The following is a 42,724-nucleotide window of genomic DNA, read 5'->3' on the forward strand; positions in this document are numbered from 1 at the left end:
CTCGTGGATACCGTTGCGGAACTTGCGCAGGAAGCGGGTATTGGCATGCCCGAAGTGGGAATCTTCCCAAGTGAAGCTCCCAATGCCTTCGCCACCGGCTGGAATAAAAATGCAGCCCTCGTTGCCATCAGTGCGGGGATGCTAAAACGCTTCCCGGCGAACGAAATACGTGCGGTTGTCGGTCACGAAATTGGTCACGTCGCAAACGGCGATATGGTCACACTGACGTTGATACAGGGCGTGGTGAATACCTTTGTGATGTTCCTTGCACGTATCATCGGCCACACGGTGGATCGCGTGGTCTTTAAAACGGAACGCGGTTACGGCATTGGATACTTCGTGGTCTCTATCGTTGCAGAAATTGTCTTGGGTATATTGGCCAGTATCATCGTATTCAAGTTCTCACGATGGCGCGAGTTTAGGGCCGATGCTGCGGGAGCCAGCCTTGCGGGCCGCGGAGATATGATTGCAGCGCTGGAGAGACTTCGGGGGAATCAGGACTCCCCTCAGGACCTACCGGGAGAACTCACCGCCTTTGGTATCAGTGAGACCGCCAAGCAGGGTATGAAAGCTTTATTCAGCTCACACCCTCCTTTGGATCAACGCATAGCAGCGCTTCAAAGCGGCGCCTAAACAACAATCTACATCACACCAAATGAATGAGAGGCAAGAACCATGAGTGAGAATACCAGCGCGTGGATACGTTGGCCCAGCTACATTGCCTGGTTTTTCCTGGCGGTATTGGCCATTTCTGTGCTGGTCGTACGCACTGGCAACTGGCAGCAGGGGCTTTTACTGTACGCAATCTCCGCACTGCTAAGCGCCGTCGTATTGGCCTTCATGGCGGTGCAAAGTCTTTTGCCGCGTTGGCGAGGCGAACGGATGGTTATCCTAAAGCGGGCCCTGCCTGCGCTGCCCGGGGCAGCGTTATTGCTCATGGCTATGCAGGCCGGGGACGTGCCACCTATTCACGATATCGGCACAGACTTGGAAGATCCGCCGGTCTTTGAAGAAGTACTTAATCTTAGGGGCGACAACAGTAATCCTATCGATCTCACGGAAGAGGTGGTAGAGCAACAACGCGCGGCCTATCCAGATCTACAAACCCTCGAGAGTCCTCGCTCTTACACGAACAGCTACAATCGCGCATTAACGACCGCCCGCGCGATGGGGTGGGAAATTGTCCGTGAAGACTCCAATGCCGGCTTTATCGAAGCAGTGGATACCACAGCAATCATGCAGTTTAAGGATGACATCGTCATCCGCGTACAAACCAACGCCGAAGGCAGTCTCATTGATATGCGCTCGGTCTCACGGGTGGGCGTGAGCGATCTTGGTGCAAACGCCAAGCGCATTCGTAGCTTCATGGCCGCATTTCAGGCCGCCGAGGGCTGAGCAATATGCTGCGCCGGCTTCGAGCTTACAGCCTGCTTCTGCGGCGGGCGTTATTAAGGCTGCTACTGCCCGTCCTGCTGCTGACCTCCGGGGTAGTTTCTGCTGCTGATACCAAGGACTACCTAAGCTTTGCCACGGAAGACGAGGCGAACAGTACCGAAATCTTTAGTAAGGCAAGTCCTGCCGTCGTCTATGTGACTACTACAACACTCCGTCGTCGCAGCCGCTTCTCTTTGGACGTCATGGAGATACCCAAGGGCTCGGGGTCCGGCTTTGTCTGGCACGCCAGCGGACTCATCGTCACTAATTATCATGTGGTGGCGGAGGCGAACCGCATGCAGGTGACCCTGCAAGATGGCAACAGCTATGCCGCAGAACTCATTGGCAGCGCACCAGAGAAAGATCTTGCGGTACTTCGCTTGCTGGAGCCCCCAGAGGATCTCACCACTCTACCCCTGGGTGATTCCACCGAGCTTTCCGTAGGTCGCAAGGTGCTAGCTATTGGCAATCCCTTTGGCCTGGACACGACGCTCACTACCGGCGTAGTAAGCGCCCTGGGGCGAGAGATTCGCGCGCCCAGCGGGCGACAGATACGCGGTGTAGTACAGACGGATGCCGCGATTAACCCGGGCAACTCCGGTGGCCCTCTACTGAATTCCCTGGGGCAACTTATCGGTGTCAACACCGCAATTTACAGCCCCAGCGGTGCGAGCGCAGGCATCGGATTTGCTATTCCGGTCAATACCGTTCGCGAAGTGGTACCCCAGCTCATCAGTTACGGCAGAATACTTCGCCCCATTATGGGAATCGAGCTGGCGAGCGATCGCTGGCGGCGACGTTACGGCATTGAGGGCATGCCTGTCGTTCGCGTGTTTCCCGGGCTTCCTGCAGCGGAAGCGGGTTTGCAGGGGGTCTCTCGAACCTCTCGAGGTGACTTAAAGCTTGGAGACACGATCATTGCCATCGATGGACAAACCATTGACAGCCATGACGACTACCTGACGCTCATGGAAAGCCGCAAAGCCGGGGACACAATTTCGGTGCGGGTCCGTCGCGGCGACCGAGAGGAAGACTTCGACGTTATGCTCACGGAGTCACAGTGATTGAGATGTCGAAGCTAATCCGTCTAGCTAGAGAGCTGCGCAGAACTCTCTAATACGATGGCAGGCACGATCAAGCACTGCTTGATTCTGCGCCAACCCCATGCGTACAAAGTTTGTCGCCGACGGCCCAAATGCGTTGCCGGGGATAACCGATACCGCTTGATCTGAGAGCAAGCGTTCCGCGAACTGCTGACCGTCCATGCCCGTACCCGCAACGTCACACATGATAAACATGCCAGCGTGAGGCCTGCTGCACTTAATAGTCTCGACGCTCGACAACTTACCCAACACAAAGTCGCGCCTCTGAAGGTACTCGTCCCGCATCTCCTGCACGTATTGCTGATCATTCTCAAGGGCGAAGGCGCTAGCGTCCTGAATGAACTGGGGGCTGCCAAACAATGATGCACCCGCAAATTCACCGAGCCGTTCAATAAGCGTCGGGGGCGCCACAACCCAACCAATACGCCAGCCACTCATCGCATGAGACTTTGACAGTCCATCAACCATGACAATGTTATCGAGGCACTCCGCACTGGCCCGAGCGGACATGTGCTTCCCCTCATAACAGAACATGGAGTAGACCTCGTCACAGACGAACCAGACGTTTCTCTCCAGACAATAAGCGGCCAGCTCTCTGATATCCGCCGCGGGAATAATCGCTCCCGTCGGATTGCCGGGTGTGTTGAGGAACAACACTCGAGTGTCTGCAGTGATTCTTGCCTTGAGAGCCTCGACGTTCAGTGCAAAGTTCTGATCGACATCCAATGCCATCGTGCGCACTTTCAGGTCAAGAGCGGTAAAAATCGGGGTGTAGCCGACATACATGGGCTCGGGCACAACGATTTCATCGCCGGGATCCAACAGGCAGGACAAAACAGCGTAAATGGCCGACGTAGCACCGGGAAAAACTGCTACCTCCTCAGCGCTGCAAGGATGGGGTGAGGTCTGGGTTTCAAGATCTGCTACCGCACGCCGCAATTTGATTTCGCCCAGCGCCGGCGAGTAGTGTGTTCGTCCTACGCGCAGATGGCTGACCGCATTATCAATAATGGGCTCAGGAGTCCGAAAGTCAGGGTCACCTACAGACAACAGGATGACATCGTCGCCGTTACGCTGCATTTCCAGCGCCCGCTCGTGCACCGCCCACACATCACTGTCTTCGGCAGAAAGCCGCTCGGTGATACGGGCGTAAGTAGGTGAAAACATAGCGAGTAAACCAGCAAAAAATTTGCGCGATTATAGCGCAGGGGACGCGTCGAATCGTAATTAGGGCGTGCTACCCTACTTGCGTATGATGCAGAGAATCCGAGTCAAGAGAACAGCCGAACGTTGGGGAAGCTCGTAGGTCGTAGGTCGTAGGTCGTAGGTCGTAGGTCGTAGGTCGTAGGTCGTAGGTCAAAGCTTGAAGGTCGAAAATCGAAAATCGGATATGAGAGGTGACATGTGAAAGGCGGGATCAAGTGGTTACTTCTCAGCCTGTTTCTTTTAGTGCTGGGAATCATTCAGTTTATCCCTGGAGAATCACCTCAAACACCGGGACAAGACCTCTCGTCAGGTCTTGAAGAACCCTCTACTGAGCATTGAGCGCGGGAAGAGGGCTTAGAAAATCAACTGTTCGTTGATCCGGCTCGAGGCAAAGAGCCCCGAGCCGAATACTGTAATGCTTACTCCCTAAGTTCAGGTTTCAGCCGCGCAAACTCTACTTAAAAGTCAATTCTCGTAGCAGTATGTCGCTCATGAGTGTTCGCAGCTCACCCCGCTTCATACTCAGGTCACGACTCTTTTCCATAGAGCCCATCAACTCTTCGGTCATAGCCTCCCACTCTTCGTTCGTCGTATCCATCATTGCGCCTGCCGACGTCCACTCGACAAACAGCCACAGATCAGGCTCACCAACACGCGCATGAACGTTAGAGAAAATTTTGTAACTCTTTACCTTACCCGCTTTCTGCATCATCTCCATCTGCTTCTGCCAAAGGCTGCTCAGATTATCCATGTACGCATCAAACTGCCCATCTTTTGTATCTACACTGGCCACCCCCCAAAAGGATCCGGCATCGTAGCTGTCCTGCGCACTTGCGAGCATAGGCATACAGAACAATAGGGCAATTAGCATCTTCTTCATTGTTGTCATCCTTTCGGTAAAAGTTTAATCACGCGAATGCGTGATCTAAACAGCCTAGACCAGATACGAACTTCTGCAAGCTCTAAGCGACACGGAATCTCCAGGCACTGCTAGAATCAGAAGATGGAATTCAGCTACACACCCGAGATCATCGGCATTATCTTTGCGCTGATCTACATACTGGCCATTGGCAGCGCGATCGACGCCATCCTCCGAGCGCGAACGGCGCAGGGCTCTATTGCATGGGTAGTGTCTCTGCTAGCGTTACCCTACCTCAGCGTTCCCCTGTACCTCGTCTTTGGGCGCAACAAATTTGACGGTTACCTTAAAGAGCGCACCGAAGTCGAGGCCCAGGCCGAAGCACGATTGCAGATTCCGCGAAGCGAGCTCTTTGACTTTCAAGCGAGCGATGCATCTGCAGCGTTCTATCGCAGTCTCCAGCGCCTCGCCAGACTACCCACGGTACGGGGGAACACCGTAGAACTTCTCATCGATGGCTATTCAACTTTTGACAGCATAGAAGCCGGACTGCAAAGCGCACAGCAATACATAATGTTTCAGTTCTACATCCTCCGCGATGACGCTTTGGGCCAGCGTTTGGGTCGAGTCCTCACGGAAAAGGCGCGGGCAGGACTTCAGGTTTATCTGCTTTATGACGAGGTTGGTTCTCGAAGCTTCCGCAAAAGCGCCCTGCATCAGGAACTGACACAAGCCGGCGTGCACTTGGCCGAGTTTAATACTACCCAGGGCCGACGAAATCGTTTCCAACTCAATTTTCGCAATCACCGGAAAGTCGTTGTTGTGGATGGCGACAGTGCATGGATAGGTGGACACAATGTCGGGATCGAGTACTTGGGAGAAGACGAGGCGCGAGGGCCCTGGCGCGATACCCACGTAAAAATACAGGGACCCGCTGTCATCGGCGCGGAGCTTACCTTTGCGACCGATTGGTTGTGGGCGCGAAGAGAGACCTTAAACATTGACTGGCAAATAGAGCGAAGCTCGCCGGGCGACTGCTCGGTTCTAGTCTTCCCTTCCGACCCTTCCAGCGAGTTCGACGAGGCAGGCCTCATGTTCCATCAGGTCATTACGCAGGCCCGGGAACGCATATGGATAGCCAGCCCCTACTTTGTTCCCGACCGAGGCATTATCGCCGCACTGCAACTCGCGGCGCTCCGCGGTGTTGATGTTCGCGTGATGATTCCAGATAAAGCCGACGGCCCGGTGGTGGGTCTTGCCAATTGGTCCTTTACCCGAGAACTGCTTCCCGCCGGCGTTGCTGTGTACCGCTACGAGCCCGCTTTCATGCATCAAAAGGTACTGTTGCTGGACAGGGAGCTGGCTGGCGTAGGAACGGCAAACTTCGATAATCGCTCTTTTCGCTTAAACTTCGAGATTACCGCGCTGGTGCACGAAGAAGCTTTCTGTGATGAAGTGGAGAAGATGCTTCTGGAAGACTTCAGCCACTCGAGACTCGTCACGGTCGAAGAACTCGCAGCAAAACCCCCGTGGTTCCCGCTGGCTACCGCAGCAGCCCGACTGATGTCTCCCGTTCTTTAAGCTCAATCAATCGGGCCAGGCTCGACGATCAATATCAATATCCGCGAAGTCATCCGCATGGAGTCTGGGTTCTTTTCCTTCCGCGAGCTGCGTGTCGTAGTCCTTCAATAATCGCAGCGCCAGCTTGGACATCCACAGCAGACCGATGAGATTGACTACGCCCAGCAGCCCCATGGTCAGATCAGCAAAGCCGAAAACTGTACCCAGGTCTTGCGCAGCGCCCCAGAACACGAGACCCAACACCGTCACCCGAAAGACCGAAAACAGAGTCCGGTTTTCTTCGCTAAAGTAGTTGAGCGCGTTCTCGCCCAGATAGTAGTTGTACATGATGGAGCTGAAGGCAAACATCACCAGCGCAATGCTGACAAAGCTCCCGCCCCAGTCACCCAAATGCTCAGCCAGTGCGTTTTGCGTCAGGGCTACGCCTGAAATCCCTGTATCCCCGGGCTGATACACGTCTGACAAAAGAATGATCAGTGCCGTACAGCTGCACATAACGATGGTATCGATGAACACGCTAAACGCCTGAACGATTCCCTGGTTAGCCGGATGAGGCACAAAGGCAACGGCCGCTACGTTGGGCGCACTCCCCAAGCCCGCCTCGTTACTAAAGAGACCCCGCTTGACGCCCTGCATTATTGCGACGCCAATACCCCCACCCAGCGCCGAATCTAATCCAAAGGCACTGCGCACAATACTTGCGAACGCCCCCGGGACCTCCTGAATATTCAAGCCAATCACGAGGAGCGCACAGGCGAAGTAGCTGACCGCCATTAGCGGCACGACAATCTCAGATACCGCCGCTATACGCTGGATACCGCCAAAGATCACGAAGCCCAGAAACACCACCAATCCCAGGCCGCTCATCCAGGTCGGGACACCAAAAGAAACGTCGAGAGAGGTGGCAACCACATAGGACTGCACAGCGTTGAAACCAAAGCCAAACGTAATCAAAAGAAGTATTGAGTAGATGACCGCCAACCCGCGCTGATTAATACCTCTGGTAAGGTAGTAAGCAGGCCCCCCGCGAAAGCTGCCATCGGGTTCGTAGCGTTTGTAGAGCTGCGCCAGGGAACATTCAAAGAAGCTCGTGGCCATACCCATGAGCCCAATGACCCACATCCAGAAAACCGCACCCGGTCCGCCGAGGGTAATTGCGACCGCTACACCGGCGATGTTGCCACCCCCCACACGGCCGGCAACACTAACAACCAAGGCCTGAAAAGAACTTACGTGTCCTTTCTCGTGGTGCAGGGCTGATCCCAAAACGGCGAACATGCGTCCAAAGTATCGGAATTGTACAAAGCGCGAAGCCACGGTGAAGTACAAACCGATACCTACCAGCATCACAACCAGTACTTTGCTCCAGAGCAGATCACTCAGCATTGCTAACATCGTAGGTCCTTGTGTTTACTCAGAAACACCCAAAACGAAAATGACCAGCAATGCCGGTGGTACAACATAGCGAATCAGGAAGTACCAAATTGCGTAGCCTGCGGCGCTCAACGTTGTGAACTCTTCCTGGGAGTGTTCGCGCCGCATAAACCAGCCGGCAAAAATGGCAATGAACAAGCCTCCCAGGGGAAGCAGTATCTGGTTGGAGAAATAGTCCATAACATCATTGAAGTTTCGCTCCCCCAGACGCAACTCATCCAAAACGTTGTAGGACAGAATACTCAGTATGCTCAGAACTGCGACCGAGCCGACCACGATCATGGCACTCTTGTGTCGCGACACGCCGTAGTGTTCTTCTATCCAGGCATTCACGGACTCCACCAGACCCACCATAGAGGTAATGCCCGCGACCGAAAGCATGACAAAGAACAGCACCGCAAAGACATAACCCCCTGGCATCTGGGCAAAGGCAACGGGTAGGGTCTGGAATATCAATCCTGCGCCCGCGGCGGGGTCCAGGCCATAGTTGAATACGGCGGGGAAAATCACCAGACCGGCCAGCAACGCCACTGCGGTATCAGCAATGACAATGATGAATACAGACTGGCTGATAGAAATGCTGCGCGGCAGATAGGAACCATAGGTCATCATGCCTCCCATGGCCACACCGATAGAGAAAAACGCCTGCCCGATAGCAGCCAGCACAGTGGCAAAAGTGACTTTGCTAAAGTCTGGCGTGAAAAGCCAGGCCAGCGCCTCCCAGAAGCCTCCCGCAAAAAAGTTGAAACCTGCCAAAACAATCAGCAGACCAAACATCAGAGGCATCATGATGGTCACGGCACGCTCGATACCGTTTTTGACACCCGCAAAAATGATAAACCCGGTGATCGCCAATCCCGCAAGCGTCCAAAAGAGCATGCCCCAGTTGTCAGCGAGAACCGCCGTAAACTGAGCCTCTGCATTGACGGCATCAACACCGGCAAATCCGGTAGTAATGGCTTTGAAGAGATACCAGAGCACCCAACCCACAACCACTGAGTAGACAATCTCAATGGTAAAGGCGGCGAGGAGGCCCATACCACCAACCCAGCGCCATTGCGTACTGCGCTCACTCTCCTTGGCAACATTCTCCATCGCAATGGGCGGCGCGGCATCGCCACGCCGGCCGATCATCAGCTCTGCCATGAGAATAGGCACGCCGATGAGAAATGCACAGCCAAGATAGATCAGCACGAAGGCAGCGCCGCCATTCTCTCCGGTTACGTAAGGGAAGCGCCAGATATTGCCAAGGCCCACGGCGAAACCCACCGAGGCCATGAGAAACGCAAAGCGAGAGGTCCAGTGCGAGTGCGCACCGCCGGCTGTCGCCATAATCAAACTCCGAACTTGAATTAGCCTCGGAGTCTACACAAAAGCGTCCAGCGCTTCAGCCGACATGTTCTGCAAACATGCCAAGGGCGCTGATAAGGTCTCCGCTAGCTACTCGAGAGGGGCCGTTGCAGCGCCCAACCACTCGCGATCGCTCTGCTCGTCCAAACGATCCATAATTTCCAGGGCAACGCGCTCATGGTAAGCATCAATCCAGGCTCGCTCCTGTCCACTCAGAAGCGATGTATCGATAAGACGCCTGTCGAAGGGCACCAGCGTGAGTGCGTCAAACTCCAGCATGGGTACCTCACTGGACGTTGTATCTGCCTCGCGCACCACGCAGAGGTTCTCGCAGCGGATCCCAAAAGCACCATCCCGGTAGTACCCCGGCTCATTGCTGACAATCATACCGGGCGAAAGCGCCGTTGCATTCCAGGCCTTGGCAATGCGCTGAGGGCCCTCATGGACACTCAAAAAGGCCCCTACCCCGTGTCCCGTTCCATGGTCATAGTCACGGCCGGTTTGCCACAAAAACTGCCGCGCCAGAGAGTCCAGATGGGTGCCCGTGGTGCCCGCAGGAAATCGTGCACTGTCCAAAGCGATATGCCCCTTCAGCACGAGAGTAAACAACTCGCACATTTCCTCGCTGGGCTCTCCAATCGCGACGGTTCGAGTGATATCGGTCGTGCCGTCCGAGTACTGGCCGCCGCTGTCAACCAGATACAAGCTGTTTGGAATCAACTCAGCAGGGCTGTTATCCAAATGGTTGTAGTGACACATAGCAGCGTTAGAGGCTGAAGCGGAGATAGAGTCAAAAGATAGCTCGTGGAAATGCTCTCCCTGGGCCCGAAACTCGCCCAGACGGTCTGAGACCAGTGCCTCGTCGTGGTAACGCCCGTTAGACACCTCGGCATCCAACCACGCCAAGAACCGAATTTCTGCGACGGCATCCCGTCGATGTGCCTCCTGAGCGCCGGCGATTTCCACGGCATTTTTACAGGCCTTGGGTAGCAGCACTGGATCGTCTGAGGCCATCAGGGTCGCCCCGCATTCCTCGAGACTGAGTTGGGACCAGGCATTAGCTGTACCAGGATCCGCCAACACTGTGCGCCCGGCAAACTTCCTGAACAACGCAGCCGCCTGGTCCTCAGGCACAACGGAGACACCCGCTCCCGTGTGTTCATGAAACCCCTCGGGAATTCGCCGCTCATCGACTAACAAATGCAGATCGCCAGTCCTTTCAAGCAGGGCGCAGCTAAGGAGCACGGGCAAGCGAGGTACATCGCGACCCCGAACATTCAATAGCCAACTAACCGAGTCCGGCGCAAAAATCAGCGCCGCGTCTGCACCAAGATCGGCAATCACTCTACCTAGACGTTCGCGCTTGATGAGGCTGTGCTCACCGGTGAAGGTTTCACTCAGCAGTAAAGCCTTGGCGATAAATGCTTCAGGCCTGGCACTCCAACAATGGTCTATAGGGTTGTCGGTGCTCAGTACAAGCTCGATATGTGCATCAGCCAATATCTGACTAGCCCGCTGGTACCAGTCCAGAGTACACATCCGTGGATCGATGAGAACCTTGCTGCCAGCCCCTAACTGCTCGGTAATCCACTCCAGAGGTGGCTCTTCGATGAGGCGACGATACTGATAATGCTCAGCATCGACTTGCCGTCTGACCTGCACCGTGTAGCGCCCATCGGTAAAAATTGCCGCGTCTCTTGCCGTTACCACCGCCATGCCTGCAGAGCCGGTAAAACCTGTCAGCCAATGCAAACGCTCGTTGTGCGCAGGTATGTACTCGCCCAGATACTCATCGGCTCTCGGGACGCAAAAAGCATCAACACCGCGAGCCTTAAGTTCTTTGCGTAAAGAATCCAGGTTTGCTTTCTTCTCCGCCACCGCGAGGCTCATGGTTCAAATTTGCTCAAAGTCTTCTTTGCCCACACCACAGTCGGGGCACAACCAGTCTTCCGGAACATCTTCCCAAAGCGTTCCCGCAGGAATGCCATCGTCAGGCCATCCCTCGGCCTCGTCATAAATCAATCCACAGACAATACATTCAAACTTACGAAAGGACTGCTCACTCATAGTGCTATGTTCTCCGGGAACAACGATTGAAAATCAAACTCTGATAACTCTGTCTTAGCGGCCTTGTGCCACTTCACCATCAAGGCGAAGACGGTAGCCATTTTCTTCGGGGCTGGCAATGAGCGACAGCGCGCGTGCCAAGTCTGGATCCAGCGCCCGTCCCGAGCTTTCGATGAACAAATCCACCGTAAAATTCTGCTCATCGAGCTCTACACCGCCCGTTGCGACAACCGGACCGCTCAGGGTGACGATATCTGCGAAGACTCGCTCCTGAGAGGGGCTCGTGAGAGTCGCGGCATAACTACCCAGCGCGCGAGCACCCCCCGGAGACTGCCAAGCTGCGCCTTGCCATACCAGCCGTCCTTCGGCACGGCGCAAGCTGCTGCGGGTCACCAGCAATTCGTCAAAAAGCATCTCCAGACGCCCGCTCAACTCTACCGGCAGGGCCTGCTTTAAAAGTCCCGCGTCGAGGTTCATATCAAGATCGCGGATACCCAGCGCTTCGCCCACCAGTCTTAGCTCCAAGCTGCCTCGTTGACCGCCCCAGACGCTACTCAGCTGAGCTGTCGGTGTAAGGCTGAATAGACTGAGGGGCTCCAAAGTCCAGCTAAGCTTCCCCAGATGTAAGTAACCACCTGGAGTTTGGACTCGCGCTCGTGTTGCAGTCCCCTTGCGCAAGGTTCCGGACACGCCCGATAACTGTACTTGCTGGGAATCCAGAAAGTACGGAAGTAAGCGCGCGGGCGCCTGCAAGACCATAAAAAACACTAGTACCAGCACGCCGACTATCGCCGGCAACCAAAACCGACGCTTCATCGGACTGCTGCGACGCGAAGCGTTGCGCTGACCACTCCAGCGCTACTTGTCTGACTGAGCGAAAGATCATCAACCTGTAAACCCTGCACCGTTTCCAACTCATGAATCCAACGTAAGAGTGCATCCAAGGGTGCTGATTCAAACCGCAACTGCACTGATCCCTGGCTGTTGGGTTGAAGTCGACTCACACTTAAAGCGTAACGCAGCGCGCTCTGATTAAGGGACGCGCTGAGGTTTGCCGGCTGCGTCCCACGACCATTGCTCTGGGTACCTTCCAATGACTTTATTTCTGTCGCCATGATATCCACCCGCTGGAGTATCTCGGCGGTGGCAAGATTCCGGGCACTGAGTTCGTCGCGCGCTCGTCCGAGAGGAGCGATCACAAACATCGCCAAAATGTAAACCATTACGGCAAATGCCATCGCTAAGAGGGCTAGCTGTTCACGGAGGGTATAGCGCTCAAACCAGACTTTCATGGACGCTCTCCTATGCGTAATCTCGCACGCACTCGATCGCCACTGCGAGAAGAACTTTCCAGACTCGCGCTGTAACCTGCTTGCTCCAGTGATCCTCGCAAGGATTCCACGTCGGCAAAACTGGCCGCCATGAGGTTCACTCTCAGCTCAGCATTTCGCTGGCTGTAATTCAGGCTAGCGAGAACCATATCGCTCTCGGGTGAGAACACTGCGCCCAAAGGTGCTAGTAGTCCCGTGAAGGTGGCTCCACTCCCACCTCCGCGTAAACCGTCGAGTTGCCGCTGCAGCTGTTTCTCTGCATCAACGATGGCACCACGAGGATTGATCCCACGATACACAGACTCAATCTCGCTACGTAGCACAAGATTTTCCCGTTCCATGCGCTGTAAATCGAGCCAGCCAGAAAATAAATGAATACCCAGTGCTACGAGCAGTAGTGCGGCTACTTTGCGCCACTGACCCCACCACCGCGCGTAGGGTAACTGCGGAGCAAATTCGCCCTGGAGCAGATTGAGTACCGAGGCATCTGACTCACTGAGCATGAGAGCCTCCTGAAACCCGCCCTTTCGCCACTGAAGATCAGTGATCGCAAGAGGTGTAAGGAGGGCGAGATCCGTAGACTCATTCATACCATAAACGATGACTCTACTTGGCGGGGACTCCTCAAAAAGGGCGCTAAGAAGTATTGGCACTAGCTCATTCTCAACCCGCGTACCGGCATTGCGGCCATAGCGAACAAGCGTGCTGTCCTCCTCGACCACCAGCATCCATTCACCCGGGGACCAGGGCAGCAGCAGGGGCTCAGGAATCCAGGGTAACTGCGTGGCGAACTCCCCAAGACTCTCTTCCCAACGCCGCATCGTCTGATTGTCAACAATCCCCACGCCGTAGTGATTCTTATCAATCAAACGCCGGGCAAAATGCAGATCTTCGATGCTGTCGGTAAGTGACTCCTCAAGCATGAATGGCAGGGAGGCTGCCAGGTGTTTTCGCTCTTCGGGAGTCACGGTCAACTCCAGCAGTCTTACCTCACTCCCCGGGGCCGCAAACACGATCCCGTGATCTCGCTCACCAAGACTCAGGCGAAGCCGATCGATCACCGCAGGATCGTCTCCGTCCAAAAGATAAACGGATCCCCCGTCCAACCAACAGAGGTTGTCTTCGCGCAAACAGATAACGCTCAAGTTCTCGCTCACCGGGGACTCTCAACAGCAGGATTAGGCATGTCGTATAGACTGGCATTGATTCGTTGCAGCACGTCGACCTCTCTCGATTGACGGCGCAGCACACTGTACAGCCGCTGCTCGCGGTCGGCAATCTCCACACGGGACGCCAGCAAAAAGTATGAGGAAGATTCCGTCAGCAGAGCCGCGATCCCGGTCGTTTGCGCACCGGAAAAAACCCCTAACTGCAGAAAGGCATCGAGGCTCGCAAAACCTGTGTCCTCCCGAACCTGCAGAAGTGACTCACCGTCACTAAGAGACAAGGGTTGGAGCGCGCCATCGACATTGACCGCACGCAGCACAGGAAGCGGCGCCGTATGAATATTGATACCAGAGGGCACTTGTGGCCAAACGGTTACAAAAGGCCGCAGGGCCTGATAAATCTCCGAGGTCATCCCTGAAATAGCCAGCAACTCGCTGGCGCTGATCATGGGCCGGTTTCCCGGCCGATAAGAAGGCTGCAAGGACACGTAATAGGCGCTCTCAGCACCGTTCAGTCGCGGTTGATCATCCGCATCTATCCAGTCCGCCACGGCGTCAGAGATAGCGACCGCCGTAAACTCATCGAGCTCGGGTGTGCCGAGCGCCTGAAGTAAACGAATGAAGGTCTGCTGTGCCGGCGTGTAGGTCGCGGCATCTGACGACGGAGGCGCTCCCAAAGTATTGAGATTAAATCGACCCTGAAGATCCGCGAGACTCCCGAACATCCAGCCGCCCTCATCCAAAGCATAGGGGGTGGCTTGCTGAGCCCAAATCTCATTGAGGTCGTCTCTGGGTAGATCACTCGCCAGATCAGCATCGTAGTCAAGGGCCAGCGCAAGCGACGCCAGTTCCTCCGCGCCCCGCAGATACGCCCAGCTTTGTTCTGCGACAAAACTGTTGAGTCCGCGGCGATAGCTAAGATCAAAATCACGCTGCAGCGCCACCAACACGCTTGCGCAAATGGCAAAAACCAGTAGCGCCACGACCAGGGCAACCCCGTTCTGTGGTCGGGGTAAAGTCATCTTAGCGCGCCGGTAATTCATAGAGCCGCCTAAGCGCACCAAAATCTTCAAGGTCCAAACGTAACTCCAGAGCGACCGGCGGTGGAGGAACCGCAGTACCCGCGCCGGGATCTGCCACCCAGTTTTCCGACCACGCTCGGGTATCAACCACCAGGTCCCTGTCGAGCTGAAGGTTTTCAATAGTATCCAGAAAACGCATTTCAAAACCGACAACGCCGCTTAAGAGTTCCATGCGCTGAGGCTCGGCGTCCACTGCGCGGTCAAGGACCGTGTAATACGCTCTCCAGAGAGAGTCATCTTCTAAATAGTAAAACACGCGCTGGAGTTCGCTGCGGCGCTGTTGGAGGCTGTTGGACCATCCTTCCCGGGTCAGCGACAAGGGGTAAAAAGCAAGAGGACCACCGGACAGCGCTGGCTGAGTCCCACCAAACTCGTCGCGGAGGGACCGGTTACTAAACTGGCGAACATCCCGGTTTAGCAGGGCAAAGGTTCTGTTTAGGTCTCGCGTACGTTCACTGGTCGCCCGCAATCGCTCGGCGCCAGTCAGGGTCGTCGATATACCGCTGTAGGACGCAGCGGCGACAAAGGCTGTTATCGCCAGCGCAATAAGAACTTCAACGAGCGTAAAGCCTCTTTGCCCAGACTTAACCATTATTGCCCCCGCTATCGCTTCTTGCCGCGATGAACGCGACCAAGGTATACAGACTGGGCGCGTTGTCCTCTTCTGCGCTTCGCACCTGGATCTCCACACGCGAAAAGTCAGGGACTTCGGTGCTCTGACTCTGCACCCGCCAGAACCAGTCTCTACCGGCCATTTCCTCGCTTCCAGTGCTACTCCCCCGCAAAGACTGGCTGCCGCCCCTCAGTGCCAGGCGCAACTCTGCAAGCCGGTTACTGGCAACGACTTGCGCAAGGGATCTATCGCGGAGATAAGCCGTGCCATCAATCTGCTGATCCATGGTAAAGAGCAAAGCGGGCACAGCCAGAGCAACCACCGCCAGAGCCACCATGACCTCGACAAGGGTAAATCCAGCGGATCTGGACGACGGCCTAGGGAGCGACGGCATAGCCACCCAGCACCTCATCGCTGTCGCCGCGAAATTGCTCAAACCTGCCCAGGGGATCCCAGACCAGACGCCATAGCTGCTCGTCACTGTCGCGATGCCTTATCAGTAACTCCCCGGCCTGCGTTTCACCACTCGCTGATAAGAACCACTGGGGCGTAGTGCCTGCGCGGGGATCGGCGGTGTCTGCAGGAGCTGGCAGAAGCTCCACGTCATCAAGGGTGATCTGCAAGCGCACGTCCGCGGGAAACTCCAAGGCGGCAAAGATGTCCCGGGATTGCTCTGGCTCCCGCCAGCCCTGGATCAATCGCTGCCGCCAAAGTGCCGTCACGATGGGCTCTCCGCGCTCGTTTACGCCACTGACAAACAAGACGCCAAAGTCCGTGCCACTGAACTGGGCCTCATCCAGTGCGTAGGCCGCTACAGCAGTCAGACTCTCAAGACGTTCCTGTACAACGCGATCGCTGGCTCCGGAGTTCACATTCAGGGTCACGAGACTGGTCATCAACACGATAACAAACAGCACTACCAACATTTCGATCAAGCTAAACCCCAGGGCGGGTTTCATGGCATCAGCTCTGGTCGTCTTTCCAGTTACCGATGTCCGCATTTTGATCATCGCCACCAGAGAGACCATCCGCGCCCAGGGTGTAGATATCCACCTCGCCATTCTCCCCGGGACTCAAATACAAATAGGGACGACCCCAGGGATCCAGGGGCAACTCTGCGAGGTATCCACCCGTCTTAAAATTTCTCGGTGCGGGATCAATAGAGCTGGGAGTTACCAGCGCTTCAAGACCCTGCTCCGTGCTCGGATACACATAGTTGTCCAGGCGATAAATCTTCAGGGCAGTTTCGATCGCCTTAAAATCAGCCTGCGCCTTCTGGATACGAGCGTCATCTGCACGATTAAGCACCGTGGGCGCTACGATGCTGATGAGCAGTCCCATAATCACCAGAACCACAAGAATTTCTACCAGTGAAAAACCCGCCTGGCCCCGCATGCCAACTCTGCGTCGCATCTCTACCTCACCATCGTATTTAGATCAAAAATCGGAAGAAGAATGGCTAAAACAATCAATAACACCATCCCTCCCATGAACACCACCATCAGCGGTTCGAACAGCCCCATCACAGTACCCAGGGTCATCTCCAACTCTCGCTCCTGGTTATTCGCAGACCGTTCGAGCATATCCTCGAGAGAGCCGCTGCTCTCTCCACTGGCGACCATATGCACCATCATGGGTGGGAAGTGGCCCGCGGAGGAAAGCGCCCGGCTCAAGCTGCTCCCCTCCTGAACACGGAGGGCCACATCCTCGCTCTCAGCGCGCAGCACCAGGTTCACAAGCACCTGTCCCGCTATTCGTAAGGCCTCAAGTAAGGGAACACCGCTTGCCATGAGAATGCTCAATGTCGATGCAAACCGTGCGGTATCCAGGGCTATCAGCAATCCGGAAATGCCGGGTATACGCAGCAGCATCGCGTGCCAAAGCAGGCGCCGCTTGGGTTCTCGAAGCAATCGCCGCAGCCCAACGACCGCTAATACCAGTCCAACAAAAAGCCATAAGCTGTAGGCTCGAAAAAAGTCACTCGCGGCAATGAGCACGACGGTAAGCGTCGGCAGCTCGCGATTGCTCTGAGAGAAAATTCCGATGAGCTCAGGCACCACGAAGACCATGAGCGCCACAATCACCGCAACGGCCACGCCCAGTAAAATGAATGGGTAGATCATTGCCATGCGCAGCTGCTGACCGCTGTGCTGACGCCTCTCTGCGTAATCAGAAAGCTGCTCCAGTACCGGCCCTAAAAACCCCGCATGCTCTCCCGCGGTCACCATGGCCCGGTACATCTCATTGAACGCCAGGGGGAACTCGGCCATAGCATAAGCCAGAGTATGCCCTTCGCTGACCCTGGAACGAATTTGCAAAAGCATCGCCTTAACACGCGGACGTCGGGTTTGTTCTGCTGCTGCTTGCAGGCAATCTGCGAGAGGTAAATTGGACTGCACCAGTGTGGCAAGCTGACGCGTGAGCAGCGCAAGATCCGAGCCCTTGATCCGCGTTGGAAATAGCCGCTGCCGCAGACTACTGTTTGCAGCCTCGGCTCGTGCGGCGCTTTGCACCTCTACAGGTCGGAGATTCTTGGTGCGCAGCTGGACGCGCACCTGTCGTTCAGAATCAGCTTCGAGAACCCCTCGAACCAGCTTACCCCCGGGATTCAGGGCGCGATAGCGATAAGCGGTCACAAGCTAGCGCTCTCAAGCCACTGAGGTGACACGGAGCACTTCCTGGAGGCTGGTGTCACCCGCCAGTATCCGCCTACGGCCATCATCTTGAATGCTTGCCGCGTGCTTCCGGGCCTGCTCATCAATCACCTGCTCTGACGCACCATCGTGAATGAGCGCGCGCAGCTGATCATTCACTTCAATCAACTCATAGATTGCGCTTCTCCCGCGATAGCCGCTGTGATTACAACTGTCACAGCCCACGGGTTGGTAAAGTGTTATACCGGCGGCGTCTTGCGGGCTCACTCTGAGCAGCTCAGCTTCGGCGCTTGTCGGAGTCACCCCGCGACGACACTCGGGGCAAAGAAGCCGGACCAGTCGCTGCGCCATTACCGCGATCAAACTGGAGGAAAGTAAAAACGACTCTACCCCCATATCCTGTAAGCGCGTCACCGCACCAATAGCCGTGTTCGTGTGCAAGGTTGATAGCACCAGGTGTCCTGTCAAAGATGCCTGTACAGCTATCTCTGCCGTCTCCAAGTCGCGAATCTCTCCAACCATGACGACATCAGGGTCCTGCCGCAAAATAGCTCGCAAACCCCGGGCAAAGGTCATATCAACCTTGGTATTCACCTGTGTCTGACCGATCCCCGGAAGCATGTATTCCACCGGGTCCTCGATAGTCATGATGTTTCGGGCAGCGTCATTAATCTCGGAGAGTCCCGCATAGAGCGTTGTCGTCTTGCCCGATCCCGTGGGTCCGGTAACCAAAATTATGCCGTGGGGACTTTTTAGGGCACTGCAAAAGCCCTCGTAAACGGCCTCGGGCATCGCCAGTTGATTGAGCTGCAATTGGCCCGACTGCTTGTCTAACAGGCGCAAAACAACGCGCTCGCCGTATGCCGAGGGTATGGTAGACATACGAATATCTACCGCGTGGCCCGCAATACGCACGGAGATGCGTCCATCCTGAGGAATACGCCGCTCGGCAATATCCAGTCTTGCCATGACCTTTAATCGCGATACGAGCAAGGGACCCAGCATCCGTTTGGGAGACAGCACTTCAGACAGCACGCCGTCAATGCGGTAGCGAATACTGAGCTTTTCTTCGAATGTTTCGATGTGAACATCCGACGCCTTCTCACGAACCGCCTCAGATAAAATGGCGTTGATAAGACGAATAATCGGCGCATCGTCCTCCGCATCCATCAGGTCGCCCGCGTCCGGTATCTCCTCGGCCAGACGACTCAGATCCACATCGGAGCTCATATCTGCGGCCATCTGTACCGCTTCGCTGTTGTCCCGCTGATAGGCGCGGGACAGTTGGCTCTGAAACTCAGCAGCAGGAAGCGATTGCAGTTCTAGCTCTTTACCAATTCGACGGCGGAGCTCCAAAAGCACGTCTGCGCTAAGCGCCCCACCGTGGAACACGCGGTGCGCCGCTTGCGGGTCAATCACCACACGATGCGCCTTGGCAAAGCTAAATGGCAGCTTACCCGGTAAAACCGCGACGGAGTGCATATTATCCAGCGTTGGATCAACTCCGGTCACGGTGACCCCTGATCCGACTCGGGTATGGTCGCTGACTGCGGCTCACGTATATCGTCACGAATCTTCTCGAGCTGGAGGATTTGCCGCTCCCAGTCGGGGAGTACCGGCACCTCATCGTCGCCAAAGAACATCAAGCCCTGCTCCCGTTGCAAGCGTTGCTGATCCCGAATATGCCGATACTTAATCGCTGTTGCTCCAGCCAACTCAGTATCATCACGGATAATCGTAGGACGAATAAAAATCATAAGATTGGTTTTGCTAACAGACACCGCATCATTGCGAAACAGTCTGCCCAGATAGGGAATATCTCCCAATATGGGCACACGCTGCTCAGTGCTCTGGACATCGTCTTTAATGAGGCCGCCGAGCACCACGACCCGCCCGTCTTCTGCCATCACCTTGGTGCGAATCTTTCTCTCATTGGTAATCAGATCGGCCGCAGCGGCAGAAGCCACTAAGGTCGCGCCGGTGAGGGAGTTCACTTCCTGCTCGATCTCCAGCACCACAGAATCACCCTCGTTCACCTGTGGCGTAACCGTCAAGGTGATTCCGACATTCTGACGCTCAATGGTCTGGAAGGGGTTCTGCGCTCCATTGTTACCGCCCGTGTTAGTGAAAGAGCCGGTAATGAAAGGCACCTGCTGTCCCACAGTAATAAACGCTTCCTCGTTATCCAGGGTTAGCAGACTCGGCGTCGACAAGATGTTTGCATTGCTTTGCTCCTCAAGGGCATTGAGGATGACCGTCATACTGAGATCTTTCCCTACTACACCCCAACCCAGAGAGAGGCCAGGGGAACCGGCAAGGGCTGCCGCCAGATTACCCACATCAAAATCACCGGTTGTCGATCCGCTCCCGGAGTCACCATCCGGGGGGAGGATGGCGCCGGCGATGTTTGTCGCCCGAGAGTCAGAAGCATTGATGCTGCTGCCATAAAAGCCGCCGTCGTTCGCGAACAACCATTGCAAGCCAAGATCCTGGCCATCGGTGACCTCAAGCTCTACGATGATCGCTTCAACCAAAACCTGAGCTCGGCGAATATCCAAACGCGTAATCACCGATTCCAGGGCAACCATCTCATCCGCGTCCGCGGTAATGATCAGCGAGTTCGTGCCCTCATCGGCTTCGATAGTCGCCGTGTTGCTCGAAGCACGCGCGGCTTTAGCATCTCCGGTATCGAGCTTGCTGATGTTCTGCATTACCCGGGTCAGAACTTCGGCAATCGATGTCGCCTGCGCGTATTCCAGATAGATAACCTTAACGTTACCGGTCTGCTCAAGGGGCGTGTCGACGTACTCTATTAAACCGCGGATTCTCGCCCGCTGTAACTCATCGCCGGCCACCAGAACACTGTTTGTGCGCTGGTCTGGCACTAACAGCACGTCGATTTCGCCACCGTTATTTTTGGCCTCAGAGGCGTTAAGTTTCTCGAGCATTCTCACAACGTCTTCTGCTACCGCGTAGCGCATAGCTATCACATCAGTCTCTTGTATCGCTGACTGATCCATGCGCTCGATAATGTCTTGAATACGACTAATATTAGCTGCCGAATCCGAAATAATGATTGCATTACTCGGCGCATAGGCAGCCATATGCGCCTGTTGAGGCACCAGGGGTCGCAGTACCGGGATTAGCTTTGCTGCAGAGATATTATTCAGCCGGATAACCTGAGTTACGTATTCATCGTTCACCATTCCCGTAGCGCCCGCCGCGTCGGCAACGGGTACCGGTGCCGAACGTGCATCCTTGTTTTGAATAACCCGCACCACTCCCCCGGAGCGCACAGCGGTATAGCCATGCACATCAAGGATGGCGAGAAAGAGGTCATACAGTTCGCTGGCATTGACGGGCCGGGAAGACACAACCTTCACCTTGCCTTTCACCGATGGGTCAACAACGATCGTTGTGTTAGTGGCTTCGGATACGAACTTGATAAGCTCTTGAATGTCAGTCTCTTTGAGATTGACCGTAAAATCCTGTGCTTTCACGGGAAGTGTGGTCACGGCGAGAAAAAGCGGAACTAAGAGCGCAGCACGCAAAAAACCTAGCGGTCTTGAAAACGATGACAAGATCACGAGTCGTCGCCCCCGGCGGATGCTCCAAGACTGACGTTAAGCGTCACGGCTTCTCCCTTACGTTGTATGTCAAAAGTTGCTTCGCTGGCGGAGCGCATTGCCTGATAAAGCCTCACGGTATTCGCTGGATCCGTTAGGGGCATGCCATTGACTCCTGTGACCAAATCACCGGACTCAAAGCCCAAAGCTGAAAACTCCCTTGCTGCCTTGCCCGGACTAATGCGATAGCCCTGAAGCTGGTCACCATCGCGCACCGCAACCACGCGTACTACCTCTGCGAGCGACTGGGGGTCACGATACAGTCGTTCCCGATATTCCGATGCAATTTCCGAGGCCCCTGCTTCTGCTCTTACGTCACGGGCGGACAGTTCTGTCTCAGGCGACGCCACCTCAACGGGGGCATCTCTTGACGGCTCAGGAACTGAAGCGACTAAGTCACTGTCTTCGAACAGACGGAGGACCTCATAGCGGCCGCCGTTATCCAGTACTACAAGTTTGGACAACACTTTTGCCAGAACTACTTCACCACTAAGGGGTAATTCGTCACCCACCTGATAAAGGTCCTGGAGCTTCCTGTGTTCGATCACAGCCTGTCCCAGACCCGCCTCTGATGCCGCCAACACTCCCCTGAGCAACAGCGGAAGCCGGGTGTCTGGAGCTCCATCCTCAATACCGGCAAGCGCAACACTGGCCTCTGATTCGCTCATGGCCGGCGCCCGTCCCGTGGCGGCGGCGAGGGTTTCAGCACTCACCACCGAGCCGGGCTCTCCAAAGAGTCGCACGGCTACCAGAGCATCAATATCGACGGTGGCGCGGGCCTTGGATGCTGGACCGCTGGATACCGGGTTAATAACCGTTGCTTGCGGGAGTGGCGGCGCCTCCGGAAAAAAACTCCATAATCCCATCCAAAGTGAGAGTGCTATCCAGAGAATCAGGAGCACAACAAGGCTTTGCTGTAATCGAAGAAATCTTGCCGGCTGGGAGAAATAGCGGAACGCATTCGCAACCCCGCTGCTGATCTGGGATGCGAAGCTCGCCAACCGTGTCTGCCAAAGCGCTGTCACCGCTGCCCCCAGCTTTACCAGTCGTATGAACTCAATGACCCTCTCTCAAGGAGCGGCCATTGAATGGCAAAATTGTGACACTAATATGACAACCTCACCAGCATTGCGCAGCGTCTTCTACTGCTGGCTGTGGTAGTAGTCCATTAGAATTTTTGCAACTTCAGGGCGTGAAAACTCCGGCGGCGGCGCAATGCCCTCGCCCAGCATTTCCCGCACTGCGGTGCCGGACAAGAGCACGAAATCCTCCTTACTATGGTCCGGCGCATCGCGCATCATGACCACCTTGTCCAGCTTGCGGCTGTAAGCGGTGTGATCTGCGCGATAGATGTCAATTTCAAGGGCGCCCTCGGGGACCTCTTCATCGAACACCGTCTGCGCGTCAAAGCCGCCGTAGTAATCGCCCACGCCCGCATGGTCGCGGCCCACAATGAGATGCGTACAGCCGCAGTTCTGACGGAAAACCGCATGCAGCACGGCCTCCCGGGGGCCCGCATAGAGCATGTCGAAGCCATAGCCGGTCACCATCACTGTGTTTGGCGGAAAGTAGACCTCGACCATCTTTCGGATAGAGGCATCTCTCACCTCAGCAGGAATATCGCCGGGCTTAAGTTTGCCAAGCAACATGTGGATCAGAATGCCGTCAGCGCCCAGATCCTCCATCGCCATGCGACATAGTTCCTCGTGCGCCCGGTGCATGGGGTTACGCGTCTGGAACGCCACCACCTTCTCCCAGCCACGCTCCACGATCTCCGCACGAATATCAACGGCCGTTCGAAACGTGTCGGGAAACTCACTGGCAAAGTAGGAGTAGTTGAGCACCTGAATGGGACCTGAAACTACACGCTTACCCAGGCCCAGAAAGGTAGCCACGCCCGGGTGCTGTGGATCCAGCGTTCGGAAAACTTTGCTCGCAATCTGCTCAAGCTGGGCATCGCTAGCTTCTTCTACGGCGCTCACATCCATGACGGCCAGCACGGGATTACCCTCTACGTTAGGGTCTCGCAGAGCGATCCGCATACCCGCTTGGACACTCGGATCATCGGTTACATTAAGGATCGGCACGGGCCAGAACAGCCCATCCTCTGTGATCAGATTCTCTGCCACGGATAGAGCGTCGCCCAGAGTCATATAGCCTGGCAGCGGATTAAAATAGCCTGCACCTAACATTACGGCATTCGCGGCCGCCGCGGAATTCAGTAGCAGAGAAGGTAGCGACTCGGCCTCGCTGACCAGCGCCGCTCGCGCGGCATCGTCGTAAACATAGAGTGGACGCAGTTCGGCTGAACCATGAGGTTTGATCATTTTTTATGTCCTTTTTGAGCGGCGATAGCTACGGCGGCCTGTTCGGCGTTTCAGGCGGTAACAATACCGCGAGCGCTTAACTCACGCAGAATTTCCGCGACTTCTTCGTCAAGAGTTTGTTGATCGGAGCGCAAATGAATCTCTGCGGAAGGTGGCGCCTCGTAGGGGTCATCAATCCCTGTGAAGTTTTTAATTTCTCCCGCTCGCGCCTTCTTGTACAAACCTTTGGGATCGCGCTCTTCCGCCGCCTCCAAAGAGCAATCTACAAACACTTCGATAAAATCGATACCGGCCGCTGCGTGCAATTCACGCACCGTATCCCGGTCAGCCACATAGGGACTGATGAAACTGGACAGCGCAATCACTCCGCTATCTGCAAACAGCTTGGCAACCTCGCCAATGCGCCGAATGTTCTCCGTTCGATCTTCAGCGGAGAAGCCGAGATTCTTGTTGATGCCCATGCGCACATTGTCGCCATCCAGACGATAGGCCAGCACTCCGCGTTCATGTAAAACGCCCTCAAGTTCCACGGCGACAGTGCTTTTGCCACTGCCTGAAAGTCCGGTAAACCAGATAGTGGCCCCACGATGCCCAAGAATTTTGGCGCGGTGCTCACGCGTGATGTCACCCTCGTGCCAGTGCACATTTGTGGCTTTCTGCTCAGCCATGATCGTTCCTCAGTAGACGTGCGGTTTTTGCCGCGGAAAGTTTAACACGACACGCGAGGATTAGCGGGACCTAGACGAGCTTGGACCCTCAGTGTTACTCAATGAATCAGCCCCACAACCAGGGAGTAACTTGTTGCGGCGAAGTCGACGGGACCTGCTCAGACCAGACAATCCAAAATACCAGATATTCCGCTTCCAAGACGTTCAGAACTAAAGCATCAGCAGCCCAAGGCGAGCGACAGAGATCTGATTACCCCCCGCCCGCTCAGCTTTTTGCATGGCGGTTTCAGCCTCGGACTCCATCTGTGTTGCCAGGCGCTCACTGGACTCAACAGGGTGCCGAGAGGGCTCCCAGCAAACGAGTCCCACGCTCAATGAGACGTGCAGTACTGCACCGCGACCATCATCGATCGCAAATCCGTCGATATCCTGACGCATGCGCTCACCGATATCGTGCGCGTGAGGTTCATTACAGGCCGGTAGAAGCACCGCAAAGTGCGTCGCAGAGATGTGCGCAATGTAATCTGTGGCACGAAGTTCAGAACAAAGACGCTGGGACGCGCGACGCTGCACAAAGTGGCAGGCCACTTCTCCGTAGTTCTTGCAGATATCAGCTAACTCATCGAGAGATATATACAACAAGGTCATGGCGTGATTGACCCGCCGTGCCCAGTAAATCTCTCGCAACATATCGCGGCGAAAGGCGCGCAGATTGCCTACTTCTGTGACCGGGTTTACGAGATTCAGTTGATCTACACGTTGATACTCAACTACCCGCAACAGCGCCGCTGCCACCAGCTGGCCCAGCATAGCGAATAATTCACGCTCCTGATCACCATAGGCGGTCATACTTTCGGTCAGCGCAATATGGTAGCTCCCCACTAGGCGATCACCATCGAACAATGGCATCAACACAGCGCCCGCGGCCTTGGAGGCGCCAGATAGAATGCTAAACATGCGCCGATCATCAAGACCAATGATCGCAGTGTCTGGAACATCCGGAAAAAGCTGGTATAGAGCGTAGTTATCGCTCTTGAGCGACAAAGCTGAGCCGAACATTTTGCGTATCGGTAGAAGGCGGGCGATCTGCTCTTCTGGATCATGCAGCCTTAATTCCGCCTGCACGAAGCCAAAGCCCTGAGGAAAGTCTTCGAGCAGGTATTTAACCAAGGATGACAGACTTTTTACCGCCAGTAGATTGCGCTGCGCTTGGCGTAGCTGACGCAAAACATACACGTGCATCAACATAACGGCTTCGTCACCGTCGTCAGCCGCGGCGGGCAGCACGGTCATTTCTATGTTGGTGACCTCGGCTTCGATAGTACTGTCGTCGCTCACTTGAGCTCTCTCTTATTGTGCGCCAAAAGACATTCTCCCCCACGCTCTTGTGGCACCCGAGCGCTTTGATGTGCCAGTGTAAGGCCACTATACTCCCCCGAGCAAACCTAGGGGTGGCTACGGCCTGAGATGTCTGCGCTCCACTCGTGTCTCTACAGAACCGGGTGAAACAACGCAGCAAACCCATTGAACCTGATCCGGGCAATGCCGGCGTAGGAATGGTTGCTGCTTGAGCACATCAACGAATACTCAACGTGCTTCGAGTTGCCCCTTCCCTCGCCCGAGGGAACCAACTTGAACCAATCTACAGCTTCAAATTTCATCACTCAAAAACAGTCGTATGCCGGTCATGGCGGGCGTCGAGGAAGACAAACGTGGAAACTTGATGGATTGCGCGTCTTCGGTGTCGTTTCCCTGCTCAGTATTGGCGTTGTAACCGCAGAGAAAGCACTGGCACAAATCGTCGACGATCCCAAAACTCCATCCCTTGAGGAGATTGTCGTGACTGCGGAATTGCGCGACACCCCCTGGCTATTGCAACCCTCCAGCACCAGCATCATGGACGCCTCCCAGATCCGCGAGCGCACCGCCATACACCTTGAAAATCTGTTGCAACTCGCGCCCAACGTGAATCTTGCGGGGGGAAGCAACCGCGCTCGGTTCTATCAGATCCGTGGGGTGGGCGAACGGAGCCAGTTCGTGGATCCGCTCAACCCCTCGGTAGGACTGTTGATTGATGGGATTGATTTTAGTGGGCTTGGCAGCGGCGCATCGTTGTTTGATATTGAGCAGGTAGAAATACTCCGTGGCCCGCAAGGTACCCTTCATGGTGCCAACGCCCTCGCCGGCCTGATCAATATGCGCAGTGCAGCACCCGAATCCGAATTTGCTGCTCGACTCCAATCAACGGTAGGAGACTATGGGCGTCGTGAACTAGGTCTGAGCATGACCGGCCCTCTCGGGGGGGATAAGCTGCTCGCCCGAGCCTCAGCGTTCACGCACCGCAGTGACGGCTTCATGGACAACGGGTTCCTGAACCAAAGCGATACCAATGCCCGGGACGAGACGGTGTTGCGCGGCCGTTTAAAGTGGCTACCCAGTACCCAACAGAGCATCGATCTCACGCTGACTCACATCGATATCGACAATGGCTACGATGCTTTCTCTCTCGACAACACGCGCACAACCTTATCGGATATGCCGGGCAATGACCGCCAGCAAAGTGATGCTCTGGGAATCCACTACAGCTTTTCCGGGAGTCGTTTTCTCACCGAGATCATGGCCAGCGCAGCAACTACTGACACCGACTACAGCTACGACGAAGACTGGAGCTTTGTGGGCATCGCGCCAGAGCTGGAATACTCGTCCTTCGATCGTTACCTGAGACAGAGGGACAGCTACAGTGCGCAGCTGAGAATTTCGTCGAGTGAGAGTATCAGCACCTCTGCCGGAGACCTTAACTGGACCACTGGCCTCTACGCGCTAAATGATGACGAGTCTTTACAGCGTGAATACACCTACCTGGCCGAGGACTTTCGCAGTCGCTTCACGGCCAGCACCCTTGCCGCCTATGGGCAGTTAGACCTGGCCTTGACGCAGGACTGGACGCTCAGTGCCGGTCTACGGCTAGCCAGTCGATCGATGGAATATGACGATTCGAACGGGGTAGCGAGCGAACCGGATAACACGCTGTGGGGCGGCAAACTGTCTCTGCAATATGCAAGCGACAGCCTCGGAATGCTGTATGCATCACTGTCCCGAGGCTACCGCGCAGGCGGCGTGAACCCAGGGATCCTTGCGTTTCCAGATGACGACCCGGCGATCTCGGACTCACTGACTAACTTGCGCTTTTTTGACGAAGAGCTGCTCTACAACTTTGAAATCGGCCAGAAAGGACAGTTCTTCGACGGTCGACTGCAAAGTGCCCTTACGCTGTTCTACATGGACCGCAGCGATCAGCAGGTTCGTGGCTCCGTGGTCATTCCCCGAGACGATGGAAGCACCGCCTTTGTCGACTACACAGCTAACGCGGCCTCAGGCTACAACCTGGGGCTGGAATGGGAGCTACGGGCAGCGGCCACTGAATCCCTGGAGGTGTACCTCAGCACGGGTTTACTACGGGCGCGTTTCGATGAGTACACCAACGCGGACGGTCGTGACCTCGAAGATCGTGAACAGGCCCATGCGCCTAGCTATCAGTTTGCCGCAGGCCTTCAGTGGCGTCCCAGTAAGCATTGGCAGACCGACCTCCAGTGGGAGGGCCGCGACAGCTTTTACTTTTCGGATCGCCACGATGAAGAGTCCGGTTCCTACACCCTGCTGCATCTTCGGGTGGCCTATGAGCGCGAGAACTGGGAGCTAGCCCTGTGGGGACGCAACCTTCTCGATGAAGACTATTTCACCCGCGGCTTTGGAAGCTTTGGCAACGATCCCCGCAAAGGCTACGTCACAGAAGCTTACTTGCAGTTTGCCGACCCAAGACAAGTGGGCCTCAGCCTGGAGCTTCAACTTTGAGTGAAGCACTCGAAGCTATCGCGGTAGTACTGGGATTACTGTATCTGGTACTGGCTATAAGAGAAAAGCGCAGCTGCTGGATAGCCGGCGCCGTGGCTTCCGCGATTTTTCTTTGGGTTTTTAGCCAGGCGGGGCTACCCATGCAGGCGCTACTGCAGATCTTCTATCTGGCCATGGCTGCGTTGGGCTGGTGGCAGTGGGGCAAAGACAACTCTCAGGAGGCCAGCACAATCACCCGTGCGAGCTGGCGCTACCACGCAATCATACTAGGCAGCCTCATCACACTAACTGTCAGCACCGTCGTGCTGCGAAGTGCCTTGTCTGACACTCAGGCGATTGTGGACACCGCCAGCAGTTGGGGGGGTGTCCTGGCCACCTGGATGGTAGCGCGCAAAAAACTCGAAGCGTGGATTTACTGGATAGTCATTGATGCGCTAACCGCCGGGCTGTATCTGGATGCGGGATTACTGGCATCATCCCTTCTCTATGTTGTTTACACCGCACTGGCAGTGATGGGATGGAAGCAGTGGCGACAAAGCTTGCACCTTCAAGACAGCAACTGATTGAAGATATCTGCAGGGACTACTCTTGGTGGGCGCCACAATTAAGCTGCCCTCCATCGCTGGGCGAGGTGCTGCATGGGGGCCACAGCCACCATGTGCAGCTTATCGAGAGCTCAAGCCAGCGCTGGGTCTGTCGCATCGCGAGGGGAGACAAGGGGGATACTGCACAGCGAGAAATTGAAGTCACCATCCAAGCTGAAGCGGCGCGCCGTGGCCTTGCTCCCGAAGTTTGCCATAGCAACCCCGAGCTGGGCGTGACAATCATGGAATATATTGATGGTGATCATGACGAACCTGGCAGTCTCAGTGCGCTTGCCAAACTCCTGCACGGCATTCATGCCCTGCCACTCCATGGCAGCATCACATGTTCCGTCGACGTTCTCAGGGACTACCGCAGAGAGCTGCATTCAAATTCCGATTTGGCCACGCTACTCGCCAGGGGAGAAACGCTGATCGACGCGGCAGCCCGCTGCGTGGAGAAGCACCGAGCGAGTAAAGCTGTGCTCTGCCACAACGATCTTTTACGCGCGAATCGAATAAAGAGTGACGATAAACTCTACGCGCTAGACTGGGAATACGCGGCGCCGGGCGACCCCTTTTTTGATCTGGCGGTTTGCGCCTCGGAACTTTCCGGGAACGATGCCCGGGTATTACTCACCCACTACCTCCGGCGCACCCCGACAATGGACGAAAAACAGCGTTATCAAGCCCAGAGTCTCCTCTACGCCTGTGTAGAAGCCTGCTGGTTTAGCGCGTACAAACCCCGCAGCCAGGAAGCTGAACACTCAGCCACGCGTCTTGAACAGATTTTCAGTCCCGAGGCACAAACATGAGCCAGTGGCATATTCTCGGTGCCGGCGCGATGGGCTGCCTCATTAGCTGCCAAATGACCGAGAGCAGGTGCGACCACACTTTGCTCCACCATCACAAGAGGGCTGGGGAGCGCGTCGTGGTCGATGGGCAGACAGAGGCGCATCTGGCAGTTCAGGCTCTGGGGGCACTACCACCAGCAAGTATTGAGCGCCTGCTTATCACCACAAAAGCCGGACAGGTGATTGATGCTCTCAAACTGGCACGTCCTTATCTTGCGGCAGACGCTGTCATCGCCTGTACCGCCAACGGATTAGGGTTCGAAGACCGCTTCGCCGAAACGTTTCCCAATCAGCGGCTCTATCGCGCGGTCACCACGGCGGGGGCCTTCAGAGACGATAAGGGGGCAGTGCACATCGTTTCCGACGGCAAGACGCGCATGGGGCTTGCAGGCGTGCACCCCAAAGCGCCTCATTGGTTTGACGACAGCCTTGGACGGCTTAATGGATGGCACTGGGAGGCCAACATAGAAGCGGCTATCGCCAAGAAGTTCTCCATCAACTGTGTGATAAATCCACTCACCGTGCAGCTTAAATGTCGCAATGGCGGCTTACTGGAATCTGATCAGGCGAGGCCCGAGTTACGCGCCCTGTGTGAGGAGAGCCAGCCCGCGCTGACAGCCCTGGGGCTTTGGGACGAGCAGTTAGACTTACTTGCCACGGCGGTTGATGTGTGCCGGAACACGGCCCAGAACAAGTCCTCAATGCTTCAGGATTTCATTGCAGGTCGCCCGACAGAAATTGACTACCTCAACGGTGAGCTCGTCCGACGCGCAACCTCTTTGGGTAGGGAACTACCCCTCAACAACGCATTGGTAGATGCCCTGCGCTAGTTCATCAAGAACCCCGCCTGTTCCTGTACCAGTTGCGTCAGCGCCTGGGCGAGATCCCCTCTGCTCGCTGTCTGGGGTAAAGATAACTGTCGCTCCACAGAGCTGTCTCCTCGCTCGCCTCGAAGCTGCAAGAGGCAGCGCCCAGCCGCGCAATCTATTTCCAAGTTAAGCTGGCGCTGGGCAATGCAGCTATTGTGCATACCGGCAGCGCTCAAGGTGTACCGACTATCACTCGCCGCTCCGGCCCCAAGGACCACGGCCTTATCGGCCTGGTCTTTGAATAAAGTACTGAGAAGAATCCACAGTTCCTGTGCATCCGCGGGGACAGACCGCGTACCCGGCTGAACGTTTATCTGCGGCATGGTGATCGCAACACAGGGCCCGGGAGCCGCCCAGTGCAGGGCGACAACTACCAGGGGCGCCAATACAGTTGCCATCAAGAGCCCCCGAGCACCGAAACTGCCTCGAGACCAATAATCAGCAAGCCATGCTTTGGCCTGCTGCCCAAAAGGCACACGCACAAGCTTGCGCGGGAGCCGAGGCCTGCCGAGGCTGCGCTCTGGTGAATGGACCAGTGCCTGCAAAGGTATCTCGATCGCTGTCGGTGCGGGTAGCCCACTGCGGACATCTCGCAGCTGTTCCCGGAGTTCGAAAGTACCCTTGGGACGAGCCTCCGCATGTGCCGCAAGCAAGGACCGCAGAAGTGCTGGCACTGCCTGCACTGCCGCCGGCGAAAGGCCCGACATTTTCGGTATGTCTTCTAAGCCTGCGCGGAGTTGGCGTAGGTCTAACTCGCCGTTGGCGTAAAACGGGTGCTTACCAAAGAGCATGCGATACAGGAGTAATCCCAGAGCAAAAAAGTCGCTGCTCAGACCTGATGTTTCGCCGCGCGACTGCTCCGGAGAAAGCGACTCTCGGCTATAAACGGACCACGGCTCCCCCACGAGCTGGGATGCGCCAAAGTCTCCCAGGAGAGCTCGGCCCTGATCGTTAACAAGCACGTTTGATGGCTTCATATCGCCATGTACGACACCCGCCTGACGAAGGGCCGCGAGCGCCGCAGTAAGGTCGGTAACTAACGCCATAGCATTTGCCGGTGGGAGACAACCCTGACTACGCAAAAGCTCCTCTAAGGTGCATCCGGGTACAAACTGAACCACTAACGCCAGACGCGTTCCCGCACTCACCACATCATAGATATCTACCGTCTGTAGACTGGTCACCTGCATAAGATGACGGGCCTCAAGAACCGCTCTGCGGCGAGAAGCCAACGATCCCGTCAGGTAGTAGAGCTTGATACACACGCGGCGCTTGAGTCTGGTATCAAAGGCGAGGTAGACCTCGGCCTGCCCTCCCTCGCCCAGTCTGCGCAGCAAGCGATATTGTGCGAGACCTCGGATCACCGTTTACAGCCGTCGCTAACGCTCAGGCATCTCAGACAAGCGTGCAGTGCGCACGCCACTGGCCCTGAGTCGCGTCTGTAGGCCGTGTCGGGACACTGCTAGGCGCTCTGCGGTAGACGCTAAATCTCCCCGACAGGCATCAAGTGCTGAAAGCAGTTCTCCCAGCGGCACATCAGCGGCCAGCCGACACTCGCCCAGGGATCGCAGCCGCCGATAGATTGCCGGGCGGGACACACCCAACTCTCGGGCGATGGTCGACACTTCATATTGTGCGTCTCGCCAGGCAGCCACAAACGCCTCATCGGAAACCTCGAGCAGTCGTCCCGGAGAGCTTTCCTTTACCTCAGACTCGACTTCCGGCGGCCTTACATCAGCGTCTCTCAACGACGCTGAAGCCTTGGCCATACGCTCACGGACCGAAGCTGGAATGCACAACGTCGAACCAGAACTGTTGATAATCTGGGCTACAACATGCCGTAACTCCCGAACATTTCCAGGCCAATCGTAGGTCAGTAACTGTTCAAACAGGCGCGCCCAAACAGCGACCTCCGTCTCAACACGCTCCACGTCCCAGGGCTGGCCGGCTTCTTGCGCGTGCTCTTCAAAGAAGCCCGCAGCCAGCGGGGCGATGTCCTCACGTCGCTGCGCCAGAGAAGGCAAGCGTATTTCCAGCGCGCCAAGTCGGTAACGGAGTGCCGGGCGAAAACTTTCTTGCAGCTGATCCGGGTCTTGCTCCATCGCCGCGATCACACGCAGGTCGACACGCTCGGTTTTCCCACCAACCACCTGAATCTCTCGTTCCTGTAAGGCCCGCAGTAGCATCGGCTGTAAGGTCGTCGGAGTATCGCCTACTTCATCAAGAAACAAGGTCCCTCCATCGGCCTGCTTAAAAAAGCCGACACGATCTGTGTCTGCACCGGTGTAAGCGCCCTTTCGCGCACCAAAGAAACTGGCACTGGCGAGATCGGCAGGCATCGCAGCCATATTCACCGCCACCCAGGGGCCCTTAGATCGACAGCTCAAGGCGTGGATTGCGCGAGCTATGCGCTCTTTGCCGCTCCCCGTGGGTCCAATGAGCAACACATCACCGGGAGATTTTGCGGCCCGCGCGGCTTCCTCACGTAAGGCTTGCATCGCAGGGCTTACACCACCCAGGGATGCCAGCTCCGGAGTGCTCACAGGCTCATAAGACGTCTGCGATTGTAATCTGATATGCAAAACAACACGTTGTGCCAGCGTGAGGAACACGCCCTGCTTCAATTGCTCTTCCGAGAGCTCAACTTCCTTTTGAAGCTCCTGGCCGTTGAGACGCAATCGCGAACTCCCAGCCCTTCTCTTGAATTGCCACAGAGAATTCTGACACTCAATCGTCAGCGCCTGTCGGCTCAGATAACTGTCGCCCAACCCGCGGAAGTCAAGGAGATCGGGCGCGGCGAACTCAGGAAAATACCGCCCCAGAGTCAAAACACCCTCACTGCGAGGCGCGATACAGCGCTCTCCAATGCGAGAGGTATCCGGATGAAAGGCGAGCACCAGACACAAGTCCAATTGCGTGCTTCTATCGTCAGAAAAATCTGCCGAGAGCTCTTCGCCTGTGCTGAGTGAGCGGGTTTTATCGCCCCCGTCTGGATTCTTCACCTGAACCCCCTGCAATTTCGTCGTCGTTTAGCCTTCCCGCTGTGAGCGGTATCTCAAAGCATAGCAGCACCGTCTCAACTGCCTAACGCTAGTTATTACCCAAAAATCATCACCGCGGATAAACCCAGCAGCCAAAGGCCCGCACTGCGGTATAGGATATCTCCAATGGCTCGCGCACCGTCGCTGTTGTTACAGGCAACCACCGCAAGCTCCCACAGCAGCTGCGGTGCCGGCGTTACATCGGCAAAGTGTGCCAGCGGCGCACGCTTACTCACCGCCATAAAGTCGCCACTGAGTGCGAAAGTGAGCCCCAAAACACGCGCAGGCGCCCAGTCGAGCCAACGTAACCACTGCAGGTAGAGAGGACTTCGATTGTCCTCAGCCAGGGATGACAGCACACGGTACATCACAGCTGCCAATGGTCCTGCCAGGGCAAAATAAAAGAGCGGCGCAAACCAGCGCGCGTAACCGCTATAAGCGAGCCGCTGTAACGCCCTGTCCTGATCCGATTCAGCGGCCTCCAAGGGATCAGGCGTCTGATGGTTGCGCTTGGCGGGATCGCTTTCTTCGTCATTCTCATCAACATTTTCATCATCCGGGCCAGCCTGATTCTCCTTAACCGACAAGACACTCTCAGGCTCGTCATCCAACGGCGCCCACAAACAATCTAATGCGGCACAAGCCGCCGCAGGGTCGTGGGCAATTTTGGCTTCATAGCGCTCTAACGCGGTGTGAAAATCGCCCCGCCCCAGACTCCAGACGAACAGCCCAGCTGTCGCCAACAAATCCACCAGCCCAAACAGCCAACCCTCAATCGCTGAGAACACCCAGAGCAAGGCTGCTGCGATAACGCCCAATGTCACCAAAACCCGCATTAAGTCGGTCGGCAGACGAGCGGCGACCCAGCGATCCCATTGAAACAGCCAGGCATCGCGTTGCAGGTAACTATCGGGTTGAATCACCTGATGCAGGGATAAAGCAATGATCATGGCAAGGAAGGTCATGGCGCTACTTTTCCTCAGGTATGTGTTGGGCAAGCGTTGCGGGAGCGCTTAGCAAACGTCTTAGCATCGACCAGTCGAAAGCGTCACCCGGATCGGTCTTCCTACCCGGAGCAATATCACTGTGCCCCACTATGGGCCCATAAGCCAGCGACGGCAGGCTATCGCGTAACTCCACAATCAAATCTCTTAAGGCCTGATATTGGGCCGACTCATAGGCGCGAGTATCGGTACCCTCCAGCTCGATACCAATGCTGAAGTCATTGCAGTTGCCCCTACCCGCCCAGGATGAGACGCCGGCATGCCATGCGCGATCAAGACAGGATACGAACTGCGTCACTGCGCCCTCACGGTCAATAAGAAAGTGAGCGGACACCTCTAGTCCCTGAAGGTCCCTAAAAACCGGATCCCTAGAGCAATCGAGCGTATTGCAAAAAAGAGACTCGATATCGCCGGAGCCGAAACAGCCGGGCGGCAGAGAAATATTATGCACCACCAGCATCTCCGGCAGGCAGCCTTTCGGACGGGGGTTACAGTTGGGGGACGGGCAATGTCGGGCTCGCTCAAGCCAGCCACTCCACGCGTTAGCTGAATCCATACTGCGCATTGTGTGCATCAACAACGCTCACGGCAAGGCTGGCAATGCTTTAAGTCTGAGAGCTCCCACTGCTAACATGTTCTATTGGCCTTAGTTACCCCTTGAGTTGGAAACCTGTATGCCTCCCAAACACAGTCGCGTCGCGGACGCTGTCGTTGATAGGAATGTCGAAGTTGCCCTAGCTGAAGACATTGGCAGTGGCGATATTACAGCGGATCTTCTCCCCGCAAATCACCTGGCAGAGGCCGCGGTCATCACTCGCCAAGAGGGCATATTGTGCGGCCAGCAGTGGGTATCAAAGGTCTTCGAGAGCGTTGACGATCGAATCCAACTTGAGTGGTCTGCGGCGGATGGCGACAGCATAGGCGCGGGTCAAACACTTCTGACACTCCAAGGGCCTGCTCGAGGTCTGTTGACTGCCGAGCGCACAGCCCTGAATTTTTTGCAGACACTCTCCGGGACAGCGACACGCTGCCGAGAGTACGCAAAGCGCGTCGAGGGTACAGGCGTTCGCCTGCTGGACACCCGCAAGACCCTGCCGGGGCTTAGGGCGGCCCAAAAGTATGCGGTGCTCTGCGGTGGATGCTACAACCATCGCATCGGTCTCTACGATGCTTTCCTAATCAAGGAGAATCACATCCTCGCCTGCGGCGGGATTCACGCCGCAGTACTTCGCGCCAGAGAAAGCGCGCCGGGGAAGCCCGTGGAGGTCGAAGTCGAGACTATAGACGAGTTGGTGCAAGCCATTGATGCGCAGTGCGAGCGGGTCATGCTGGACAACTTTGATCTTGATGCCATGCGCGAAGCCGTCCAGCTCAATGAGGGTCGCGCAGAACTTGAGGCTTCGGGAAACGTTACCCTTGAGACGCTGTCGGCGATCGCCCAGACCGGCGTGGACTTTATCTCTATTGGCGCCCTGACCAAAGGCTGCGAGCCTTTAGATCTTTCCATGCGCCTGCTCTAGCAACTCGCTAGAGGAATAGGCACGAAGGCCTAGAGCGGCAACAGCGCTTCCGCACTTACCAAAACACCGTTGCGATCAGCGTAAACATAATCGCCACTGCTTACCGTGGTTCCCCCTATCTCAATGGGCAGATCCCGTTGACCCTCACCACGCTTATCGGTTTTCTGAGGGCAGGCTCCTAGCGCCTTAACACCGAGTTGCAGCGTTTCGAGAATCTCAACATCACGCACTGCACCAGCAATCACCAAGCCCGCCCAGCCATTTTCAACGGCTTTCGCGGCCAGCTGATCTCCCAGCAATGCGCGACGAAGGGAGCATCCACCATCAACCACAATGACTCGCCCTTCCCCTGCCTGCTGAACAAGCTCTTTAATCAGCGAGTTGTCTTCAAAGCACTTTACGGTGAGCGCAACACCCGCAAAGCGCTCCATGGCGCCAAAGTCCTGCCAGGCGTGGAGTAAAGCTCTCGCCTCGGGCGCACTATCGGCAAGGTCGGGGGTACTGAAGTCAAGGTTCATTACAGCCACCCTACGGGATAGTCCTGAAGAGCACCGCCCGCGTTCTCCACCGCACCGGCGTAACCGCGACACCGCGGCAATATGCTCTGAGCGTAGAAGACTGCAGTAGCCACTTTTCGCGCATAAAACTCATTATCACTCCCTTCCTCGAGTGCCGTCCGGGCGACCCGCGCTCCCCCAGCGAGCTGCCAGGCACCAAATAGATAACCGGTTTGCATCATGTAATCGAAAGCCGCGGCACGCGCAGCTTCGGGGCTTTGAGAGAGCATTTGTAACACTGCCTCGGTGGAAGCTTCCTGCAAGGCCGTCGCTTCCAGCAATGCTTCTCCCATGATGCTCAAATCGCCTCCGGCTTCTATATCGTCCCGGGCATCCGCGCGGATCATATCCAGGACGCTAGCCATTGTGGACCCACCATCCCGCCCCAACTTGCGGCCCACCAGATCGGCGGCCTGAATACCGTTGGTTCCTTCGTAGATCGGTGTAATTCGAACGTCTCGCAAATACTGCGCAGCGCCGGTCTCCTCGACATAGCCCATGCCACCATGAACTTGCACACCCAGAGAGGTGAGCTCTACACCTACCTCGGTCATCCAGCCCTTTATGACGGGAATCATCAAATCAATGCGTGCCTGGGACTCCAAACGATTCGCCTCGGGACCGTAATGCGCCAAGTCCATGGTCACCGCTTCGCTATAAGCGAGGGCCCGCATAGCTTCACTCAGCGCCTTCATGGTCAGCAGCATGCGCTTTACATCGGCATGCTGAATAATTGGAACGCCGCCTTGCACTCTCTCTTTGGCATACGCAAGAGCCTGTTGGTAAGCGCCCTCGGAAGCCCCTAAACCCTGCAGACCCACCTTCAAGCGCGCTTCGTTCATCATGGTGAACATGCAGGTAAGCCCACGATTCTCCTCGCCAACGAGGTAACCAATAGCTCCGCCACTGTCCCCAAAGGCCATAACGCAGGTAGGACTGCCGTGAATTCCAAGCTTGTGTTCCGTGGACACGGGATAAACGTCGTTTCGCTCGCCGAGACTACCATCGGCATTCACCAGAAACTTGGGGACCAAAAATAGCGAAATACCGGCAGAGCCCTCTGGCGCATCCGGCAGCTTGGCAAGAACAAGGTGCACGATGTTGTCGACGGCGTCATGATCACCCCAGGTAATGTAAATTTTTTGACCCGAAATCAAATAGTGATCGCCCTGGGGGACGGCGCGGGTCTTCATGACCCCAAGGTCAGATCCGGCCCCGGACTCCGTAAGATTCATGGTTCCGGTCCACTCACCGGTGTGCAGCTTTTCCAGATAGGTTTCTTTGAGCGTGTCACTGCCATGGGCGGCGATTGCCAACGCCGCGCCGCTGCTCAGAAAGGGCGCCAAAGCAAAAGCCATATCGGCGCCATTCCACATCTCTGACGCCGCCGTGCCATAAAGCTCAGGCAGTCCCTGACCGCCGAAATCCGCATCTGCAGAGATACCGAACCAGCCGCCCTGAGCGAGTTGCTGCATAGCTTCGGCATAGCCCGGTGAAACAACAACCTTTTGGCCCTCGCAGCGTGCGGGGTTCATATCGGCCACGCGTCGCAGGGGACCAAGCACCTCTCCAGCGAGCTTGCCGCCCTCGTCCAGCAGTGCCGCCGTGAGTTCCTCCCCAACGCCCAGCTCCTCAAAACGGGGCAGGCTGCCCAGAGTTTCGCCAGCACGAAGCACTTCATCAATGACAAAACGCATGTCTTCCAGGGGCGCACGATACATAGTAAACAAGCCTCGAAGGGTTCTCAGATAATCGGTGGACGGGGTTACCGCCGCGCGGCCGGCAAGTATAAAGGCTTGGCAGAGAGGTCGCATCATCGCGATACTGCACTGCTTAGATCCCACTCGGATGCCAACATGAATCTGCATCGTATTGATCTCAACCTGCTGGTCTACCTCGACGCCCTTCTGCGCGAGCGCAATGTCACGCAAGCGGCACAGCAGCTGAATCTATCGCAGCCCGCCATGAGTAATGGCTTACGGCGGCTTCGCGCGCTTTTCGATGACCCTCTTTTGGTGCGCACCTCGGACGGCATGACGCCAACGGAGCGCGCTTTAGAACTGGAGCCTTTGGTAAGAGATGCCTTGTCGCGCATCGATCAGGCCGTGCAACCTCGCTCAGCATTTCTTCCCGAGGAGGCCCGGGGTGTGTTCCGCATCATGGCCAGTGACTATGCAGAGTCCACTCTGTTTCCGCAGGTTCTGGGCCAACTGCGGAATCAAGCGCCCGGCATTACTTTGGATATTATGACGCCCTCGGACGTCAGTTTTCTGGACGTGGAGCGGGGCAAAATTGATATGGTTATCAATCGTTTTGACTCGATGCCCCAGTCCTTTCACCAAATACCCTTGTGGAATGACAGTTTCTCCTGCCTTCTGAGCCCGACCCACCCGATTCTCGAGGATTTCACCCTCGAAAAGTATCTGGAGTCCGACCACGTCTGGGTGAGTAAAACCGGCATGGGCGTGGGCGTGGGCGTCAACCCCGATGACGTTCAGCGTCTTGGATGGGTAGACGCCGCCCTCAATCGTTTGGGTAAAAAACGCCAGATTCGCGTGTTTACCCGTCACTACCAGGCCGCGATGACGCTCGCGGAGCACAATGATCTTATTGTTACATTGCCCACGCGGGCCGCACTCCTAAAGCGCGACAATCCAAGACTGGTGCGACGAGATCCTCCTTTGGAGATTCCGGCGCTGGAACTCAAGATGGCGTGGAGTCCGCTGCTCCAGCACAACCCCGGTAATCGCTGGCTGCGCAAGCTCATTGTTGATACGGCAAGAGGCATTGTAGCGATGGACCAAAATTCATCTGACAAATGACCATGATCATATCTATTGCCTTTGTAAATTATGCGACAGCCATTAAAATTTCGATCTTTGAAAATATTGCATTGTCGGATTAGAGGGCTTTCTCCATGACAAACCGAGTTTCACGCGCAGGATTACAAGTCGCGCCGGTCATTGCCACGCTCCTTGAAGAGCAGATCTGCCCGGGCATCGACGTCGAGCCCGACAGATTTTGGGCCTCCTTTGCCAGCATCCTTGATGAGCTGTGTCCCCAGAATAAAAAGCTCTTGGCCATCCGCGAAGACATGCAAAAGCAAATTGATGCCTGGCATCATGAACACCCCGGTGCCGACTATGATCGGGCGGCATACAAAGCCTTTTTGCAGGAGATTGGCTATTTGCTGCCGCAGCCTGCTCCCTTCTCCATCACCACTGAGAATGTGGATCCGGAAGTCGCCACGCTGGCCGGCCCCCAGCTGGTGGTACCGGTAATGAACGCTCGCTACGCACTCAATGCTGCCAATGCGCGCTGGGGAAGCCTCTACGATGCGCTCTACGGCACCGATGTGATTGCCGAGGATAACGGCGCGGAGCGCGCGGGTGGCTACAATCCGGCTCGCGGGGCACGAGTTATAGCTTGGGCACGAGATTTCCTGAACAAGCATTTTGCCCTTGCAAATGGCAGTCACCACGACGCCACAGCCTACGCGGTCAGGGATGGCGCTCTGCGAGTTACTCTGCAAGACGGTAGTCAAAGTGGCCTCGCTCAAATAGACCAGCTCCGGGGCTATCTAGGAACCCCCGAAACCCCCACGGCTATCCTCCTCAGACACAATGGTCTACATGTCGAAATCCAGATCGACGCTGAAAGTCCCATAGGCGCTGAGGACAAGGCGGGAGTTAAGGACCTTTTACTAGAGTCAGCCGTCAGCACGATTCAGGACTGCGAAGACTCTATCGCCGCGGTGGATGCCGAAGATAAAGCTGTTGTCTATGGGAATTGGCTGGGCTTGATGCGCGGCGACCTTAGTGAGGACTTTGCTAAGGGCGGCAGGACCCTAACCCGAAAACTCAATCCAGACCGCCACTACACAGCGCTGGATGGCAGTGATTTAGTGCTCCCGGGACGCAGCCTGATGTTTGTGCGCAATGTGGGACATCTCATGACCAACAATGCGATTCTCGATAGCGCCGGCAATGAGATTCCCGAGGGCATCATGGACGCCATGTTCACTGCCGCGATTGCCATGCACGACCTCAAGGGCGATGGCGACCTGCATAACTCCCGCTGCGGAAGTGTCTATATCGTCAAACCCAAAATGCACGGTCCCGATGAAGTGAGCTTTACCGTAGACCTGTTTTCACGCGTTGAAGACGCCTTGGGCTTGCCGAGAAACACACTCAAACTCGGCATCATGGACGAAGAGCGGCGAACGACGATTAACCTTAGAGAGTGCATACGCCGCGCGAGCGAGCGCGTTGTATTTATCAACACCGGCTTTCTTGATCGCACGGGAGACGAAATACACACCAGCATGGCTGCTGCTGCGATGACGCCCAAAGGCGACATGAAGTCCGAGCCATGGATTGGGGCCTACGAAGACCATAACGTCGACTCTGGCTTGGCCTGCGGGCTGTTGGGTCGCGCCCAGATTGGTAAAGGCATGTGGGCAATGCCCGATCTTATGGCCGCTATGCTTGAGGCCAAGATCTCTCATCCCCAAGCCGGAGCGAGCACCGCCTGGGTTCCATCACCGACAGCCGCAACCCTCCACGTAACCCACTATCACGACGTCAACGTTGCCGAAGTGCAGGCCAGGTTAAAAGACCGGGAGCCCGCGTCCATTGACGACATTCTCACGATCCCCCTGCGCGGCGCTGCCCACATGAGCGCCGAGGACATTCAGCGCGAACTCGACAACAATGCCCAGGGGATTCTCGGCTACGTTGTTCGCTGGATCGATCAAGGCGTTGGCTGCTCCAAAGTACCTGACATCCACAATGTAGGACTCATGGAAGACCGAGCGACACTGAGAATCTCTTCTCAGCACATCGCCAACTGGCTGGTGCATGGTGTCTGCAGTGAAAGTCAGGTCAGGGAAACGCTAGAGCGCATGGCAGCGGTGGTCGATGCGCAGAACGCCAACGATCCCCTATACAAGCCTATGGCACCGGACTTTGATAGCAGCGTCGCGTTTAAAGCAGCCTGCGACCTGGTATTTCTCGGAACAGAGCAACCCAGCGGTTACACCGAGCCTGTGCTCCATGCCAGGCGTCGGGAGGCAAAAGCCAGCCTCTAGTTAAAAAGGCCACGCCGCGGCTGGCTGATGAACGGCTTCGAGGTTACGCGGCTTTGAGAGACGCAGCTTTGAGCTAGAAAGAGCAGGTTTCGATAAGCAGTCCGCGCAATAATGCGCGGACTCGTCACGCATGGTCAGGCGGTCAAGTTGGCAAGAGCTTGCATAGACGGCAAATACTCGTAACCCAGGGCTTCCGACACGGCCTTGTAAGTTACATGCCCCGCGTGCACGTTTAAGCCGTCACGCAAGTAACGATCATCCTCGAGCGCCTTCTTCAAACCCTTATTAGCCAAGTCCAATACGTAGGGCAGCGTTGCATTGGTAAGGGCAAGAGTCGATGTCCTCGCTACTCCACCCGGCATGTTCGCCACGCAATAATGCACAACGCCATCGACGATGTAACAAGGGTCTTCGTGGGTGGTAGGACGACTGGTCTCAAAGCAGCCCCCCTGATCAATGGCGACATCTACCAAAACTGATCCGGGCTTCATACGCGAGACAAGATTCGCCGAAATCAGCTTCGGCGCAGCCGCGCCCGGTATCAGTACCGCGCCCACAACAAGATCCGCGTCGAGCGCATGCCGCTCTAAGGAGTCTCGTGTGGAATACAGCGTTTTCATACGCCCTTCAAAAAGCGTATCGAGCTCTTTTAGACGAGTAATTGAGCGATCGACAATAGTGACATCGGCGCCCAGGCCCATAGCCATACGTGCGGCGTTCACGCCGACAACACCACCACCAATAACCAGCACTCGCGCGGGCTCCACACCGGGGACGCCGCCTAACAGCGTACCGCTTCCACCCTGGGCCTTTTCCAAACTGTGGCACCCGGCCTGAATGGCCATACGCCCCGCCA

The 42,724-nt window shown here is 56.1% G+C and carries 38 protein-coding genes, 1 pseudogene and 1 riboswitch (1 of these 40 cut by a window edge); of the genes and pseudogenes, 11 read left to right on the plus strand and 28 right to left on the minus strand.

Annotated elements, in window-relative coordinates:
* The 3 genes in view from htpX to ACTG39_RS02435 are tightly spaced (at most 42 nt apart) and all read left to right on the plus strand, a layout consistent with a single transcriptional unit that may run on beyond the window.
* Positions 1 to 633 carry the 3' portion of a protease HtpX gene (gene htpX / locus ACTG39_RS02425; protein WP_439105929.1) on the plus strand. 252 nt of this gene lie to the left of the window's left edge, so only the last 633 of its 885 coding nucleotides appear in the window; the start codon falls outside the window, past its left edge; it ends in the stop codon at positions 631 to 633.
* A 42-nt stretch (positions 634 to 675) separates the two neighbouring features.
* Complete coding sequence (locus tag ACTG39_RS02430; protein WP_439105930.1) at positions 676 to 1,395, plus strand: DUF1499 domain-containing protein; 720 nt, start codon at positions 676 to 678, stop codon at positions 1,393 to 1,395.
* 5 nt (positions 1,396 to 1,400) lie between these two features.
* Positions 1,401 to 2,498 carry a S1C family serine protease gene (locus ACTG39_RS02435; RefSeq protein WP_439105931.1) on the plus strand — a complete coding sequence of 366 codons (1,098 nt, stop codon included), beginning with the start codon at positions 1,401 to 1,403 and terminating at the stop codon, positions 2,496 to 2,498.
* Between the two features lie 27 nt (positions 2,499 to 2,525).
* Here ACTG39_RS02435 and ACTG39_RS02440 read toward each other — a convergent pair whose 3' ends face one another.
* Both ACTG39_RS02440 and ACTG39_RS02445 read right to left on the minus strand, forming a co-directional pair.
* Positions 2,526 to 3,704: a pyridoxal phosphate-dependent aminotransferase gene (locus ACTG39_RS02440; RefSeq protein ID WP_439105932.1), complete on the minus strand. Its 1,179-nt coding sequence runs from the start codon at positions 3,702 to 3,704 to the stop codon at positions 2,526 to 2,528.
* A 493-nt stretch (positions 3,705 to 4,197) separates the two neighbouring features.
* A complete protein-coding gene (locus ACTG39_RS02445) occupies positions 4,198 to 4,623 on the minus strand; it encodes a hypothetical protein (RefSeq protein WP_439105933.1) in 426 nt (141 codons plus the stop codon).
* Positions 4,624 to 4,746: 123 nt separating this feature from the next.
* Between ACTG39_RS02445 and cls the strand changes: the two genes are divergently transcribed.
* Positions 4,747 to 6,183, plus strand: coding sequence for a cardiolipin synthase (gene cls / locus ACTG39_RS02450; protein WP_439105934.1), 1,437 nt, complete (start codon positions 4,747 to 4,749; stop codon positions 6,181 to 6,183).
* A 6-nt stretch (positions 6,184 to 6,189) separates the two neighbouring features.
* Here the strand turns inward: cls and ACTG39_RS02455 are convergent, their stop codons facing one another.
* The 19 genes and pseudogenes from ACTG39_RS02455 to ACTG39_RS02545 all read right to left on the minus strand — a co-directional run bounded on the left by ACTG39_RS02455 (position 6,190) and on the right by ACTG39_RS02545 (position 25,839).
* A complete protein-coding gene (locus tag ACTG39_RS02455; protein ID WP_439105935.1) occupies positions 6,190 to 7,578 on the minus strand; it encodes an alanine/glycine:cation symporter family protein in 1,389 nt (462 codons plus the stop codon).
* A gap of 15 nt (positions 7,579 to 7,593) precedes the next feature.
* Positions 7,594 to 8,949: a sodium-dependent transporter gene (locus ACTG39_RS02460; RefSeq protein ID WP_439105936.1), complete on the minus strand. Its 1,356-nt coding sequence runs from the start codon at positions 8,947 to 8,949 to the stop codon at positions 7,594 to 7,596.
* 108 nt (positions 8,950 to 9,057) lie between these two features.
* Positions 9,058 to 10,857 carry an aminopeptidase P family protein gene (locus ACTG39_RS02465; RefSeq protein WP_439105937.1) on the minus strand — a complete coding sequence of 600 codons (1,800 nt, stop codon included), beginning with the start codon at positions 10,855 to 10,857 and terminating at the stop codon, positions 9,058 to 9,060.
* A gap of 6 nt (positions 10,858 to 10,863) precedes the next feature.
* A pseudogene (locus tag ACTG39_RS02470) lies at positions 10,864 to 11,034 on the minus strand (rubredoxin); the annotation flags it as partial.
* Between the two features lie 54 nt (positions 11,035 to 11,088).
* Positions 11,089 to 11,850: a type II secretion system protein N gene (gspN, locus tag ACTG39_RS02475; RefSeq protein ID WP_439105938.1), complete on the minus strand. Its 762-nt coding sequence runs from the start codon at positions 11,848 to 11,850 to the stop codon at positions 11,089 to 11,091.
* On the minus strand, positions 11,847 to 12,326 hold the full coding sequence (gspM, locus tag ACTG39_RS02480) for a type II secretion system protein GspM (RefSeq protein WP_439105939.1): 480 nt from the start codon (positions 12,324 to 12,326) through the stop codon (positions 11,847 to 11,849). Before gspM ends, gspN begins: the two co-directional genes overlap by 4 nt.
* On the minus strand, positions 12,323 to 13,522 hold the full coding sequence (gene gspL, locus ACTG39_RS02485) for a type II secretion system protein GspL (RefSeq protein WP_439105940.1): 1,200 nt from the start codon (positions 13,520 to 13,522) through the stop codon (positions 12,323 to 12,325). The genes gspM and gspL overlap by 4 nt, the downstream gene beginning before the upstream one ends.
* The gene (gene gspK / locus ACTG39_RS02490) at positions 13,519 to 14,553 is read right to left on the minus strand and encodes a type II secretion system minor pseudopilin GspK (protein WP_439105941.1); all 1,035 of its coding nucleotides are present in this window, start codon (positions 14,551 to 14,553) and stop codon (positions 13,519 to 13,521) included. Before gspK ends, gspL begins: the two co-directional genes overlap by 4 nt.
* Before the next feature lies 1 nt (position 14,554).
* Positions 14,555 to 15,205, minus strand: coding sequence for a type II secretion system minor pseudopilin GspJ (gene gspJ / locus ACTG39_RS02495; protein WP_439105942.1), 651 nt, complete (start codon positions 15,203 to 15,205; stop codon positions 14,555 to 14,557).
* A complete protein-coding gene (gspI, locus tag ACTG39_RS02500; RefSeq protein ID WP_439105943.1) occupies positions 15,198 to 15,620 on the minus strand; it encodes a type II secretion system minor pseudopilin GspI in 423 nt (140 codons plus the stop codon). Before gspI ends, gspJ begins: the two co-directional genes overlap by 8 nt.
* Positions 15,604 to 16,185: a pilus assembly FimT family protein gene (locus tag ACTG39_RS02505; RefSeq protein WP_439105944.1), complete on the minus strand. Its 582-nt coding sequence runs from the start codon at positions 16,183 to 16,185 to the stop codon at positions 15,604 to 15,606. Before ACTG39_RS02505 ends, gspI begins: the two co-directional genes overlap by 17 nt.
* A gap of 4 nt (positions 16,186 to 16,189) precedes the next feature.
* Positions 16,190 to 16,621, minus strand: a complete 432-nt coding sequence (gene gspG / locus ACTG39_RS02510) for a type II secretion system major pseudopilin GspG (protein WP_439105968.1) — start codon at positions 16,619 to 16,621, stop codon at positions 16,190 to 16,192.
* A gap of 20 nt (positions 16,622 to 16,641) precedes the next feature.
* A complete protein-coding gene (gene gspF, locus ACTG39_RS02515; RefSeq protein ID WP_439105945.1) occupies positions 16,642 to 17,862 on the minus strand; it encodes a type II secretion system inner membrane protein GspF in 1,221 nt (406 codons plus the stop codon).
* A 12-nt stretch (positions 17,863 to 17,874) separates the two neighbouring features.
* Positions 17,875 to 19,362 (minus strand): type II secretion system ATPase GspE, encoded by a 1,488-nt coding sequence (gene gspE, locus ACTG39_RS02520; protein WP_439105969.1) that lies wholly within the window; start codon positions 19,360 to 19,362, stop codon positions 17,875 to 17,877.
* 26 nt (positions 19,363 to 19,388) lie between these two features.
* Positions 19,389 to 21,380 (minus strand): type II secretion system secretin GspD, encoded by a 1,992-nt coding sequence (gene gspD, locus ACTG39_RS02525; protein WP_439105946.1) that lies wholly within the window; start codon positions 21,378 to 21,380, stop codon positions 19,389 to 19,391.
* Between the two features lie 83 nt (positions 21,381 to 21,463).
* Positions 21,464 to 22,408, minus strand: a complete 945-nt coding sequence (gene gspC, locus ACTG39_RS02530) for a type II secretion system protein GspC (protein WP_439105947.1) — start codon at positions 22,406 to 22,408, stop codon at positions 21,464 to 21,466.
* A 240-nt stretch (positions 22,409 to 22,648) separates the two neighbouring features.
* Positions 22,649 to 23,833, minus strand: a complete 1,185-nt coding sequence (sat, locus tag ACTG39_RS02535; RefSeq protein WP_439105948.1) for a sulfate adenylyltransferase — start codon at positions 23,831 to 23,833, stop codon at positions 22,649 to 22,651.
* A 50-nt stretch (positions 23,834 to 23,883) separates the two neighbouring features.
* The gene (gene cysC / locus ACTG39_RS02540) at positions 23,884 to 24,501 is read right to left on the minus strand and encodes an adenylyl-sulfate kinase (protein ID WP_439105949.1); all 618 of its coding nucleotides are present in this window, start codon (positions 24,499 to 24,501) and stop codon (positions 23,884 to 23,886) included.
* 210 nt (positions 24,502 to 24,711) lie between these two features.
* The gene (locus ACTG39_RS02545; protein ID WP_439105950.1) at positions 24,712 to 25,839 is read right to left on the minus strand and encodes a GGDEF domain-containing protein; all 1,128 of its coding nucleotides are present in this window, start codon (positions 25,837 to 25,839) and stop codon (positions 24,712 to 24,714) included.
* A 99-nt stretch (positions 25,840 to 25,938) separates the two neighbouring features.
* Positions 25,939 to 26,075: riboswitch (TPP riboswitch) on the plus strand.
* A 58-nt stretch (positions 26,076 to 26,133) separates the two neighbouring features.
* Between ACTG39_RS02545 and ACTG39_RS02550 the strand changes: the two genes are divergently transcribed.
* From ACTG39_RS02550 to ACTG39_RS02565, 4 genes are read left to right on the plus strand one after another with little or no spacing between them, the layout of a single operon-like run.
* Positions 26,134 to 28,353, plus strand: coding sequence for a TonB-dependent receptor (locus ACTG39_RS02550; RefSeq protein WP_439105951.1), 2,220 nt, complete (start codon positions 26,134 to 26,136; stop codon positions 28,351 to 28,353).
* The gene (pnuC, locus tag ACTG39_RS02555; protein ID WP_439105952.1) at positions 28,350 to 28,916 is read left to right on the plus strand and encodes a nicotinamide riboside transporter PnuC; all 567 of its coding nucleotides are present in this window, start codon (positions 28,350 to 28,352) and stop codon (positions 28,914 to 28,916) included. The genes ACTG39_RS02550 and pnuC overlap by 4 nt, the downstream gene beginning before the upstream one ends.
* Entirely contained in the window at positions 28,880 to 29,749 is an 870-nt protein-coding gene (locus ACTG39_RS02560) for a choline/ethanolamine kinase family protein (protein ID WP_439105953.1), read from the plus strand. Before pnuC ends, ACTG39_RS02560 begins: the two co-directional genes overlap by 37 nt.
* A complete protein-coding gene (locus tag ACTG39_RS02565; protein ID WP_439105954.1) occupies positions 29,746 to 30,618 on the plus strand; it encodes a ketopantoate reductase family protein in 873 nt (290 codons plus the stop codon). Before ACTG39_RS02560 ends, ACTG39_RS02565 begins: the two co-directional genes overlap by 4 nt.
* Here the strand turns inward: ACTG39_RS02565 and ACTG39_RS02570 are convergent.
* From ACTG39_RS02570 to ampD, 4 genes are all read right to left on the minus strand, one after another.
* Positions 30,615 to 32,021, minus strand: coding sequence for a serine/threonine-protein kinase (locus tag ACTG39_RS02570; RefSeq protein WP_439105955.1), 1,407 nt, complete (start codon positions 32,019 to 32,021; stop codon positions 30,615 to 30,617). The genes ACTG39_RS02565 and ACTG39_RS02570 overlap by 4 nt on opposite strands.
* 15 nt (positions 32,022 to 32,036) lie before the next feature.
* Positions 32,037 to 33,659 carry a sigma 54-interacting transcriptional regulator gene (locus ACTG39_RS02575; protein WP_439105956.1) on the minus strand — a complete coding sequence of 541 codons (1,623 nt, stop codon included), beginning with the start codon at positions 33,657 to 33,659 and terminating at the stop codon, positions 32,037 to 32,039.
* A 95-nt stretch (positions 33,660 to 33,754) separates the two neighbouring features.
* Entirely contained in the window at positions 33,755 to 34,663 is a 909-nt protein-coding gene (locus ACTG39_RS02580) for a regulatory signaling modulator protein AmpE (RefSeq protein ID WP_439105957.1), read from the minus strand.
* A 4-nt stretch (positions 34,664 to 34,667) separates the two neighbouring features.
* Complete coding sequence (gene ampD / locus ACTG39_RS02585; protein WP_439105958.1) at positions 34,668 to 35,276, minus strand: 1,6-anhydro-N-acetylmuramyl-L-alanine amidase AmpD; 609 nt, start codon at positions 35,274 to 35,276, stop codon at positions 34,668 to 34,670.
* Positions 35,277 to 35,376: 100 nt separating this feature from the next.
* Between ampD and nadC the strand changes: the two genes are divergently transcribed.
* Positions 35,377 to 36,222: a carboxylating nicotinate-nucleotide diphosphorylase gene (gene nadC, locus ACTG39_RS02590; protein ID WP_439105959.1), complete on the plus strand. Its 846-nt coding sequence runs from the start codon at positions 35,377 to 35,379 to the stop codon at positions 36,220 to 36,222.
* A gap of 29 nt (positions 36,223 to 36,251) precedes the next feature.
* On the opposite strand, the gene rraA is transcribed toward nadC, so the two are convergent.
* Positions 36,252 to 36,740, minus strand: a complete 489-nt coding sequence (gene rraA, locus ACTG39_RS02595) for a ribonuclease E activity regulator RraA (protein ID WP_439105960.1) — start codon at positions 36,738 to 36,740, stop codon at positions 36,252 to 36,254.
* Positions 36,740 to 38,500, minus strand: a complete 1,761-nt coding sequence (locus ACTG39_RS02600) for an acyl-CoA dehydrogenase (RefSeq protein ID WP_439105970.1) — start codon at positions 38,498 to 38,500, stop codon at positions 36,740 to 36,742. Before ACTG39_RS02600 ends, rraA begins: the two co-directional genes overlap by 1 nt.
* 135 nt (positions 38,501 to 38,635) lie before the next feature.
* Here ACTG39_RS02600 and ACTG39_RS02605 point away from each other — a divergent pair, with 135 nt between their 5' ends.
* Both ACTG39_RS02605 and ACTG39_RS02610 read left to right on the plus strand, forming a co-directional pair.
* Positions 38,636 to 39,601: a LysR family transcriptional regulator gene (locus ACTG39_RS02605; RefSeq protein ID WP_439105961.1), complete on the plus strand. Its 966-nt coding sequence runs from the start codon at positions 38,636 to 38,638 to the stop codon at positions 39,599 to 39,601.
* A gap of 95 nt (positions 39,602 to 39,696) precedes the next feature.
* Complete coding sequence (locus tag ACTG39_RS02610) at positions 39,697 to 41,868, plus strand: malate synthase G (RefSeq protein ID WP_439105962.1); 2,172 nt, start codon at positions 39,697 to 39,699, stop codon at positions 41,866 to 41,868.
* A gap of 134 nt (positions 41,869 to 42,002) precedes the next feature.
* Here the strand turns inward: ACTG39_RS02610 and ACTG39_RS02615 are convergent.
* Positions 42,003 to 42,724, minus strand: a 722-nt coding sequence (locus ACTG39_RS02615; RefSeq protein ID WP_439105963.1) for an alanine dehydrogenase, incomplete at its 5' end; no start/stop codon positions are given.

Origin of the sequence: Congregibacter sp. (assembly GCF_965662665.1) — a bacterium.
Classification (GTDB): Bacteria; Pseudomonadota; Gammaproteobacteria; order Pseudomonadales; family Halieaceae; genus Congregibacter.

Bases quoted from the DNA above. Each gene is read 5' to 3' on its own strand.
- ACTG39_RS02430 (WP_439105930.1), top strand. From the start codon at position 676: ATGAGTGAGAATACCAGCGCGTGGATACGTTGGCCCAGCTACATTGCC.
- ACTG39_RS02435 (WP_439105931.1), top strand. From the start codon at position 1,401: ATGCTGCGCCGGCTTCGAGCTTACAGCCTGCTTCTGCGGCGGGCGTTA.
- ACTG39_RS02440 (WP_439105932.1), bottom strand. From the start codon at position 3,704: ATGTTTTCACCTACTTACGCCCGTATCACCGAGCGGCTTTCTGCCGAA.
- ACTG39_RS02445 (WP_439105933.1), bottom strand. From the start codon at position 4,623: ATGAAGAAGATGCTAATTGCCCTATTGTTCTGTATGCCTATGCTCGCA.
- cls (WP_439105934.1), top strand. From the start codon at position 4,747: ATGGAATTCAGCTACACACCCGAGATCATCGGCATTATCTTTGCGCTG.
- ACTG39_RS02455 (WP_439105935.1), bottom strand. From the start codon at position 7,578: ATGTTAGCAATGCTGAGTGATCTGCTCTGGAGCAAAGTACTGGTTGTG.
- ACTG39_RS02460 (WP_439105936.1), bottom strand. From the start codon at position 8,949: ATGGCGACAGCCGGCGGTGCGCACTCGCACTGGACCTCTCGCTTTGCG.
- ACTG39_RS02465 (WP_439105937.1), bottom strand. From the start codon at position 10,857: ATGAGCCTCGCGGTGGCGGAGAAGAAAGCAAACCTGGATTCTTTACGC.
- gspN (WP_439105938.1), bottom strand. From the start codon at position 11,850: ATGAAGCGTCGGTTTTGGTTGCCGGCGATAGTCGGCGTGCTGGTACTA.
- gspM (WP_439105939.1), bottom strand. From the start codon at position 12,326: ATGAAAGTCTGGTTTGAGCGCTATACCCTCCGTGAACAGCTAGCCCTC.
- gspK (WP_439105941.1), bottom strand. From the start codon at position 14,553: ATGACTTTACCCCGACCACAGAACGGGGTTGCCCTGGTCGTGGCGCTA.
- gspJ (WP_439105942.1), bottom strand. From the start codon at position 15,205: ATGGTTAAGTCTGGGCAAAGAGGCTTTACGCTCGTTGAAGTTCTTATT.
- gspI (WP_439105943.1), bottom strand. From the start codon at position 15,620: ATGCCGTCGCTCCCTAGGCCGTCGTCCAGATCCGCTGGATTTACCCTT.
- ACTG39_RS02505 (WP_439105944.1), bottom strand. From the start codon at position 16,185: ATGAAACCCGCCCTGGGGTTTAGCTTGATCGAAATGTTGGTAGTGCTG.
- gspG (WP_439105968.1), bottom strand. From the start codon at position 16,621: ATGCGGGGCCAGGCGGGTTTTTCACTGGTAGAAATTCTTGTGGTTCTG.
- gspE (WP_439105969.1), bottom strand. From the start codon at position 19,362: ATGCACTCCGTCGCGGTTTTACCGGGTAAGCTGCCATTTAGCTTTGCC.
- sat (WP_439105948.1), bottom strand. From the start codon at position 23,833: ATGATCAAACCTCATGGTTCAGCCGAACTGCGTCCACTCTATGTTTAC.
- cysC (WP_439105949.1), bottom strand. From the start codon at position 24,501: ATGGCTGAGCAGAAAGCCACAAATGTGCACTGGCACGAGGGTGACATC.
- ACTG39_RS02565 (WP_439105954.1), top strand. From the start codon at position 29,746: ATGAGCCAGTGGCATATTCTCGGTGCCGGCGCGATGGGCTGCCTCATT.
- ACTG39_RS02580 (WP_439105957.1), bottom strand. From the start codon at position 34,663: ATGACCTTCCTTGCCATGATCATTGCTTTATCCCTGCATCAGGTGATT.
- ampD (WP_439105958.1), bottom strand. From the start codon at position 35,276: ATGCACACAATGCGCAGTATGGATTCAGCTAACGCGTGGAGTGGCTGG.
- nadC (WP_439105959.1), top strand. From the start codon at position 35,377: ATGCCTCCCAAACACAGTCGCGTCGCGGACGCTGTCGTTGATAGGAAT.
- rraA (WP_439105960.1), bottom strand. From the start codon at position 36,740: ATGAACCTTGACTTCAGTACCCCCGACCTTGCCGATAGTGCGCCCGAG.
- ACTG39_RS02600 (WP_439105970.1), bottom strand. From the start codon at position 38,500: ATGTATCGTGCGCCCCTGGAAGACATGCGTTTTGTCATTGATGAAGTG.
- ACTG39_RS02605 (WP_439105961.1), top strand. From the start codon at position 38,636: ATGAATCTGCATCGTATTGATCTCAACCTGCTGGTCTACCTCGACGCC.
- ACTG39_RS02610 (WP_439105962.1), top strand. From the start codon at position 39,697: ATGACAAACCGAGTTTCACGCGCAGGATTACAAGTCGCGCCGGTCATT.